Annotated in this window: 34 protein-coding genes; 14 read left to right on the top strand and 20 right to left on the bottom strand. The window is 41.2% G+C overall.

Annotation, left to right across the window (positions count from 1 at the left end):
• Positions 1-149: 149 nt before the first annotated feature.
• On the top strand, positions 150-986 hold the full coding sequence (locus tag W7W_RS22375) for an FKBP-type peptidyl-prolyl cis-trans isomerase (protein WP_010664754.1): 837 nt from the start codon (positions 150-152) through the stop codon (positions 984-986).
• 366 nt (positions 987-1,352) lie between these two features.
• Here the strand turns inward: W7W_RS22375 and W7W_RS23275 are convergent, their stop codons facing one another.
• The 4 genes from W7W_RS23275 to W7W_RS0116275 all read right to left on the bottom strand — a co-directional run bounded on the left by W7W_RS23275 (position 1,353) and on the right by W7W_RS0116275 (position 5,383).
• Complete coding sequence (locus W7W_RS23275) at positions 1,353-2,561, bottom strand: DUF4861 domain-containing protein (RefSeq protein ID WP_081485198.1); 1,209 nt, start codon at positions 2,559-2,561, stop codon at positions 1,353-1,355.
• A 19-nt stretch (positions 2,562-2,580) separates the two neighbouring features.
• Positions 2,581-3,378, bottom strand: a complete 798-nt coding sequence (locus W7W_RS0116285; protein ID WP_025007113.1) for a gluconate 5-dehydrogenase — start codon at positions 3,376-3,378, stop codon at positions 2,581-2,583.
• A gap of 126 nt (positions 3,379-3,504) precedes the next feature.
• On the bottom strand, positions 3,505-4,341 hold the full coding sequence (gene kduI / locus W7W_RS0116280; RefSeq protein WP_010664751.1) for a 5-dehydro-4-deoxy-D-glucuronate isomerase: 837 nt from the start codon (positions 4,339-4,341) through the stop codon (positions 3,505-3,507).
• A 19-nt stretch (positions 4,342-4,360) separates the two neighbouring features.
• Positions 4,361-5,383: a LacI family DNA-binding transcriptional regulator gene (locus W7W_RS0116275; protein ID WP_010664750.1), complete on the bottom strand. Its 1,023-nt coding sequence runs from the start codon at positions 5,381-5,383 to the stop codon at positions 4,361-4,363.
• Positions 5,384-5,729: 346 nt separating this feature from the next.
• Here W7W_RS0116275 and uxaC point away from each other — a divergent pair, with 346 nt between their 5' ends.
• The 13 genes from uxaC to W7W_RS0116200 all read left to right on the top strand — a co-directional run bounded on the left by uxaC (position 5,730) and on the right by W7W_RS0116200 (position 21,168).
• On the top strand, positions 5,730-7,124 hold the full coding sequence (gene uxaC, locus W7W_RS0116265) for a glucuronate isomerase (RefSeq protein WP_010664749.1): 1,395 nt from the start codon (positions 5,730-5,732) through the stop codon (positions 7,122-7,124).
• 33 nt (positions 7,125-7,157) lie between these two features.
• Positions 7,158-8,192: a sugar kinase gene (locus W7W_RS0116260; protein ID WP_010664748.1), complete on the top strand. Its 1,035-nt coding sequence runs from the start codon at positions 7,158-7,160 to the stop codon at positions 8,190-8,192.
• A gap of 193 nt (positions 8,193-8,385) precedes the next feature.
• Positions 8,386-9,060: a bifunctional 4-hydroxy-2-oxoglutarate aldolase/2-dehydro-3-deoxy-phosphogluconate aldolase gene (locus W7W_RS0116255; RefSeq protein ID WP_010664747.1), complete on the top strand. Its 675-nt coding sequence runs from the start codon at positions 8,386-8,388 to the stop codon at positions 9,058-9,060.
• A 2-nt stretch (positions 9,061-9,062) separates the two neighbouring features.
• Complete coding sequence (locus tag W7W_RS0116250; RefSeq protein ID WP_010664746.1) at positions 9,063-9,917, top strand: SDR family oxidoreductase; 855 nt, start codon at positions 9,063-9,065, stop codon at positions 9,915-9,917.
• A 33-nt stretch (positions 9,918-9,950) separates the two neighbouring features.
• Positions 9,951-11,186 (top strand): mannonate dehydratase, encoded by a 1,236-nt coding sequence (gene uxuA, locus W7W_RS0116245; RefSeq protein ID WP_010664745.1) that lies wholly within the window; start codon positions 9,951-9,953, stop codon positions 11,184-11,186.
• A 21-nt stretch (positions 11,187-11,207) separates the two neighbouring features.
• The gene (locus tag W7W_RS0116240) at positions 11,208-12,287 is read left to right on the top strand and encodes a sugar kinase (RefSeq protein WP_025007112.1); all 1,080 of its coding nucleotides are present in this window, start codon (positions 11,208-11,210) and stop codon (positions 12,285-12,287) included.
• A 193-nt stretch (positions 12,288-12,480) separates the two neighbouring features.
• Positions 12,481-13,755, top strand: coding sequence for a lactate racemase domain-containing protein (locus W7W_RS0116235; RefSeq protein ID WP_010664743.1), 1,275 nt, complete (start codon positions 12,481-12,483; stop codon positions 13,753-13,755).
• 93 nt (positions 13,756-13,848) lie between these two features.
• The gene (gene gnd, locus W7W_RS0116230) at positions 13,849-15,303 is read left to right on the top strand and encodes a decarboxylating NADP(+)-dependent phosphogluconate dehydrogenase (RefSeq protein ID WP_010664742.1); all 1,455 of its coding nucleotides are present in this window, start codon (positions 13,849-13,851) and stop codon (positions 15,301-15,303) included.
• Between the two features lie 126 nt (positions 15,304-15,429).
• The gene (locus tag W7W_RS0116225) at positions 15,430-16,473 is read left to right on the top strand and encodes a TRAP transporter substrate-binding protein (RefSeq protein WP_025007111.1); all 1,044 of its coding nucleotides are present in this window, start codon (positions 15,430-15,432) and stop codon (positions 16,471-16,473) included.
• A gap of 14 nt (positions 16,474-16,487) precedes the next feature.
• A complete protein-coding gene (locus W7W_RS0116220; RefSeq protein ID WP_010664740.1) occupies positions 16,488-16,964 on the top strand; it encodes a TRAP transporter small permease in 477 nt (158 codons plus the stop codon).
• A 12-nt stretch (positions 16,965-16,976) separates the two neighbouring features.
• A complete protein-coding gene (locus W7W_RS0116215) occupies positions 16,977-18,281 on the top strand; it encodes a TRAP transporter large permease (protein ID WP_010664739.1) in 1,305 nt (434 codons plus the stop codon).
• Positions 18,282-18,659: 378 nt separating this feature from the next.
• Positions 18,660-19,703 (top strand): LacI family DNA-binding transcriptional regulator, encoded by a 1,044-nt coding sequence (locus W7W_RS0116205; RefSeq protein WP_010664738.1) that lies wholly within the window; start codon positions 18,660-18,662, stop codon positions 19,701-19,703.
• 214 nt (positions 19,704-19,917) lie between these two features.
• Positions 19,918-21,168, top strand: coding sequence for a tagaturonate epimerase family protein (locus W7W_RS0116200; protein ID WP_010664737.1), 1,251 nt, complete (start codon positions 19,918-19,920; stop codon positions 21,166-21,168).
• Positions 21,169-22,025: 857 nt separating this feature from the next.
• Here the strand turns inward: W7W_RS0116200 and W7W_RS0116195 are convergent.
• The 16 genes from W7W_RS0116195 to W7W_RS0116110 all read right to left on the bottom strand — a co-directional run bounded on the left by W7W_RS0116195 (position 22,026) and on the right by W7W_RS0116110 (position 53,618).
• The gene (locus W7W_RS0116195) at positions 22,026-23,192 is read right to left on the bottom strand and encodes a glycoside hydrolase family 5 protein (RefSeq protein ID WP_010664736.1); all 1,167 of its coding nucleotides are present in this window, start codon (positions 23,190-23,192) and stop codon (positions 22,026-22,028) included.
• A 40-nt stretch (positions 23,193-23,232) separates the two neighbouring features.
• Positions 23,233-25,368, bottom strand: coding sequence for a glycoside hydrolase family 2 protein (locus W7W_RS0116190; protein ID WP_010664735.1), 2,136 nt, complete (start codon positions 25,366-25,368; stop codon positions 23,233-23,235).
• Between the two features lie 367 nt (positions 25,369-25,735).
• On the bottom strand, positions 25,736-27,073 hold the full coding sequence (locus W7W_RS0116185; RefSeq protein WP_010664734.1) for a hypothetical protein: 1,338 nt from the start codon (positions 27,071-27,073) through the stop codon (positions 25,736-25,738).
• 59 nt (positions 27,074-27,132) lie between these two features.
• Positions 27,133-28,881: a cellulase family glycosylhydrolase gene (locus W7W_RS0116180; protein WP_010664733.1), complete on the bottom strand. Its 1,749-nt coding sequence runs from the start codon at positions 28,879-28,881 to the stop codon at positions 27,133-27,135.
• 125 nt (positions 28,882-29,006) lie between these two features.
• The gene (locus tag W7W_RS0116175) at positions 29,007-30,431 is read right to left on the bottom strand and encodes a hypothetical protein (RefSeq protein ID WP_029510643.1); all 1,425 of its coding nucleotides are present in this window, start codon (positions 30,429-30,431) and stop codon (positions 29,007-29,009) included.
• A gap of 78 nt (positions 30,432-30,509) precedes the next feature.
• Positions 30,510-30,713 (bottom strand): hypothetical protein, encoded by a 204-nt coding sequence (locus W7W_RS23580; RefSeq protein WP_148660954.1) that lies wholly within the window; start codon positions 30,711-30,713, stop codon positions 30,510-30,512.
• 260 nt (positions 30,714-30,973) lie between these two features.
• Positions 30,974-33,211, bottom strand: coding sequence for a beta-glucosidase BglX (gene bglX / locus W7W_RS0116165; RefSeq protein WP_025007218.1), 2,238 nt, complete (start codon positions 33,209-33,211; stop codon positions 30,974-30,976).
• 79 nt (positions 33,212-33,290) lie between these two features.
• Positions 33,291-35,132 (bottom strand): glycoside hydrolase family 2 protein, encoded by a 1,842-nt coding sequence (locus W7W_RS0116160; protein WP_010664730.1) that lies wholly within the window; start codon positions 35,130-35,132, stop codon positions 33,291-33,293.
• Positions 35,133-35,356: 224 nt separating this feature from the next.
• A complete protein-coding gene (locus W7W_RS22955; RefSeq protein WP_010664729.1) occupies positions 35,357-36,646 on the bottom strand; it encodes a hypothetical protein in 1,290 nt (429 codons plus the stop codon).
• A gap of 111 nt (positions 36,647-36,757) precedes the next feature.
• On the bottom strand, positions 36,758-39,301 hold the full coding sequence (locus W7W_RS0116150) for a glycoside hydrolase family 3 C-terminal domain-containing protein (RefSeq protein WP_010664728.1): 2,544 nt from the start codon (positions 39,299-39,301) through the stop codon (positions 36,758-36,760).
• A 54-nt stretch (positions 39,302-39,355) separates the two neighbouring features.
• Entirely contained in the window at positions 39,356-41,683 is a 2,328-nt protein-coding gene (locus tag W7W_RS0116145) for a carbohydrate-binding protein (RefSeq protein WP_010664727.1), read from the bottom strand.
• Between the two features lie 270 nt (positions 41,684-41,953).
• Positions 41,954-43,087 (bottom strand): glycoside hydrolase family 5 protein, encoded by a 1,134-nt coding sequence (locus W7W_RS0116135; RefSeq protein WP_010664726.1) that lies wholly within the window; start codon positions 43,085-43,087, stop codon positions 41,954-41,956.
• A gap of 99 nt (positions 43,088-43,186) precedes the next feature.
• Entirely contained in the window at positions 43,187-44,587 is a 1,401-nt protein-coding gene (locus W7W_RS0116130; protein ID WP_010664725.1) for a carbohydrate-binding protein, read from the bottom strand.
• Positions 44,588-44,733: 146 nt separating this feature from the next.
• Entirely contained in the window at positions 44,734-46,290 is a 1,557-nt protein-coding gene (locus W7W_RS0116125) for a RagB/SusD family nutrient uptake outer membrane protein (RefSeq protein WP_025007215.1), read from the bottom strand.
• 33 nt (positions 46,291-46,323) lie between these two features.
• Complete coding sequence (locus W7W_RS0116120) at positions 46,324-49,308, bottom strand: SusC/RagA family TonB-linked outer membrane protein (RefSeq protein WP_010664723.1); 2,985 nt, start codon at positions 49,306-49,308, stop codon at positions 46,324-46,326.
• A 728-nt stretch (positions 49,309-50,036) separates the two neighbouring features.
• A complete protein-coding gene (locus tag W7W_RS0116110) occupies positions 50,037-53,618 on the bottom strand; it encodes a hybrid sensor histidine kinase/response regulator transcription factor (protein WP_081485195.1) in 3,582 nt (1,193 codons plus the stop codon).
• Positions 53,619-53,670: the final 52 nt, after the last annotated feature.

Below are 53,670 nucleotides of genomic sequence, written 5' to 3'. Positions count from 1 at the left end.
AAAAAAAAAAATCTGCCCGACCGGATTTGTGGGTGTTTGCTTTTGTTTTTTCTTCCGGAAGCATTTCATGATGCCCCCCCCGGGAAGGAAGATCAATAATGCAGGTAAAGACATTTAAAAATTTAACCATAAAAACAAATTCTTAAGTTATGAAAGGAAACCAACTGATCCCAGGCTTCATTGCCGCAATTCTTCTACTTACCGCCTGCAACAAGGTGCCCAATACCGGAAAAGCAAACATGGAAACACAACTAGACAGCCTCAGCTATGCTTTGGGTTTTTATGAAGCTGCAGAATGGAAAAAAAGATTTGAACAAAGCCCTTTTGACACTATTGATTACAAGAAAGTAGCTCTGGCATTCAAAAACTCCGAGCTCGTGGAAAGCTACCTTAACTTCAGAAAAGGTCAGTTCGACACCATTGATATTGATATGTTCAAAAAAGGTTTTTTCAATGAAATAGCCTACGATAAATCTTACTTTACCGAAATAACAGCCGACATTTATATCCGCAAAATTTTCCAACAGGTTAAAGAGAAAAACGACAGTCTTAAGCAGATTGAAGGACAAAAGAACCTGGAAAAAGGAGAAGCCTTTCTGGAAGAGAATGCAAAAAAGGAGGATGTAATTGTATTGGAAAGCGGACTTCAGTACAAAATCATTAAAGAAGGTGACGGAAAAAGTCCCTCCATCAATGACCGTGTCAGATGTCTTTATCATGGGACCCTGATTGACGGAACTGTGTTTGACAGCACCATTGAAAAAGGAGACACAGCGGCCTTTGGAGTAAATCAGGTAATTAAAGGATGGCAGGAAGCACTTCCCATGATGAAAGAAGGTGGAAAATGGCAGCTGTTTGTCCCGGCAAATCTCGCCTACGGTAACAGTGAAAGAGGGGACATTATCAAAGCCAATGAAGCATTGATTTTTGACATTGAATTGATTGAAGTCATGGAGGGCAAAAATAACACTAATAAAAAACGGTAATCTGAATCCTTAAATCAAAATCCAAAAACAGACATTATCTTTTCGATGATGATCTGATAGACAAAATAAAAAGAAGAGACGTTTTTCATGAAAGCGTCTCTTTTTTTATTTCACTTTTGTCTAAATCATAAACCAACAAGGTAGGGTTTTCCTGAACATACAAAAAAACTGATTACCATTACATAAAAAAAGAGTGAAACCGCCATAAAGACAGCCCCACTCCTTTCACACACAACTAATAAAACCTATATAAAAACAGGTGCAATATAAACAAACTTCTTAATTCTTTGAAAATATAGTATCAATTTTTGTTTCAAAACGATTAAAAAACCTGAATCGCACAGTGGCGCACACTGTCAGGCAGTCTTAACGATTGGCCAGTTTGTTAGCTGCAGCAACAACATGCTGCTGAAAATATTCTTTGGTTTTAAAACCTTCATCCTGATATTCCCAGCCACTAAAGAAATAATATTCCGCGGTGCCGTGGTTATCAAAACGGAGAGACACCATGTGGGTCTCCACAATACCATCCCCCTCCTCAGGTGCTTTCCAGGATTGAATCAATTCATCTTCGGGAACCAAAAGCGCCATCCCCAGATTTTCTCCCAGGTAAGCCTGAGCTCCATGAGATCCAATGATTTGAATTCCACTTTCCTGCAACGTAAAAGACTCTTTCTGATGCATATTCACAATGCCGGTAACCAATTGTTCATCTCCATGAAGGCCATCCACTGTCACCTCACTTCGATAAAAATGATCGTCTGCGTAAATTGAAATCTGATGCTCGATATCATAGGTCCGTCCGGCGACTGGGACACCAAAATAATTCAGCTTCAGCATAGCACGCACAGGACCCTCGGTGATGAACTCATAAGTTCCCCGGTCTGAAGACCCCACACGGTAAACCTCATCATCCACACGAAGGCCTATTGCACCGGCCCCAAGAGAGTTCCCTACCTTGAGTATATCCATACCCCAGTCGTCCAACTCATGATAGTTTTGACCACGAATACCGGCCGAATCAAGGGCCATATCAGTAGTCGCTTTTCCAAAAATATCGATTCCGTTCCGGGCATCATAGTAATTTCTAAAACCCACAAGATCATTTTCCCATGCAGGACCTTCCATCTGGAAGATCGCCGAAATGGAAGGACTATCTGTCGTTTTCAACCGTTCCTCATTTGTTACTTCGGCATAAGGAACCTCTTTGTATCCAAAACGGATATTGGTACGTTTGGGAAAATCCGGGATTTTATCAGCTGAAACTGCATTAAAATAGACAGTTTGCGGGACTCCGGCTTCCAGATCAATCAAAAAAGCCAGTTCGTCCCACTGGCCATCCTTATCCAGGTCATCGCATTGAGAAGGAAGAAAATTACCCCCGGCATCTAAGACCACGATTTTTTTCGAACCAATCTCTTCGGCCAAATATTCATTCACCTCATTGTATGTAAGAACAACCGCCTGGTCACTAATGGTCACATCCGAGTTCACTACATACCCCTTTTGAGGTGACTGGCACCCAAATAGAATGAGAACTGGCAGCACAAGAAGCAATTGTGATTTGGTTTTCATAGCAAAAGATTTTAAAGGGTTAGACATCATTTTCGCCTTTCACATAGCCAAAATTGGCCAGAATTCCGCCATCCACATAAAGTACATGACCATTTACAAAGTCACTCGCTTTACTTGCCAGGAACAAGGCAGCATTCCCTACATCTTCAGGCTCTCCCCATCGTCCGGCAGGCGTACGGGTCATAACCAGATCGTTGAAAGGATGATTTCCTTCACGGATAGGAGCTGTTTGGGCAGTAGCAATATAACCAGGTCCGATTCCGTTTATCTGAATATTATACTTTGCCCACTCACAGGTCATGTTGGCGGTAAGCAACTTAAGCCCCCCTTTTGCCGAAGCATACGCTGAAACAGAATTGCGACCATAAACACTCATCATCGAGCACATATTAATAATTTTTCCGTTCCGTCGTTCAATCATTCCGGGAGCAACCCGCTTAGCAACAATCAAAGGAGCTACCAAATCCACATCAATAACTTGTTTGTAATCTTTGACATCCATCTCCAAAATAGGAATCCGTTTGATAATTCCGGCGTTGTTCACCAGAATATCAATAGGTCCAAGTTCCTGCTCTATTTTAGTGATTCCTTTGTCAACATCCTCTTCGTTGGTTACATCGAAAGTGAGGGTAAATACGTCAATCCCTTCTTTGGCATACTCAGCTATACAGCTCTCGAGTTTATCTCCCGACAAATCATTAACAGCAATTTTTGCCCCGGCTTTCCCAAGCGTTTTACCAATAGCCATCCCAATTCCATGAGTTCCACCGGTTACAAGAGCCACTCTCCCATTCAAATCAAACAATTCATTAATCATATCCATTCGTTTTAAGTTGTCAAAAAATTTAAGTTCGCTGAAAGGTAAAAACTGATGTTGCAAGAAAGGTTAAAACACTTCCTTTACAAGCAACACCAATTCTCCATTGAATTTCTCCAAAGCACCTTATCTCAACTCCTGCTGAGTCAGATGATTCATATCACTATAGTCCTTATTTTCACCGGCCATTCCCCAGATAAAGGAATAATTGGAGGTTCCGGATGCACTGTGAATACTCCACGAAGGAGAAATCGCTACCTGTTCATTTTTCATCCAGATGTGGCGGGTTTCATCAGGTTGTCCCATGAAATGACAAATCGCCTCATTTTCTGGAAGTTCGAAATAGAGATATGCTTCCATCCGCCTGTTGTGCACGTGAGGAGGCATTGTGTTCCAGGTACTTCCTATTTTCAATTCGGTAATTCCCATCTGCACCTGACAGGTGGGAATGACATCACTCACGATCAACTTATTTATCCGGCGCTCATTGGAAGACTCTTTGGAACCCAATTCAGCAACCACTGCCATATCAAGAGTGACCTTATTATTGGGGTGCCTGGTGTGAGCGGTTGCACTGTTGAGGTAAAGATGAGCAGGTTTCTTAGGATCAACAGACTCGAAAGTCACCTCCTTGTTTCCACTTCCCAGATAGAGTCCTTCTTTATAACTCAACTCATAAGTAGTTCCATCAGCAGTTACTTTTGCGTCTCCCCCAATATTGATGATTCCTAATTCTCTACGTTCGAGAAAATAGTCGGCCTTCAATTCTTCAAATGGCTCAAGTTTCAAAGGTTTGTCAGTGGGAACTGCTCCACCAACAATCAAACGATCGTAGAGAGTATAAACCACATTGATTTCTCCTTCGACCATCACATTTTCCATCAGAAAATCTTCACGGATACGCTTTGTGTCATAATTTTTAAAATCAGCAGGATGTGCTGCATACCTAAAATCGTAATTCATAACTTTATCTTTTTAGTTGTTAAATACTATTATTCAAAACAGATGATCTTCGTTGAATCAATCGAACCGGAATATGAATCTCCTCGCTTACCGGATCTTCTTTACCAAGACTCTCAATCATTGACCTGGCTGCCTGATTTCCCATTTCAAAAGCATTCTGTTCAACACTGGTTAGTGTGGGGTCAATCATTTCGGCAAATGGCTCGTTGGCAAAACCTGAAATCTTCACCTTTTCAGGAATGGCAATATTCAACTCTTTAAGTGTGCGGATGGCCCCCAAAGCAGACAAATCACTTGCAGCGAATATTCCATCTACCTGCTGTGGAACAATTACATTTTCCACAGCCTCCATACCGGCTTCCTGTACAATACAATTCTCCACAATAAGCGCTGGATCAACGTCAATCCCGGCCTGCTCCAATGCATAACGATAACCATCCAGCCGTTGCTCGTAAACATTAACATGCAAAGCTCCGGCAAAATGAGCAATTCTGCGGCATCCGTTTTTTATAAGATGCTGCGTACTTCGCAAGGCCCCGAGAAAATTATCATTCACAATCCGTGGTCCCGGAACCTGCTCCGTAACCCGGTCAAATTGCACCAGTGAAATCTCTTCATCAATTATCTGACGAAAGTGCTCGAAAGTTTGCGTCTCCACAGAATGAGAAACAATTATGCCGGCAACCCGGTTGCGCAACAATGTAGAGAAGGCTTTGATTTCATGCTCCTGCCTTTCGTGTGTTTGACTAATAAGCAGATTGTAACCGGCGGGATTAAGAACGGCTTCCACACCACTAATGACATGACTAAAAAAATGACGGTTAATACGAGGTACCACCATCCCTATGGTATCGCTTCGCCCGCTTCTCAGAGAAGACGCCAGCACATTAGGCTGGTATCCCATCTTTGCAGCCACGTTTAATACCCGTTCACGCGTATCAACCCTCACCCGCTGATTTCCAGCTAAAGCACGCGACACAGTGGATGGAGTAATGCCCATTTCAAGGGCGATGTCTGTTATGGTTACTCTCTTTTTGACCATTCATTTCAAGTTTTCACTACAAAAATACAAACGTTTGCACAAAAAACACAAATATTTTGATGGAATTTTATATCCACCCACAAAATAAGGGGAAATGAATTCAAAAATTCTTTTAATCAAAACACACAAAAACATTAAACCAAAACAAACCAATACAACAAATGCCAACAACCTCACTAGCAATCCATTAAATATGTATTGAGATGAAAAACACCCTGTTTATGAATAAACCTTCCCACCAATATAGATGAAAAATTATTAAAAATACTTGACCGTAGGAAAAGAATGTCATATCTTCGTGTTCGTTAACGACAAATAAAATTTCATTCTAAAATATCATACAGACATGAAAAACTTCATTCATCCTGATTTTCTCCTCGAAGGAGAAACAGCGCGTGAAATCTACCATGAGTTTGCGGAGAATCAACCCATCATCGACTTTCACTGTCACCTCTCTCCCCAACTCATTGCCGAGGATCATAATTTCGACAATCTGGGGCAGGTTTGGTTGGAAGGCGACCATTATAAATGGAGGGCCATGCGCACCAATGGTGTTGATGAAGAATTCTGCACCGGGTCTCCCGATTTCTACCAAAAATTCATTAAATGGGCAGAAACAGTTCCCCACACAGTTGGAAACCCCTTATATCATTGGACGCATCTGGAATTGGCACGATACTTCAATATTTTTGATTTATTGAATCCCAAAACTGCAGACACCATTTATCATGATGCTTCAGAGATGCTTCGTCACAAGGATTTCTCCATAAAGAGTATTCTTAATAAAATGAACGTGGAAGTAATAGGGACCACCGATGATCCTGCTGACAGCCTGAAACATCATGCCAGTTTAAAAGACTTTCATGTAAAGGTTCGTCCAACATGGCGCCCTGACAACTTAATCAAGACAGATGACCCGACGGTTTTCAACAGTTACATTCAGAAATTAGAAAAAGCGGCAGGCAAAAGCATCAACAGCTATGCGGATCTTCTCTCAGTGCTGGATGAACGTCATGCTTATTTCGATAAAATGGGATGTCGTGCTTCCGATCACGGACTGGATCGCATGTATTGGACAGATGATGCCGGCATCGATCCGGAGAAAGCATTTAAAAAGCTGAGAGTTGGTAAAAAACTAACAGAAACTGAAACTGAAGGTTACCGATTCGCCCTGATGCAGGAACTCTGTAAACTGAACCATAAGCGTGGATGGGTACAACAATTTCACCTAGGCGCCATGCGAAACAACAACACCCGATTATTCAAAAAATTAGGCCCTGATACCGGATTTGACTCCATTGGACAACCACAGGACAGCTTCAAATTATCAAGATTTCTTGACAGCCTGGACACCAATAATCAACTCACCAAAACCATTCTTTACAACTTAAATCCTGCCGACAACGAAACCTTTGTAACCATGATTGGTAATTTCCAGGACGGATCAGTTCCGGGGAAAATGCAATATGGAGCAGCATGGTGGTTCCTGGATCAAAAGGTAGGCATGGAGAAGCATCTCAATGATTTATCTGTCCTTGGCTTACTGTCCCGATTTGTAGGCATGGTCACTGATTCCAGAAGCTTCCTCTCCTTCCCACGTCATGAGTACTTCAGAAGAATTGCCTGTAACCACATCGGAAAAGAGGTGGACAAAGGAGTAATCCCCAACGACAAGGAAATTCTCAAAAACCTTGTGGAAGGAATCTCTTATAAAAATGCAAAAGAGTACTTCGGGTTTTAATAATCAATCTACTAAACACAAAATACCAGAACAATGAGTAAAAAAGTTGTCACTTTCGGAGAAATAATGCTCAGGCTTTCCACTCCGGGCTACCAAAGATTTACACAAGCCACATCATTCGATGTGAATTATGGAGGAGGAGAAGCCAACGTAGCTGTTTCACTGGCCAACTATGGTCTGGACTCCAGGTTTATCACCCGTCTGCCCAACAATGACATAGGCCGTGCCTGCCGAATGGATCTTGACAAATATGGTGTAGATACCGGTCACATTCAATATGGCGGTGAGCGTCTCGGAATCTACTTCCTGGAAACAGGGGCTGTTGCACGTGCAAGCAAGGTAGTTTATGACAGAGCACATTCCTCCTTTTCGTCAGTTCAACCGGGATCCTTCAACTGGGATGAAATTTTCGACGGAGCTGACTGGTTTCACTGGACAGGAATCACGCCTGCCGTTTCGCAGGAAGCTGCTGACGTATGTCTAGAAGCCATTAAAGCGGCCAACGCAAAAGGCGTCACGGTATCGTGCGATCTGAACTATCGCAAAAACCTGTGGAAATACGGGAAGAAAGCCGGAGATGTGATGCCCGGACTGGTAGCAGGATGTGATGTGGTACTTGGCAATGAAGAAGATGCCGAGATGGTGCTGGGCATCAAGCCTGAAGGAGTAGATGTAACCGGAGGACATGTGGAAGCCGAAGCCTACCGCAGTGTTTCACAGCAAATCATGAAACAATACCCGCGGGTTAAGAAAGTTATTACCACATTGCGAGGATCCATCAGCGCCAATCACAACAGCTGGTCCGGAGTTCTTTACGATGGTAAAAACCTCTACACTGCCCCCACTTACCAAATAACGCACATCGTGGATCGTGTGGGTGGTGGTGACTCTTTCATGGGAGGATTAATATACGGATTACTGACCTACGACAATGATGAAAGGGCTTTGCAATTCGGGACAGCTGCATCCTGCCTGAAACACACCATTCCCGGAGATTTTAATCAGGTAACCGTTGAGGAAGTAGAAAAACTAATGGGCGGAGATGCTTCCGGCCGGGTTTCGAGATAGAGACTGAAAGTTGGAGGTTAGAAGTTAGAAGCTGGAAGGTAGAGGTTAGAAGATAGAAGCTGGAGGATAGATAATTAATATTCTGAAGTTTCTATGCATTTACCACAAATTCACCTCAGGAACGAACAACTGAACAGTATATTTCTGAAAATAAGAACGTAACAATATTTTTCAATAATTACAATCACCGAAAATGGCAAAATATACAAGGATAGAAGTATTCCAGAAGATGCAGGAAACCGGTGTGGTTCCTGTGTTTTATCATGCAGATATTGAAGTTGCAAAAAATGTACTGAAAGCCTGTTACGATGGAGGCATCAGAACATTTGAGTGGGTCAATAGAGGCGATTTCGCCCATGAAATCTTTAGTGAATTGAACAAATATGCACTCAAAGAGCTGCCCGGCATGATTCTGGGTGCCGGCTCAGTCGTGGAAGAAGGCACCGCAGCCATATACATCCAGGCCGGAGCGAACTTCATCGTCTCTCCTCTTTTAAATGAGAACATGGCGCGCGTGTGCAACCGTCGTAAGGTAATGTGGGCACCGGGTTGCGGATCTGTTTCAGAAATCGGTAAAGCAGAAGAGCTGGGGGCAGAACTGGTGAAAATATTCCCTGCCTCAGAAGTTGGCGGCCCTTCCTTCGTAAAAGGCGTAAAAGGCCCCTGTCCCTGGACAAACATTATGCCCACAGGAGGAGTGGATACGTCAAAAGACAATCTTCAGAAATGGTTTGATGCAGGTGTTACCTGTGTTGGAATGGGATCTAAACTATTCCCAAAAGGAACCATTGAAAAAGGAGATTTTACAGCATTGACTGCCAGAGTCACTGAACTAATCAATACCATTAAAGAAATAAAAACTGCTTAATTATGGACGCACCAATCAAAGAACTCAATATTGAAGGAAAAGTAGCTGTTGTCACCGGTGGTGGTGGCGTCATTTGCTCAGTCATGGCCAAAGCTCTGGCCATAAAGGGGGTTAAAACAGCCATTCTGGATCGCGACAAAGAAACAGCTGATAAAGTAGCCGCGGAAATAAGGCAAGCTTACGGCACAGAAAGTATCGGTTTCACTGCCGACGTACTAAATAAAAGTATGCTGGAAGCTGCAAAAAAAGAGATCAATGAAAAACTGGGAGATATAGACTTCCTGATTAATGGTGCCGGAGGAAATGCTGCCACCGCAACCTCCAAGGTGGAAAAAATTGAAGAATCAGACCTCGATAACCTGGAGGACACTTTTTTCGGCCTTAAACAGGAGGGTTTTGATAAAACTTTTGCACTCAATTTCCAGGGAACATTACTCCCCACTATGGTATTTGCCACTGATATGGTAAAAAGCGGGAAAGGCGGAATTGTCAATATTTCCTCCATGAATTCTTATCGTCCACTGACGAGAATTCCGGCTTATTCGGCATCCAAAGCAGCCATTAACAACTTTACTCAATGGTTGGCAGTACATTTTGCAAAAACCGGAGTTCGAGTCAACGCCATTGCACCAGGCTTTTTGCTGACCAATCAGAATCGCTTTCTGCTGGTGGATGAGAAAACAGGAGCATCCACTCCCAGGGGACAAAAGATCATGAACGGAACTCCCATGGAACGTTATGGAAGCCCTGAGGAACTTACAGGAGCACTTACTTTCCTGTTATCCGACTGGTCAGAGTTTATCACCGGAATTGTCATCCCCGTTGATGGAGGGTTCAGTGCTTACAGCGGGGTTTAATCAAGTCAAATAACAACTTAATTACGACAATAAATGGAACAAACATGGAGATGGTATGGACCAAATGATCCGGTATCATTAAAAGACATAAGGCAGGCAGGAGCTACAGGAATTGTAACAGCGTTACACGAAATACCCATAGGGGAAGTATGGACATTGGAAACCATAGAAGAACGAAAAAGAACCATAGAATGGGATGACAGTGTTAGTCCGGCTCAACCAAGAGGGTTGACATGGTCAGTTATTGAAAGCATTCCGGTTCATGAGGACATAAAACAGGGGAAACCCAATCGTGATGAATGGATTAAGAAGTACAAGGAAAGTATCCGTAATGTTGGAAAAGCCGGCATTCCGGTGCTAACTTACAACTGGATGCCCGTGGTAGACTGGACACGCACCAATCTTGAAATGCAATTGGATGATGGTGCCCTGGCTCTGGCTTTTAACTATATTGACTTTGCCGCTTTCGATATGTTCATATTAAAACGCGACCAGGCAGAGAATGACTACTCAGAAGAAATCATAAAAAAAGCTAAAAGCAGTTTTAGCTCAATGAGTGAGGAACAAAAATACATTCTTCAGAAGAACATCATTGCAGGTTTGCCGGGAGGTCAGGAAGGTTATGACATCGAAAGCTTCAGAAATAAATTAAGCGAATACAAAGACATTAATTCCGAAAAATACCGCCAAAATCTAAAATACTTCCTGGAACAAATCATCCCCGTTGCCATGGAGTCCGGCGTCCGCCTGGCGATTCACCCCGATGATCCACCGATTTCACTCTTTGGCCTTCCAAGAGTGGTTAGCACCGAATCTGACCTGCAGTTTATCACAAATATAACAGATTCCATTAACAACGGATTGTGTATTTGTACAGGTTCTCTTGGAGTACGCCCCGACAATGATCTCCCCGGTATTGTGCAAAGACTGGGATCGAGAATCAACTTTCTTCACCTTAGAAGTACTCAACGCGACAGCAACAATAGTTTTCATGAAGCCAGCCATCTGAGAGGAAATGTAGACATGTATAATGTAATGGTCAATGTCATAAAAGAACAGAAAAAAAGACATGCGCAAAACCGTCGTGATGAGATTATTCCGATGCGTGCGGATCATGGTCATACCATCCTTGACGACTTAGGGAAAAAAACCAATCCAGGATATTCAGCCATAGGATTACTCAGAGGGATGGCTGAACTCAGAGGGCTGGAAATGGGCATCCGCAAAAGCGGAGTAATCTATAATGAACACTCAAGTAAAGCATTCTAACGCTGTAAAATCAAGAATAAAATGAATCTACAACTCAAAAAATCCTGTAAATACTCCATGCTGGTCCCCACCAGCATGGGGGTACGCATTACACCCGAAAACGGTCAACCCGTTCACAGCAGCGATACATTCAAAATGCAGGCCACCAGTGCCGAAACGAATGTTGCCAGTATATCATCATACCTGGGCTTACCCGTTAAAGTACTCACAACTTTTGTAAAAGGAAGTCCTGTTGCGAAATTCATCAAAAGTAACCTGCGTAACCGCCACATGGATTATGAAGGTTCCGAAGTTGAGCAGGGAGACCCCTGGGGGTATCGCCATCAGTTTAATATTGCCGACAGCGGTTACGGTGGTCGCGGACCACGGGTTCAAAACGACCGTGCAGGAGAGGTGGGCCGCACCCTGAACGCCAAAGATTTTGATCTGGAAAGAATTTTTGGCGAGGAAGGTGTTCAAATTGTCCATCTTTCAGGATTAATCGCTGCCCTATCTCCCGATACCAGTAACTTTTGCCTTGAAGTAGCACGTTCGGCCAAAAAACATGGCACACTGATTTCTTTCGACCTGAATTATCGTGCCACTTTCTGGGAAGGACGGGAACAAGAGCTTCGGGACATCTTTACTGAAATAGCATCAGTATCCGATGTTTTAATTGGAAACGAAGAGGACTTTCAGCTTTGCCTGGGAATCAAAGGCCCCGAAGCAGGCGGAAAAGCCATTGGTGAAAAAATTGACAGTTTCAAAGAGATGATTATGCGGGTAAAAGAAGCCTTCCCAAATGCATCCGTATTTGCAAACACCCTGCGCGAAGTTGTAAGTGCAAATGAACACTTGTGGGGAGCCATCATGCTTCAAGGCGATAACTGGCAAGTTATTGAGCCTCGTCCCATTCGCGTACTTGATCGCATTGGCGGAGGCGATGGTTTTGTTGGTGGATTACTTTATGGAATTCTGAAGGAGTGGGCTCCTGAAAAATGGATACAATTCGGATGGGCTACGGGAGCTTTGGCCACCACATTTCTGACAGACTATGCTCAACCGGCAGACGAAGAAATGGTATGGAGCCTCTGGAGTGGAAATGCCAGAGTAAAAAGATAATTCATGATTATTTGATGTATGTAAAAAGCCGGAGCAATTTCATTTTTGCTCCGGTTTGAGAAGATTCGCTTAGGAAAAATAATCCATTTGAATGGATTAAATTGGAAATCACCTTATTCAAAACCTGACTAAGGATTCTCCGCTCTGAAAAAATGGATAAACAGAAATTTATCCCCCCTTAAAAAAGAAGATTATGGTATTTTATCAACAAGGATCAGAAACTGAAGCATTGAGTCCAAAAGACCTGGAAAAGGCACTTTTTTCTGCATTGAAAAAACTGGGCTCAAAGAAAAAAGTATTGGTTGTCCCCCCTGACTACACGAGATACCACTCCAAGGCCGGTGAACTTACGACTTATGCGTATGATTTTTATAAAGAAAAGTTGACAGATATTCTGCCTGCCCTAGGGACGCACAGTCCTATGACAGATGAGCAGATCGATCACATGTTTCCGGGGGTTCCCAAAGAACTGTTCAGAATACACGACTGGCGCAATGACATTGTAACTCTGGGCGTAGTTCCCGGAAGTTACATCTCGGAAATCACCGACGGAAGAATTGACTATGACTGGCCGGCTCAGGTAAACAAACTGTTAAACGAAGGCGAACACGACCTCATTCTTTCCATCGGTCAGGTCGTCCCTCATGAAGTTATTGGTATGGCCAATTACAACAAAAATATTTTTGTGGGAACAGGCGGATCCGAAGGCATCAACAAAAGCCATTTTATCGGTGCAGCTTACGGCATGGAAAGAATCATGGGCCGTGCCAACAACCCTGTAAGACGGGTACTGAACTATGCCTCAGAACACTTTGCATCTCATCTGCCTGTCATTTACGTACAAACTGTCATCGGTCGCGACAATGAAGGAAATCTTGTTCCCAAAGGCATTTTTATTGGCGACGATGAGGAAGTATTCGAGTTGGCTGCTGATTTATCCATCAAGGTCAATTTTGAAATAGTAGATGAGCCATTGAAAAAAGTGGTGGTTTATCTTGATCCATCAGAGTTTAAAAGTACCTGGCTGGGCAATAAAAGCATCTACCGCACACGTATGGCACTTGCCGATGGCGGAGAGCTCATTGTACTGGCTCCGGGTCTCAAAGAATTCGGTGAAGACAAAACCATAGATCAACTAATCAGAAAATATGGTTATTTTGGTACCCCTGCCACCCTCAAAGCTACAGAGAAAAATCAGGACCTGAGAGACAATCTTGGTGCTGCAGCACACCTGATCCACGGCAGCTCAGAAGATCGTTTTTCCATCACCTATTGTCCGGGGCATCTGTCCAAAGAAGAAATTGAATCAGTCAATTTCAAATATGCCGATTTGAAAGAAATGACTCAAAAGTATAACCCGGAGAAGCTGAAAGACGGCAGAAACATCATGCCTGACGGGGAGGAAATTTTTTACATATCCAATCCGGCAGTTGGTCTGTGGGCCCATAAAGACAGGTTTACAGATTAAAAGCCCCCTAAATCCCCCCAAGGGGGACTTCCAAGAGCGGTGCATGAAGCAAAAAGCATCCACAAATACAAGAACATTAAAAGACATAATATCATGAAAGAATTATCAGACATAGCATTGATTGGGTTGGCCGTAATGGGCGAAAACCTGGTTCTCAATATGGAAAGTAAAGGTTTTCAGGTGTCGGTATATAACCGGACTACTGAAAAAGTGGACAATTTCGTGGAAGGACGAGCCAAAGGCAAAAACATCAAAGGTACACATACTCTTGAAGAGCTTGTCAAGTCACTGGAACGTCCCCGCAAGGTAATGATGATGGTCAAAGCAGGACCTGCGGTGGACAAACTGATTGACAGCCTCATTCCTCTCCTGGAGCCTGGCGATATTTTGATTGACGGGGGAAACACCCACTTCCCCGACACCACCAGAAGAACAGAATATGTTGAAAGCAAAGGTCTGCTTTATATTGGCACCGGAGTTTCGGGTGGTGAAGAAGGTGCGCTGCTGGGGCCTTCCATCATGCCGGGAGGTTCTCCCAAAGCCTGGGAAGCTGTTAAACCCATTTTTCAGTCTATTGCCGCCAAAGTTGAAGACGGCACGCCATGCTGCGACTGGGTTGGCGAAAAAGGGGCCGGACATTTTGTAAAAATGGTGCACAACGGCATCGAATATGGCGATATGCAAATCATCAACGAGGCCTACCACATCATGAAAGAGCTGCTGGGTATGTCAGCCGACGAGATGCATGAAGTTTTCAGGGAGTGGAACGAAGGTCCACTGGACTCCTACCTTATCGAAATCACCCGTGACATTCTGGCCTACAAAGATGAAGATGGCGAGCCCCTGGTGGAAAAAATCCTTGACACTGCAGGGCAGAAAGGAACCGGGAAATGGACCGGTATTTCGGCGCTGGATCTTGGCATTCCGCTTACACTCATTGGGGAGGCCGTATTTTCCAGATGTCTTTCCGCTATCAAAGAAGAACGTGTACAAGCTTCAAAAATCCTCACTGGACCAAAACCTGAATTTCAGGGAGACAAAAAAGCATTTCTGAAGGATTTGCATGATGCCGTTTATGCTTCGAAAATCATTTCTTACGCTCAGGGCTACGCATTGATGGGTGCTGCAGCAGAAGAACATGGCTGGAACCTCAATTACGGAGGTATTGCTTTAATGTGGCGAGGCGGATGTATTATTCGTTCAGTATTTCTGAACAAAATCAAAGAAGCCTACGATGCTGATTCAAATCTCACAAACCTGTTGCTGGCCCCCTTCTTCAAAGAAGTGGTGGATAAAGCCCAGGCAGGCTGGCGTCGGGTAGTTTCGAAAGCCATAGAAAACGGAATCCCCACTCCTGCTTTTGCCACTGCTCTGAATTACTATGACGGTTATCGCAACGACCGACTTCCGGCCAACCTGCTGCAGGCTCAAAGAGATTATTTTGGGGCACACACCTACGAAAGAATTGACAAGCCAAGAGGTGAATTTTTCCACACCAACTGGACCGGTCGCGGTGGTACCACTGCCTCCTCCACATACAATGTGTAAACACCGGGCCCGTCTGCCTCAACGGAGGCAGATGGGCCTCAACTCCATTAAATTCAACAACCTGTTTCCTTGACATCCTGACAAGCATTGGCTTTTCGTGGATATCAGGACAAAGACATTATTCTGATGATGAACAAACAAATCATTGTTTCTTTACTTATGGTACTGTTTTTTGCCGGTGGATGTGGCTTAAAATCAGATGTAAGAGTACTGAAACTGGGACACTCTCTCGACACCAAACACTCGGTGCACATCGCCATGGAATATATGGCCAAAAGAGTGGAAGAACTGTCAGACGGCAAGCTGAAGATTGACATTTACCCCAGTGGTGTACTGGGCTCAGAACGCGAAAGTCTGGAGTTACTTCAACTGGGAAGCCTGGATCTGACAAAAGTCTCTGCTGCTGCCCTGGAAGGCTTTGTGGAAGAATACAAAGTGTTCGGACTTCCTTACATCTTTGCCGATCAGCAACATGCTTTTTCGGTTATGGATGGACCGCTGGGAAAGGAAATTCTGTCCAAAGGGGAAAAATACTGGCTTCAGGGACTCTGTTTTTACGATGCAGGAGCCCGAAGTTTCTATTCTTCACGTCCCATCCGCAAACCAGAAGATCTTTCAGGACTTAAAATGAGGGTAATGCCCAGTATTACTTCATTTGCCATGATCCGCGCCATGGGAGGATCCCCTACGCCTATTTCGTGGGGTGAATTGTACACTGCCCTGCAGGGAAAAGTGGTTGATGGTGCCGAAAACAATCCCCCCAGCTTTTACCTGTCTCACCATTACGAAGTCTGCAATTACTACACACTTAACGAGCATACACGAATCCCGGATGTCCTTCTTATGAGTACTCATGCACTTAAGAAACTGGATGACCAGGAAAAAGAATGGCTCATGCAGGCTGTCAGAGAGTCGGTAACAGTGCAAAGAAAAGAGTGGATGAAATCGGAAAAAGAAGCACTCGAGTCACTTGAAAAAGAAGGCGTGGAAATCATCATCCCGGATAAACAGCCTTTCAGAGATGCAGTTCAGAGCGTATATGATCTTTACGAAGACAATGAAGAATTAAGTGCGCTCATCGAGCGAATTAAGGCGGCAGAGACCAATACGGAAGCAGCGATGGACAGCAGTTCCGTTGAGCCGGTAAATGAAGAAGAAACTAAAAACTAAAAATCAATATTGACATGCATCTGAGAGCAAAAATTGATAAAATACTGGAGGTCTTTCTTGTCATTTTGACAAGTACATTGGTGCTTGATGTGGTCTGGCAGGTTGCCAGCCGCTATCTTTTGTCCAACCCCAGCTCTTTTACCGACGAACTGGCAGTTTTTCTGCTGATTTGGGTAGGAATGGCCGGCGCAGCTTACGTAAAAGGGAAAAATGAACACCTGGCCATAGATATCCTCCCGGACAAACTACAGCCTCAAAACAAAAACAGATTGTTGGTCTTCATCAACTTTCTGATTATCATATTCAGTCTCACTATTATGGTAGTAGGTGGAGCCTGGCTGGTTTACACCCGTTTCCAGATGGGACAGGTATCCTCAGCACTACAGGTTCCGCTGGGATATGTTTACTCTATTGTCCCAATAAGCGGGCTGTTGATGATCTATTACAGCATCGATGACATCATTAATCTGATTAATGCAAATAAAAAGTAAAACAGAATTATCATGGAACTAGATATGTTGGGCATTATTGTCCTGATCTCCTCATTTGTATTCTTTCTGGTAATAGGTACTCCTATTGCCTATAGCATCGGGCTGTCAGCCATGGCTACCATGCTGGTTAGTTTCGATGTGTTACCCGCTTTTTCCACCATGGCCCAAAGGATGGCAACCGGGCTTGAAAGTTTTTCCCTGTTAGCCATACCGTTCTTCATACTGGCCGGTCAGCTGATGAATTCGGGGGGCATCGCTATGCGACTCATCGAATTTGCCAAAGTGCTTGTCGGGCGCCTTCCGGGTGGTCTTGCACTGGTAAACGTTACTGCCAATATGCTATTTGGTGCCATTTCAGGATCTGCTGCAGCGTCTGCTTCAGCCATTGGAACCATCATGGGACCACGCATGAAAGAAGAAGGGTACGACAAAAGTTTTTCTGCGGCCATCAACGTAACATCAGCCACCACCGGACTGTCCATACCTCCCAGTAATATCCTCATTGTATATGCCCTGGCTAGTGGAGGAACCTCAATTGCCGCCTTATTTCTTGCCGGATATGTACCCGGTATTTTAACAGGTCTGGCCATCATGCTGGTGGGGTCAGTATACGCCTACCGGAAAAAATATCCGGTCGGAGACAAAATCCCATTCACAGAAGGAGTGAAAAAGTTTCTGGACGCAATCCCCAGTCTGATGATGCTCGTAGTTGTTATCGGGGGAATCATTGCCGGTATATTCACGGCCACCGAAGCCGCCGCCATTGCAGTAGTTTACAGTCTAGTGCTCGCACTCATCTATAAAGAAATCACCGTAAAACACCTCCCGGTAATTATTATCAACACAGTAAGGACGGCCGGCATGGTATTGTTGCTGATTGCTGCATCCATAGGTCTTTCATGGGTGATGTCGTTCGAAAACATTCCGGCAACGGTGAGTAATGCTTTGCTCTCCCTTTCATCAGATCCGTTTGTAATTCTTTTGATCATTAATCTGGCGTTGCTGGCTGTGGGAATATTCATGGATATGACACCAGCCGTGCTGATCTTTACGCCCATATTCCTGCCCATTGTGACCACCCAGCTGGGGCTCGATCCAATTCATTTCGGTATCATCATGATCCTGAACCTGAATGTGGGACTCGTTACTCCTCCGGTAGGAGCGGTATTATTTATTGGTTGTAGCGTAGCCAAATTGAAAATACAGGATCTTGTAAAACCCTTGATACCGTTCTACATTGCCATGTTTGTAGTGCTGTTGCTGGTAACATTTATTCCGGAAATTTCCCTTTGGGTACCAGATTTATTCGGATATTAAATTACAATAAATGAGGCTGTCCAAAAAGTTACGATAGTGGTTAAATTCACATTTTGAAATTTTGAAGATTACTGATGAGGTGATTCTTCATTTTGTTCAAGGTGACAAAAGACTCGAAATTTATAACATTCTGGACAGCCTTATCCTTTTCACCCTCTAACCTGAATTATTGACTTTGTCGAACTTCGTTTCATAAGTTATCTATTGCGATGTTCAACTACCGGCTAAATACAGGCGTCTTCAAAAAAATTGACTTAAAAATAGTTGATTATTCCCTTCATCAATTTTCTTTGTGGTTGCCTGCATTTATTGACATTTGAACATCTCATAACGAAAACTGATCAATAAACCAGGCTAAAGAACCTATAAAACAGATTAATGAGACCAGTCAGAATCAAAGATATCGCCGAAAAAGCAAATGTTTCCATAGGTACCGTTGACAGGGTATTGCACAATCGAGGTGAGGTTGCAAAAAAGACAAAGGAAAAGGTTTTGACCATTGCCAAAGAAATGAATTACCAGCCCAACATTGTAGCCCAGGCACTCACGACTAAAAAGACCTATAAATTTTCTGTCCTGATACCCAAAGGTGGCGATGACAATGTTTATTGGCTTGCACATCCCAAGGGCATTGAAAAAGCAGTTCATGATCTTCATCCCTTTTCATTAGAAATTGATTACCGGCTTTTTGAATTGCACAATGAGACTGATTTTATTGAAAAAACCAACGAAATTCTAAGTAATCTCCCTGATGGAGTAATAATGGCTCCAATTCTGAAAAAGGAAGCTATCAGATTTTGCGATGATCTGGATAAAAAGAGTATTCCTTACATTTTTATAGACACCTTCATTGACAATACCAACTGCACTGCTTTTATTGGTGAAGATGCCTTTCAGGGTGGCAGAGTTGCTGCCAGTCTTATCGATTTTGGGTTGGCTCCCGAAAAAGACATCCTAATTGTGAATCTTGCCAAAGATCTGGAAAATACACAGCACCTGAACCGAAGGAATCAGGGATTTTTGAGCTATTTCCTGGATGCCGGGAAGAACAACGGGATGAAAATAACCGTGGAAATCCCTACCACCGACCAGGAAACAGTTGAAGAAAAAATGGACCATATACTTCAAAACAATCCTAATATCGGAGCTTTTCTCGTTTCCAGCGCTAAAACGCATGTTGTTGCCCGATATCTGGAAAAAAAACGGATCAACGCCATATTGGTTGGCTATGAAATGACGCGAAAGAATGCCGATTACTTGAAAAGAGGCATTATTGACTTCCTCATCGGACAAAAACCTATGGAGCAATCGGAAAAAGCAGTGAAACGCCTTTTTGAATATATGACCACGCATACCATCACAATGAAACATGAGTTTCAGCCGGTTGAAATTATCAATACCGAGGTACTTACTATTAGTTAGAAGTTAGAAAAGCAGAAGTTCTTTAAGGTTGAGGAATGAAACGAGCATGGCAACGATTGTCACAAGAAAACATGTATAAATTTTTGCATGGGAGTTCCATCCGACCTTAATAAACAAATTTTATACGGATGAAATAACTCAAAGTCAAAAAGCATTAAAGCACACCCACTTGAGAGGAAAGATAAACCAATAAAATAAACAAAAAATCTAAGTCATGAAGAAACTATCCAGGTATTCATTTGGCATGGGCGATCGTTTTGCCCATCAGGCCGCATGGCAGTTAAAAACCATAATTGAAGCACAGAAAAACGGAGTTGAAATCACCCCGGTATGGAATAAATCAAACCGGGAACATACCACTATTGGCAGTGAGCCGGCAGACACATTAAGGGCTGCCGAAGAAAGCATCAAAGAAGCCGGATACAGCAAACAATGGTTTATAGATGCTGACCATGTAAACCTTGATACAGTGGATCGTTTCCTGAGAACCTCTAACTTTTTTACCATCGATGTGGCTTCCTATATCGGGGAAAAAAGTGAGGCTAAAGAAGAAGAGGATTTCATGGGGGAAATGAGACAATTCATCGGCAACCTTGAAGTCCCCGGATTGAAAACTGCCTTCAATATTACAGAAGAGATGTTACGCGACATCGCTGATCAATATCTGTATGCCACTCAAATGGCAGGAGAAACCTATAAAAGAATTGAAGCAGAAAAAGGCAAAGGCAACTTCATAACGGAAGTCTCTATGGATGAAGTTCCCAATCCACAGACTCCGGTGGAGCTGTTTTTTATTCTGGCGATGCTGGCTCATTACAATGTACCGGCACAAACCATAGCTCCCAAATTTACCGGACGCTTTAATAAAGGAGTAGATTATGTCGGTGACCTCAATGCCTTTAACACCGAGTATGAAGCCAACCTGATGGTCATTGACTTTGCCATTCTGCAGTTCGGCCTTCCGGAAGAGTTAAAACTCAGTATTCATTCGGGTTCCGACAAATTTTCCATCTATCCCATCATCAAAGAATTATCCAAAAAACACAACAAGGGTTTTCACCTGAAAACAGCCGGAACTACCTGGCTGGAAGAAGTCATCGGACTGGCGCTGGCCGGAGGGGAAGCGTTGGTGTTTGTAAAAAACCTGTATTCCAGGGCATTAACCGATGTGAAAAAACTTTGCGCCCCATATGCTGATGTCATCGATATTGACGAAAACAAACTTCCTTCTGCAATGGAAGTGCAAGGCTGGACAGGTGAAGAGTTTGCCAATGCACTGAGACATATCCCTGAACATCTCCAATACAATTCCAATCTTCGTCAGCTGGTGCATGTGGGCTACAAACTGGCCGCAGAGAGAATAGACCAATACAATATGCTGCTAAAGAAACATGCCGATATTGTAGGCCAGTGTGTTTTTGAGAATCTTTATGAGCGACATGCCAAAAGGCTGTTTGTGGATTAATAATAAATGAAATTTTTTAGCAAAAGGCAAGGACTGCTCCAATGCGGGGCAGCCCTTGGTTATTAAAAAATGGAAATCAACACAATGCCAACCTATCTATCAATCACTTAAGATTAAAAGGTCATTTATTCACTATTCTTACACATCTCACAAAATTATACACATATCAAACATCGCCCTGGGGCCCTAAATATTTCGGAAAAGCATTTTTATCTCCGGTTTTTGGATCACTCCGTTGGCAACCCGCCCCATGCACATCCATCAATACACCATTCATTTCCCCAGACCTTCTCCAAACGGCCTCGATTAATCCTGGATAATTAGCATCCTTCCCGTAAAAATCATCTCCTTCGATGGAGCAGAAATAATACCGGTATTACTAAAAAAAACACGGATTGGTTGGTGCCAACGATGGGGTAGCTTATGACTTCCGACAACTGCTTTGTATTAATTTCAACATCCTCTTAATTTGCTGACTTACTAAAACATCCAGAAAAAAAACAAAAAAGTAATAGGTATGACCATCAGGCTTGGGCAATTGAGTCTTAAGCCATTCTTCATTTTTTTTTAGTTCTAGAATGTAATATAAAAAAACCACAGGTTTCAATATACAATCGAAGGACCTGTGGTTGGCATTTAACCTGCATTATTCACAAATTATTTATTCCGATGCTCAACTATCTGCTAAATACAATCGTCCTCAACAAAAAGGATTTGAAAATAATTTATTATTTCCTGCACCCATTTTGTTTGCGGTTGATTGTATTTCTTGATATTTGAACATCTCATTACAACAATTCATGAATAAAGCAGGTTAGGTTTATTATTGACCTTCTTATAGGCCTGTTGTGTGTCGGTTATTCAAGCATGGTAGGCACAATATTGTAAAGGAAAGAATATCCATTAGAACTGCTTCCCGTTACAAGTCCGAACCAGCCTCTGTCGTCCCATACACTGTAGGACATATCTTCACTTAAAGTAGTCTGAGCAAAAGTTGCATAATAGCCTCTGACAATATTTGTATTACGTTCGGATTGATTGGACTCCCTTCCAACGCCAAACTCACCATAATTGACAGGAACATTTAAAGTGGCAGCATGATCGGACACATTAAGAATGGCTGCCCGAACAGATGCATTCCCCGGATATGCTGAATTACTGCCAGTTTGCCCGCAAAAGGACCATGGATCATAACTATGTACCTGAATAGCCAGGTATTTGTCATTTCCGTCTCCGGGTAAATAAGATTTCGAAGGATATACCTCATCTATCATCGATGAATTTCCTTGTGCATTGGTTGAAACCATAATGGTTCTGGTTTCATTATTGCCACCGGCATTTCTGATAGCATTGTAACCTACCTCGTTTACTTTTCGAACATAAGACAAAGCCGTAGAGTTTGTAGGTGCCGGGAAGCCTTCATCGTCACCATTCCATTCGCCTAATTCACCTTCAGGTTCGTTCAGCACCTCAAAGATCAAATGATGATCATAATCTTTAAAGAAATTAGCAATATCAGTCCACAAGTTTGTAAAGATAGCGTCCATAGCATCAGACCCATCATAATTGTCTTTTAACCAATGCTCATGATGAGTATTGATTACTACATACATATTAAGACCAATAGCATAATCCACCAATTCCTTCAATTCCAATAATCGAGAATGGCTGGTATTGACGTTCCCATCCGCATCAGCCAAATTGGAGCTGAAACGTTCCATCCAGGTCACCGGTATGCGCACATGATTCATTCCGGCATCATGGTACAAATCTATTAATGGTTTTAATTCAGCTGGATTTGTTGATTGAATACCATTATCAAAAGTATTACCAATATTAAATCCGGCTCCCATGTTTTTCACTACTTCTTTAGCCGTGAGTACCTCTCCGGTAGTTGGTTCTTCACCATCCGGTACTTTATCTGAATTGTTCTCATCTTTTGAACACCCGATATTTAACATGGAGATAACTCCAAGTAACATCGTTATTTTCAACAAAGCTTTTAATCCTCTGTAATTTTTCATCTCAATTGTTTTTAATCTCTATCATTCAATTATTAAAAATTCACCTTACAAACACCGTATCGCGGGCTACGACCTGGTTGTTCAACCATCCCTCTGCAATTATTTTATCGCCCTTAATCTCAATACCATCCCACTCAAAACGTGTATCGCCACGTGGACCAGCATCTTTCAATTTCACCCCTAACGGCATGGATTTATCACCATTATACAAAGCCACCGAATCACAATTACTATAGGCCCAAATCCGGGCATCTTTAGCATGTTCTTTGTTGGCCGTCCATGTGCTTGGAACAATGTACAACATGGGATAATCATCAGCATCCCGATACATACTCTGATACATGAAATAAACATCCTTTTTGGTCTTATGATCATGTAACAGCAGCCCTTTCTGATTCATAAAAGGAACCGGATTGGAAGCTCTGTCAAGGCGAGGAGAGGCAAAATCAAATCCCACCCACATAAAATGTCCGGGAAAACTATCGCGATATGCTTCTCCAATTGAAACTTTGTATTCATGGAGAAAAGCACCATACTCCTGGGACCAGAAATCCGGCTTACCAGATGCACTGTAATTTTTATCAGCATCAAACACCTCGTTGGTACGAATATTCATATCAATGTCTGAACCATATTCACCAATAATCTCATGAGGCTTATAGCTGGTTGCGGTACGACTGTACCAACCACCCCAATGCTGAGGGGAATAGATATCAACCAGGTTCTGGTTCGACTCATATTTATAGTTACATCCCGTCACGGTGCGGTTAGGATCCAGCTCATGTGCATATTCGACCAACTCACCAAATACATGGTTTGAAACAGCCTCTCCACCACCCGATCGATCAGATTCATTGCCTATACCCCACAGTATAACTGCAGGATTATTGTAATACTGCTCAATCATTTCTTTCAATTGACTTTTGCAATTTTCGAGAAAAGCGGGGTCTTCGGAAGTACTACCGGTCAGAGGTATTTCAAGCCAAAGCATCATGCCTTTTTCCATTGCTGCCTTTGCAAACTCCTGATCAGAGGGATAATGAGCATGACGAATAAAGTTAAAACCGGCATCTTTCAGGATCTGCACATCTTTTACATGCTGTTCATTAGGTAAAGCATAACCAAGCCCTTCCATATCCTGATGACGATTGACCCCACGAATTAATGTTTGTTTATCATTCAGAAGAAAGGGGTGATTATTGGCCAGTGAATAATATCTGAAACCAAAAACACTTTCAAACTGATCGATCTCTTTACCATCCAGACTTAAAGTAGACTTCACCTTATAAATATCGGGTGATTCAGGGCTCCAGAAATACAGGTCTCCCACAGAAGTTTCAGTTTGCCTGATGCTTGCCTGTTCGCCAGCTGTCAGGGTTTTCTTTCGCCTCAAAGTAGTTACCTCTTTGCCTGTGGGGTCAGAAACAACAGAAGTCAGAATCACCGTTTTATCATCCTCTGAGTAATTCCTCAAACGTGTTTCAATATTTAACACTGCAGCAGCCTGACCTCCGCAAAGAGGTGTATTAAACACATTTTCAATCTTCACCTCATCAGTAATGGTTAACCAAACATCCCGGTATATTCCTCCATAAACCGCATAATCAAAACTGAAAGGAAAGGCATTTTTTTCGTTGGCCATCCAGGGAGCAATGGCCGGATTATTGGAATTATCTGCTTTCACAACCAAGCTGTTGCTTTTGCCAAATTTCACATAATCTGTCACATCCAGCGTAAAAGCAGTATATCCGCCTTTATGGTTGCCCACCTCTTTCCCATTAACCCAAACGGTTGCTTCCAGAGAAACGGCTTCAAATTCAACAAATACACGTTTATCTTTAAACTTCTCACCTACCTCAAATTGAGTCCTGTAAAAAGCCGGCCCTTTATACATATTCCGGTGATCCGGGTCAAGTTCAAAATCAAAACGGCCTTTAAAAACATCGTTATGAACACCATCGCTCCCACCGTTAAAATCATGAGGAATTGATACATCCAACCAATCATCATCCTTGAAATTCGGTTTATATGCATTCTTTACATCTGCTTTTTTAAACTTCCATCCATTGTTGTTTAATGAAACTCTTATGCGCTCAAATTTCTCTCCTGGATCATTAAAGCTCCAAAATATCAGCGTAATAAATATTACCACTATCGAATAAAATAATTTTCTCATTACGTTTTCCCTTTGTGTTTAACTATGCTATTTTTAATATTGATTCTATTTCTATTTAGTGTTTGTCTATAAAGTCCAACTTCTGCGTTGTTGCTCAAAATCTAAATCCTCAAATACATTAGTATTCTGCGGTTTAGATTTTTCACACGCCTTGAATTTGAACTTTCTAGCTCAAACACGTAAAAAACGCTTAGTTTATGGACAGGCACTATTTAGTGCCAGCAAGAAAACTAAAGTTTTTTCAGTCTTTAGTAAGAAAGTGCCAAATACGAGGCTTTCGAAGTTTTTGAATCCAAGGAGTTTACTTTTCGTAAATAACTGATTCAAAAACAAGAATAACGAAGTAGTTGGGGTTTTCTTGCAAAGACTATTTAATTATTTGAGGCGGCTCATTTTGGATGGCCATCTTCTGCGTGTAAAGCAATTCCTTTATCTTCCGCCCTTGTGCATCAAACTGTAATAAAGTCGTTGAATTTGGAGCAATCCTTACTTTGAAATTGGCCTGTATATCGCGTGACGATGAAATGGCAATGGTACTATTTTCTGCCTTAGTATTAATTTTATTCAAATCTGTCTCTACAAACTGTTCTTCATGTTGATTCATAAGCACAATAGTAGTTACTCCTTTATCCACACTGCCAAAAGCCTTAAAAAACGGACTGGAAGTTTTCATTTTAATATACTCCCCATTCATATTCTCTGCCAGCATTTGCATGTGGTAATAGGTGGAATGAGGAATAAATTCCGGCGGCCCTCCCACATATCCGAAATAAGTCCGGGGTCTGTCACTTTCCTGAATACACCATGGTGTAACTGTAAAAGCTTCATACTCCATAGCCATGCAAAAAATATCTACCCAAAATTGTCCGTTAATAAATGATGGAACCGCAATTCCACCGGGACTTAAATCATCCGGGTTGTCGTAAGTAATATTAAACTCTGTAATAGACCATGACAAAGCATCTTCACCATTACGGGCATATTTTTCATTAGCATAGGCAATGTCCTTCTTGAGATCCATCACCATGCCACGCATTTTTGAAACAGAGAAAAAGATGACATCGGAGCGGTTGTAGTCTTTGGCATTGGGATAATTATGAAAGTTGATCCCATCAATGTACCAGTTCCCGTTTTCATCACGCCCGGCAACGCTAAGTTCATCATCTTTAAGCAGAGCCTCATAAACATTGTTGTAATATGCTGCCAGATCCGGAACAAAAATCTTGATCTTGTCGTCAACAGCTTTCATGGCTGTTGCATGCGTTTTGATGTAATCAGAGATAGAGTCAACGGAGAATTTGTCCATATGATATGGCTCATTTCCGATAGACCAAAACTTAATATACAGATCCTTTGATTGGTTAAAATACTTCACCAAATCGGCAGCCTGTTGTGCGGACTGAAATTTAGATACCTGCAATAAAGGTTCAGCACCAATGGCTTTTATCGATTTCACCCAGTGAATGAGTGTATCAAGAGGTGGCATATTACGATCGTAACCCGCACCTCCAATACGAATAATCTCCACTCCACTTTGCTCCACCGTTGGCCATATCTGATCAATATACCCGGGCCTGCCTTCCGATCCTTCGGTCAACCATAAGTTCTGACCAAACAGATATGGACTGATTTGCTGAGCGGTAAGTCCCGTGTTTAAACAACCTAAAACAAACAGGGAAACTATAATTCTTTTACTAATTTTCATTTTTTCCGGTTTTATGATTTCACGTCGGTTAATCCACCAAATCAAAATTTAACTTCTGTTTACTCCACAACAAAGCGAATACTGCTTAAGTCAAACCCTCCATCCGGAAAGCCAACACGCAGGGTTTGCCCATTGGCAATATTTATATTTTCAACTTTCAAATCCTGCCAGTCATTAGATTTTGGAATACTCACCGCCTCAATAAAAAGAGGTTGTCCATCAATGGATAGCATTATGGTGCCATTGTCACTGTTTGGCGATTTTGCCCTTATGATAACCGAGTAAGTTCCGCTCCTGACTTCCTCCATGGAAAATTGCAACCATTCATCTTTTTCAATCTTACCAACATAATAACCATTGCTTTGTGCATCAGATGTGGACCATATATCAACTCCGTCATTTCTGTAATGCATCCCTTTGTTCCAGGCAGTATTGGACGATTTGCCTGATGTATTTTGATAATCGGTATCATACCAGGCTTCACTAATTTTTCCAAGATCATAATCGGTCATAAAGATGGTTCCGGGAATTTTATGACTTGAGTAAGCTCTGGTTCCTTCACCATCAGCTGCATTCAGATATGCATAAGCTACATCGTGCATCAGACGGCAATTTTCGAGTTTAATATTTTCAATTAATTGGCTGAGCGTTTCCTGAGCTTCAGTCTGAGAAGGTTTAGGGTTTGATGAGTCAGATTTATACGCCATTAGCTTGTCCCATCCGGGTATTGGATCAATAATTACCGGTCCGTCAAGATTATTGATTTTTTTCCAGGGCCAGTTGGCCCACCCTATCTGAAATTGATTCATGAGTTCAGCCATATTGGTAAACCAGGAATTAGAATTTTCTCCAATTTCTCCACGCCAAAGGGGCACATTGTATCTATCACGAATATCTAACATACTCTGAATAGAGGCCGGTGTATTTGAACCCCAATAAAAGTGAAAACTAAAAGCCAGGTTGTTTTGAGGATCATAATTAGCCAGAGTTTCCAGTCCTTTATAGTTGCCACCATAGCAATTGCCTTCTACCACCAGTAAGTGGTTTTTGTCCACAGCCCTTACGGTATCTATAAGTGTTTCAAACAGATCCAGCAGAGGTTTATTTTCAGTACAACTACATCCTTTGGGATCTCCGGTATTATCAAAATCATAATTGGGTTCATTCAACAGATCGTAGCCACCTATCCATTTTTCATCTTTGTACTTTTTAGCAAGTTCGTACCACATTTTTATCGTCATATCCCATGCCTTATCGCTCGTCCATAAAGACTCTCCCTCTCTGCGGTCACTGATATCACGGTTATTACCCTGACCTCCAGGCGCTGCATGTAAATCAAGGATCAAATAAAGCTCTTCTTTTTCGCACCATTCCAACAACTTATCCGTCAGTTCCAGTCCTTTACTATCGGGAAGCCACTGTCCGCCTTCATCAAAATAGAGATTGTAATGCATGGGCAAACGAATGGAGTTATACCCCCAGTCGGCAATCTGTTTTATATCGGCCTCATTAACAAAATAAGTCAACCAGTCTTCATAAAAATCTTCGGTTGCCTGTTCTCCGGCCAAAGAAGTTAAAAATTCGCGAATTTCATGCTGAGGACCGTGAGTTCCCAACATATAACCTTCCTGTATCATCCATCCCCCAAGGCCAACTCCCTTTAACAGAATTTCAGAACCTGAACCATCGGCAATCCGATTGCCTTTCGCATGGATAAATCCTTCGGTCTCTCCAATATTTTCGTTCTTTTGGCAAGATAAACTAATGGTGAAAACCAGAATCAGTACACTAATATTAAAAAATTTCATGTTTTCTATTTTTTATATAACAACAAAACAACCACCTACTAAATCAATTATTTTTAAAGCCACTAAAAGTCTGAATTAACTAACATAATCACTGCATCAAAAAGCTAACAATTCCTACAAAACGCTTATTTATCCAGATATTGAATTAGTTCATAAACATGATCATTCAACAGCTTCATGTTTTTTACCAAAGGCTCATAAGGTTCGAAAGCACTGTTTACAATCCCTTTGTTAGAATCACGGTTTGAAGGATCTGTAGTTAAATCTTCCGGATCATTATCCTGATAGGTAAACCAATGCCATCCTACGCAAGCTTTGCTTTTGAGTAATTCAATGATAAAATTCTGATAGAAAAGTCCCCGGTCATTCTGTGTACGAACATTCCACCCTGCTCCTGTATTATTCGGCAGTCCTGAATCCTCACCTTTGGTGTACCACTCTGTTATGATGAAAGATTTGCCAGACCAATTTGTCCAATTTTGCATAATCTCCTGAACAGGCTCCCATTTTCTGTAATGATTAATGGATATAATATCCATATACTGACCGGCAATTTTAAATATTTCAGGATTACTTAATTCCTCTGATTCCTGGTTAAACCGACATCCCAGATAAAGATGATTTGGGTCGTATTTTCGAATAGCAGCAGCTACCTTTTTCATATAAGTTTCAAAATAGAAACCGGTAAATGCCAACCTGTCTTGCTCTGTAATATCATTCAGTGAAGCATTTTTCCCTTTTCGCTCATCCAGCCATTTCTTTGCAGCAATATATCCAGCCTCATCCTTTCCCAGGTATTTAAGGTGGCGATCAAGTGCATCATTTTTCCATGGTAGTTCATTATCGGTATAATAACCTAATAGATTCTTGTCATTGGCGTACCTGGCAATTTTAGAAATTTCTTCCTCCACATGGACATCAAACTCTGGGTCAAAAACCATTGCCAGATCATACCGGTATCCCTGCCATCCGGCCATTTCGTATTCTCCTCCAAATTTCTTGATGTGTTCTCTCTTATAGCTGCCCATTGGGTTAACAATAACGGTGTAAGCAAGATCCACATCATTTTGGCGTAAAAGATCCACCGCCGACCAGGCTCCGGCACCATTGAATCCGTATTCTTTAAGCATCTGACTCTCCTGAACAGCCCAATTATCATTGGATCCATATTTTTGTTTCAAAGCCGACTTTTGGTTATCAGATCTTCCCGGTCTGAAAACAGCCACCCCTTTATGAATAAACGGATAACCTTCGGGATCGATAATCCACCAGCGGTTATTTCTTTTTTCAACCCTGTAAAAACCGGTTCCGGCCAATTGAAAAGTCTTCCACCCCCCATATACACTTGTTTCCGGATCTTTAGAATAATCAAATGCCGGCAAGCCGTCAATAGTTCTGGCAGTATAAGTTTTCCAGTTTGGATCTGTTGCGTTCTGCCGGGCCTCTACCTTTTGAAAGGAAACCTTTTCTTTTTTTGAGGAATTATCGCATGAAATCATACTCAGGATGATAACAGTCATTAGTAGTAGGGAACTTGCTGTTTTTTTCATTAATTAAATTTTTAGGTTTTCACATCAGGATTAAGTCTGGCCAAAAGCACCGGGTTCCCAGACACCCTTTTTTATTATCTACTGAACAATCAGTTTTAAAAACCTGACTTCTGAATTTCCCAAAGTCAATTTCATAATAAAGAAACCAGATGAATTAACGTTAAAAGAAATCCTATGGCGGCCTGCACTCATATACTCATCTTTAATCGTATCAATCAACTGGCCTGATGCAGTAAAAATCCGGACCAGAACCATCGAAAGAATTGTAAATCTGTTTTTCATCAGTATAAAATTTATCTAAGTTATTGGTCTGATGGAACTCGCATGTAAGAGATTTATACATTGTCTTTTGTGGCATCTTTTGCCATGCTCGTTTCATACGTTTAAAATTCATAATCAGGCCCATCGTTTAATTCTAAATTTGAGAACGTATGGAACCGCTCCGCTCTTACATACCCCGATGGCTATCAGGATTAATCATTGCCTGTGGCGAACTTTTGATTAAAAAAGTTCATGTTCGTTTCATTGCAAGGAAATTTAAGTTAATTTATAATTGAAAAATCACTGAAAAGTCCTTCCTGACTATTTCCTCCTACCATTATGGAAAATTCCCCCGCTTCAACCACATCTCCATCATTCCAAAAGGACAACTCCGACATGGGCAGATGAAAAACAACATCTTTAGTCTCTCCGGGCTGAACCAATACTCTTTGAAAGCCCTTTAGCTCCTTAACAGGCCTGACTACAGAAGCTGACTTATCAGCAGTGTATAACTGAACAATTTCAGTTCCCTGGAAATCTCCTGTATTGGACAACTGAACTGAAACCCTCAGTGTATCGGAAGGATGAAAGCTGGAATTCGAAAGGTTCAAATCGCTATACTCAAAACTGGTATAGGACAAACCGTAACCGAAGTGAAATAACGGATCAAAACCGGCATCCAGATAATAAGAAGTATTACCTAAAGAAGACTGACGGGCTTCCAGCGGAATGTCATCAATCAAAACTTCGGTACCTCGTGCAGGTCGCCCGGTCGAGTTGTGATTGTAAAAAACAGGAATCTGCCCTACCATCTTTGGAAATGTTACCGGTAATTTACCAGAGGGAACTGTTTTTCCAAATAAAATATCCGCAATAGCAGGGCCTCCCATAGTACCAGGGTGCCAGGCATAGATTACTGATTTGGACAACTCCACTTCAGTACCAATGGTTAACGGCCGTCCTGCCATCACCACAGTCACCAGCGGAGTGCCTGCCTCACTTAACGCAGAAATTAACTCCAATTGAGCACCTCTCAAATTTAAATCAGCTAAAGAATGGGCCTCTCCCGAAAGGATGGATTCCTCACCCACAAAAGCAATAACAACATCGGATTTGCGTGCAGCGGCTAATGTTTTAGAAAATTTTGACCGATCCTTGTCACGACTGTATTTTAGTGTGGGCTCATAAATGATATTCACTTTGTCGCCATATAACTGGCGAAGAGCTTTTAGCGGAGTGATGGTTTTTTCCTTTTCTCCGTCAAACACCCAGGTCCCCATTTGGTCGTGCGGAGCATCAGCAAGCGGTCCCACCACACATATAGTTTTAACAACAGACGAAATCGGCAGGGTCTGATCCTCATTCTTCAATAAAACCATTGATTCTTCGGCAGCCATTTTGGCCGCATCAAGGTGTTCCTTAGAGTAAGCAACTCTTGGGTCTTCCTCAGATATATATGGATTATCAAAAAGTCCCAGCCTTAGCTTTAGACGCAAAATATTGCGAACAGCATCATCAATGGTTTTTTCACTGACTTTCCCCTCATTAATAAGGTCCTTAATGTTTGTAAAATAGCACTCGGAAACCATTTCCATATCAAGACCTGCATTTACAGCTTTTAAAGCGGCCTCTTTTCCATTTTCAGCAAAACCATGGGCAATCATTTCTTTAACAGATGCCCAATCAGAGACCACGACACCATCAAACTTCCATTCATCGCGAAGTATACCGGTCAACAACCAGGGATCTCCTGAAGGCGGAATTCCATCATTGGAGTTAAAAGAAGTCATAATGGTTGCTACTCCCTCCTCAACCGCAGCTTTAAAGGGTGGGAGATAAACATTCCTAAGTTGCCGGGGAGGAATATACGTCGAGTTATAATCTTTGCCTCCTTCTACTGCCCCATACCCGATAAAGTGTTTTGCACAGGCAGCCATTGATGAAGGATTCTTCAGATCATTTCCCTGAAAGCCACGAATCATGGCAGAAGAGAGCTTTGTGGTAAGATAAGTATCTTCGCCGAAACTTTCAGCAATTCGCCCCCATCTTGGATCGCGCGAAATATCCATCATTGGCGCAAATGTCCATCGAATTCCATCCTGAGTGGCTTCCCTTGCAGCCACTCGTGCTCCCGTCCCCACAATTGAAGGATTAAAAGATGCAGCCTGGCCCAGGGGAATCGGAAAAATGGTCTTGTACCCATGAATTACGTCTCTGGCTATCAGCAAAGGAATACCCAAACGACTCTCCTCCAGGGCAATTCTTTGAATTTCGTTGATCAACTCCGGTTGCTCAATATTCAGGAGGGACCCTACTTCACCATTCCTAATCCGGCTCATTAATTTCTCATCCGGATTTCGACCGTTGAGCTGGTTCATTTGCCCGATCTTTTCTTCCAATGTCATTCGGGACAATAAACTTTCTACTCTATCCTCTATTTGATTGGTTTCCTTTGACTCACTGCATGCAGCCGTTCCTAAAAGCACAATCCCAATCAAAAAAAACAATAACTTTCTCATATTCATTATTTTTCCGGAGCTGCCATCACAATAACAATTATTCTGAGAGCAGCTCCAGTTAATATTTAGGCAGACTTTTTCAGAACTGCTCTTTTTTCATTCGGTAATACTCCTGAAGGATATAGAAAGCTTTCTTTTTGTTCCCGGTTTCAGAAATCAATCCTTTACGGTTCCATCCATCCTGAATATCAGGCAAAACACGGCGGGGTGACCGGAAATCAGCCAAAATCCAGGGAGTCATACCCCTGAGTTGAGGAATTTTTTCAAGCATTTTTACAGTTTCTCTATAGAGCTCTTCCTGATACTCCTCAGTCCAAAGAGCTTCTTTTTCTCCATGCAGGCCTTGAAGTGCACCGGCACCGAATTCAGAAATAATTACGGGTTTATTGAACTGGATATCAAACTCCGCAGTTTTAAGCTTGTCATTTCTACCATCATACCATCCTATGTATTCATTGAAGGCAATAATATCCACATATTTCTGTAGCGGATCTTCCACAACCTGAGTATTTTCAGTTCCTTCTTTGGTATGGCGCTCCAGAGCCGCACTCACAAGACGAACGGGATCCATCTGATTGGCTTTTTCTATCAGGCTTTTCAAAAACTCTGTCCGCGGAGCAGAAACAGGTGTTTCGTTGGCGACAGACCAAACAACCACGGAAGCACGGTTTTTATCGCGGGTAATCATAGAAGTCAGCTGGTTTTCAGCATTTTCATAAGTTGCTTCATTTTGCCATTGAATGGTCCAGTAAACAGGTACTTCAGACCAAACCATAATACCCATTTCATCGGCTACCCGGGTCATATTTTCATTATGAGGATAATGCGCCAGACGCACAAAATTGCATCCCAGCTCCTTGGCCCAGCCAAGCAGCATCCGTGCATCCTCCTCGGAGTAGGCACGACCACCGCGCATACCATTTTCTTCATGAATACTAATACCCCGGAGAAATACAGACTCATCGTTTAATAATATATCGGAACCCTGCACCAAAAGCGTACGGAAACCTATTCTTTCAGAAACCAAGTTGTCGTCAAACATCAGATTTACATCATACAAATGTGGATTTTGAGGCGACCAAAGAGTCAATTTCTTAGCTTTTACGGTACCTGTAGCCACTCCTCCTTCATTGGTTGTAAGTGTACTTTTTATTCCGGCTTCCGGAATATCCAGAATTACCTCCCGACCGGCTTTATCAGATCCGTTTAATGTGACAGAAACTTCGATTACATCATCATCTCCCTCTGCAAGCTGAATGTAATAATCCTGTATAAAGGTCTCTGGCACCTCAACTATTTTAACGTCACGTGTTATTCCACCATAATTCCACCAATCGGTATTTACAGTTGGGACCTTTTCCAGTCCGCGACTATTATCAGCTTTAACAATCAGAAAATTCTCACCTTCTTTAAGCTTATCAGTAATTTCATAATTAAAAGGTGTAAAACCGCCGATATGCTTGCCAAGCTTTTGTCCGTTCAGGTAAACATCCGCTTCGTAATTAACAGCTCCAAAGTGTACAAACTGACGGCTGGCCTCATCCTTTGGCTGGTATTTAAAAGCTTTGTAATACCAGACGGTCCCCTCATAATAGAAGAGCTTTTCTTTTTGAGAATTCCAGTCACCGGGAACAAGAATATTATCGGCTTTGGTAAAATCATATTCCACTCTTTCCGAAGGATCCTGCTGCTGATAACCAAGGAAAAATGATTCCGATTTACTGGGATTTTCCTGCAAATCACGCACCGTTCTGCGGTAGTCATAATATCCAAGTTCGTAAGGATCTACCAGGTATTTCCAAACACCATTAAGCGTCATTGTCTGTCTGTTTTCCACATTGGTTATCTGGGGTGTTTGTGCCACCATATTGGAAACCATAAAAAACAGCATTAATTGAATAAGTAATTTTGATTTCTTCATGTTCTTCTATTTTTCAAAAACGGTTTTACAATCTTTTTTTAAAATCTACCTTCTCATTATTAATCAGCACATTTCTATATTATTACATTTCTTTTTTTATCTAACCTGGATTATTCATAAATTATCTATTACAATGTTCAACGACCTTATAAATAAACCAGGCTAAAGAAATTCCGATTAATCCATTCTTCCTGCCGGAAAAACTATTATCCAAAACCTGATCGTTAAAATCTTGGATTAACAATATTATTAAACATAGACCCAAAGGTGTAGCTGATGCCAATATTTGAATAATACTCAAAATTTGTCGCCAATTCCTTTTGTTGTGTCAGCACCTCTTCCGTTGTTGCATCTCCTTTTCGCAGAGCTAACTGGTCATGAATAAAGGAAGCCCCGGCATTGAAATAGACACTCAACCCTTTGATAATATTTACATTTATTGAAGACCTGAAACTCATACGGTTTTTCGAAAAATCATGGAAATAATGGAGCAAATCCATACTTAAATCCACAGTGCCCCATTTTCTTCTTACTTCATAATCCAACGCCAGGCTTTGACGAGCAAGGTTTTCTTCCGTTTTTCCAAAAATTGTTGAATCCTGATATTCATTATACACATATTCGGGCTTGTATAAAACTGTCAGCTGACTTGTTGAAGCCTCCTTGTAAGGAAAAACGCTAAATTCAATAGCAGGTGACAAACGGTAAGACTGATCCAGATTATCATATTTCGATGACCGAAAACCGGCAAAACCTCCAACAGACCAGTGTTGCGAAAGACTGCTCACCCATAAACCATCAAAATCATAGGTCTTATGAATACTGACAACAGTCTCGGAGTTAATATCGAAAACTTCCCTTTCATAATCAGCCTCAAGATCCAGTTCAAGTTTTATCTTTTCCGTAACTTTATTCGCCTCAATCTCGCCTCCAAATTCATATTTCTCTTTTGATTCCTCGAGGTCAAAATCTCCATCTGCGGAAATTTTAAAAATCCAGTTATTCCAGTTATCTTTTTCAGGCAGTGTTGGAGTTGCAGGACTTACGAATTTGATGGTTTGACTTTCCCAAAGAGAGGTTTTATTTAGATATGGAGTTAAACCACTCCTCAATGCATGAAGGATTTTTTCACGCTTCATATCTTCACTCGCATCCGCGCTAACATTAAATCTCAAAGTATCCTGCAAAATTTGGTACCTCTTTTGGCCAAACAAAAAAACGGAATACCGGTCACCACGGTTAGCTGCACCCTCAAGGGTTACCATCACATGCACATCGGCATCTTTTCGATCGCGAACATAATTGACATAATTTATTTCCCTTTTTATATAATCAATGTCACAAAAAGAACAATCCCAGTACACATTCAGCCCCCGGTCATTTTGAAGAGCCTGCGCAATGGAGCCATCCAAATTCCTTGCCTGAACAAAATCCAGGTTAACAAATAATAAAATAAAAACCCCCAATCCGGAAGTTAAAAACTTATATATCTCTGTAAACCTAAAATATTTCATCAGTATAAAATTAATCTAAGTCATTGGTCTGATGGAACTCGCGATTCTTTTATACATGCCCTTTTGTGGCTGATTTGAAAAATCAAAGCTCCATGCTCGTTTCATTGGTAATTATTTTATTAATTCAGCGATTTCAGAAGGAATAACCCTTCCATCCGGGACCTTTAATAATCCCTGACAAGAATTATTACTAATATTTAACTCATCGACATTAACCAGCTCAACACGTGCTGTTATGTTAGAATCTCCATTAACTGCCTTCCAGTTTATTCCTTGCACTCCCTGGGCACAAGCCTGTTTCATCCCTCCCACAGGAATTGAAATGGATTTTGAATAATAACGAGCCACTTCTTTGTCATCTACATAAAACCGGATAAGATGTCCCTCGCCATTTTTAGTAGCACCGGTGCCATTATTGATCAGAGATGCCATAAATACCACTTCATCCCCTTCTTTGGGGTAAGCTGGCATGGTACGAATGTTACTCACGGTAAGATCAGGCTGATCATTAGCTGCCTTTAAAAAGAACTCACTTTTTAAAGGCAAGTAATCCGAAGCGCCACCAACCTCGACAAAAAACACCCCTGAAGGCACCTGGTAAGCACCTGATTCCTGATTGTAAACATAAAAATCTTCCGGAGTAAGCGTAAAAGTTACAGATTTGGTTTCACCAGGGCTCAATTGTATCTTTTTAAAATTCCGCAATTGTTTTTCAGGCATTGGGATATTTGGCGATATTTCACCAGTTGAAAGATAAAGTTGAGCAACTTCCTCGCCGGGAATTTCCCCGGTATTTTTCAAATCAAATGTTACTTCTACTAAATCTCCAACATTGGCATCTGCATTATTAAGACTGATATTGCTGTACTCAAAAGAGGTATAACTCAAGCCGGCACCAAATGCGAATTCTGGCTCAATATTTTGGGAATCGAACCATCGATAGCCTACTCCTTTGTAAACCATATTGCGGAAATCCGTACTTATTGGAATTATCTGACTATCGTCTTTAGGAATGGAGGCAGGTAATTTTCCGGATGGATTATAGTTCCCCATCAATACATCGACGATGGCTCTTCCAGCCTCCTGACCAGGATAAAATGCATAAACCAATCCTTTAATATCATTAATGACAGGGGTAACACTACAAGGGCCTCCTGAAATCACCACCAAAATGATATTAGGGTTAACCTTTGCGAGTTCTTTAATCAAGTCAATTTGAGCATCGGGTAATACTACAGTCCCATTGGCCCTGTCGGGGCGTGTAATGGCTCCTCCCCCTTTTTCGTCGGCCTCCTTATTCAGAAAATAACCTTCGCCCTCGAGAGTACTATCAAGTCCGGCAACAAACACCACATATTCAGAGATTTTTGCTGCTTCAATGGCTTCATCAAATTTATTTTCATCCCGACTATTGATATTACATCCTTTACTGTAGTTGATGCGCTCATCACCAAGCATATCTTTCAATGCCTTTTCCACAGGAATACGGTAGGAAGGTAAAACATTGGAACTACTATGTCCGTCAAGGGGTAGTACTCCTGCATTGGGTCCGATCACGGCTACTGATTTAAGCTCATTTTTGTTGAATGGTAAAATGTTCTCTTCATTTTTAAGAAGAACCAGACTTTTTAACCCACTCTCATAAACCAACTCACGATGTTCCTCGCTATCAATAACACGCTTAGGCGTGATCGGCTTTCCATCAATCATGCCCGAGACAACTTTAGTTCGCAAGACATTTCGGCTAGCACGATTAACCAAGCTGCTGTCAAACCGGCCGCTCTCAACCCCTTCTGGAAGCTCTTTAATATACAGATCGTTGCCTTCACAAAAATCAAGTTCAGCATTCAGTGCTTTCTGAGTATCACTAAATCCACCCCAGTCGCACATAGTATAATAATCAAAGCCCCAGTGATCACGGAGCACGTCCTTAATCAAAAATTTATTTTCGGCGCATTTATCACCATTCACCCAGTTGTAGGCACACATCACAGATAATGCACCTCCGGCTTGAATGGTTCTTTTCCAATGATACCCCCAAAATTCCACCAGGCTTCGTTGATCACTAAGGTAATTATTGGTTCTGCGATTGGTTTCGTAAGTATTTAGGTTGTAGTGTTTGATGGTTCCAAAAACAGAAGTCGTGTTTTGTCCCTTCACAAAGGCCTCTGAGATCCTGCCTCCTAAAAAAGGATCTTCCCCAATGGTTTCAGGCGCACGACCTATACGTGGATCTATCAGTAAATCAAGAGTAGGACCGGCAATGCGATCACGACCACGGGCAGCCTGCTCCAGGGCAATAGCCCGCCCTACTCGTGTAATTAATGCCGGATCCCAGGTGGCTGCCATACCTATAGTGACCGGGAAAGAAGAAAATCCTTTGGCCCCGTTTCCAATTCCATGTGGACCATCGCTACCAGTAAACTGGGGGATTCCGAGACGCTCATTGCCATCAGTTTTGTAATATAGCTGTTCAATTTTTTCCTGCATACTCATAGATCCCAGAATAGTATCCAATCTTTGCTCAAGAGCATCTTCGGTTTCAACCATTTCGGGAGTGCATCCCCAGGAGCACACAGAAAGAAGCACCATTATAGAAGGCAATAAAAATGATTCAAATTTAAACTTGACGCTGACAATATCTGATTTCTTCATCTTCATTGTGTATTTCTTAAATTTTTCTTTCCTTTCCCGGTTTCTCACTAATCCTTAATGAGTGATTTGGAATTTCCGGGTCAACTGCCCGGTTTGACTGGCAACAGAGACAAGATAAATACCACACGCCCAATCGGAGGTGCTTATTTCCTTTTGTTCCCTTCCTGAATATTTTGATTTATAAATAGGCTGCCCGTTCATGTTTATTACACTAATCACAGATTTACCCAAATCCTGATTGGCCTCTATTAGAATAGACCGGGTACGACGATTGTAAACAGCATTAACCATACGATCAAAAAGCATATCATGGCTTGAAGTATCCCCGGTCTTGACAAATGAAATCCAGTCAAGATTAAAACTTCCCCCATAAAAGTCCAGACGCATTTCTATGGGTTCCGCACTTGCAATTTCAACATTTTCAAGCGTAATGGTTTCCCATTCCTGCCAGTCCCCCGTAGAGTAAGGTTCTACACTGCCCACAATATTGCCTCCCAATGACAAATCAATTCGTTTTTCAGCAGTAGTGTTGTCACTGGCTATACTAAATGAGACATCATAAGTATCAGGTGTAACATCCGCAATCAAATATTTCAACCATTCACCTTCATTTATATACCCAACATTAAAACCACCCTGAGAACGGGATTGAACATCAACACCTGTTTCACGGTATTCTTCTCCTTTATTTAACTCATTATCTTCGTCCTGATATCCGACACCTGCTTCATTATCATTAAAATCTTCAGCCTGAATGGTTCCGGGAATAGCATGAGGGCCATTGTATGCCACAGAAGCCGGCGGTTCAGGAGTCATCGAAGACGTAACCGCGGTGTATTCAGATTTCCCCAATGAATTATATGCTCTGATCCTATAGCTATAAGAAGTTTCAGATTCCAGCTCTATATCAGAATAGGAGGTAGAATTAGGGGGCAACACAGTTAGCAGTTCAAATCCATTGATCCCTTCTCTTTCAAGCAAAAAACCCTGTTCATATTCCGATTGGTCGATCCAGTTTAATTCAATTGAATTAAAAGAGACAGGATTGGATTCTAAGTTAGCAGGGCTCGCAGGCACTTCTGAAGCTACTTTAAATGAAGAATAAACAGGAGCCAATTCCCTATCAAAATCATCACTTGTATAATTTATTTTGATAATTGAATCGCCTCTGAAAATCATTACCTGGGTAGCCCGGGGAGCAATGATATCTGAATAGCTGTCAGTTAGTCCTGCATCCACATTTAATTCATAAGCTCCACCAGTCGAGGTGGTATTATTCAAATGAAGAGAATACTCTTTTGCTTCACCCTCTGCCCGATGCATGACCATTACGGCAGTTTGCTCTTCGTTTTGAGCACCATACACCACAAAATCATTACTGGATGACAGACCATCAACATATTGTCCTTTAAAATATTTAGCAACAAACTCCATGTGTCTGTAGGATGCTCTCGGAGTCATATTCTCTCCATCAATAAAGCTAAAATCTGTCCCCTGCCAATTTCCGCCATTCTCAAACATACTCCAACTGGTAGCATAATTAGCTTCATACTTCATGCACAGGCCAAGAACTCCGCCAAACATCTGGCCGTTTTCCCAGGAATGAACGACCGAACCGCCTTTGGCATTATATTCTCCAATTCCCCATTGCAAGGCATCATCACCGGTACGATTGTAGTCGGCATTTATTTGATCAACTTTTTGTTTAGTCTTTATGATAGCATCCTTGAAGTCTTCAATTCCTTCATAAGCCAGGTTGATATTATCATCCTGCGGATAACGATGCCATGATATCCCATCGCAGTAATAATAATCTTTACCGGGAATTTTCCCTGCTATATCGTTATCTCCGCCAAAAAGGTCATTGACAGCTTCCTCTATATAATAGCACAAATCGGGTCCATATATTTTAATGGAAGGATCCACCTCTTTCATGGCTTCTGCCCGGGGCTTAAAATAGGTTTCAACCATACCGCCAACAGTTGACAGTTCTGGTTTGCCATTTTGCAACCAGGGCTCATTTCCTATGTTCCAATATTTTATCGGGGCAATTTCGTCACTGCTTTCAATATTAAAAAACCGTACCAGCTCTGCAGCTTGTTCAGGAGATTCATACTGCGAAACCTGTAGAATAGGTTCAGCCCCCATAGCCTGAATCTTTTTCACCCAACTTAAAAGGTCAGCCTTGGAAGGTACATTATCATCGAAAGAATGGCCTCCTATCCGGATCGATTGTACACCGGACTCCGCAGTAAGATTCCATACCTCCTCACTCGGGTCGGTATACCAGGCATTGGTTCCTACCAGATTGGGACTTATTTGCTGCGCATTCGCGCTAAAAGCACACAGACCAAAAATCCAAAAAAAATGGATAAATTTCATACGTTTAAAATTTATAATTATTTCCATAGCTTAATTCTAAATTTGAGAACGTATGGAACCGCTCCGCTCTCACATGAACTTCTTTTAATCATTGCCTTTGGCGAACTTTTGATTAAAAAAGTTCATGTTCGTTTCATAATATTATAATTTCGATTGAGTTAGACTAAAAAAACCATTCCCCACTCAGCATTCCTGTTTATGATAGATTTTGAAGCAGGAATATCCTGCCTCAAAATCATCAAATCATGTTAAAATCTGCGGTACATGAACCTAATTATCTTTCTCTTTATACCCTGTTAAGGCATTTAGTATTTTTATGCGGGGTTCACCCGTCTCTCCATCAACAACACCAAATCCTCCTTTGTAATCCCAATTGGCCCAGGCTATGTCATTTTTTTCAAAAACGGCAGTCACATCTGAATACCACTGAACCCTGTCTTCCAGAGGAGTTGTGGGATAGCATCCAAATTCACCGCAATAAAGTTGAAGTCCTCGTTTCTTTGCAAATTCGATGGGCTCCTGAATACGCTCTTCTAAATATTCCCGGTTGTAAAAGGCATCATCGGCAGTAAGACTCTTAATCTGTGAAGAGTCATAACCGGCAAGATCCTCTTCATGAATCGGATGCCCGGGATAGTGAACCGGTCCGTCATAAAATCCTACCTTTGAACTCCAGGGAGCCTGGTAGTGCGTGAAAACATGAGGGCTGTAAAAATGAAAGCTCAAAATAATACACGAATCATTCTCCGGAATTTTGAGTTCATCGAAGGTATTCACAGATTGCCAGCGGTTAGAACCAATAACGACCATTCTGTTGGGCTCTTTTTTCCTCAGAGCTGTCATTGTTTTTGCTACAAGATTGTTCCAGTCTTCCGAATCATCAGCCACAGCCTCATTCAGCAATTCGTAAGCAAGTAAATCATTGGGGTAATCACTTAACTCGTTGGATATTTGCATCCACATATCAACAAAATCATCCTGAGCTTCAGGATCATTCCACAAGGGTCTTACATCAGCATTGAAGTAATGGGAACGTACCACATGAAGATCTGCAATAATTCTCAATCCGTTTTCTTTACTCCATTTAATGGCATTATGCACTAATTCAAAGGCAGCGGTATCTTTAACACCCTCTTCATCCCACAAATGCACTTCATCCATAGGTAAGCGGACATGATCATAACCAAAGCCGGCTATTTTCTTAAAATCTTCCTCATTCATAAAAGAGGCCCTCTCATCGCCTTTCCGGTCTGTTTGAGAAAGCCAGTGACTCAGATTAACTCCTCGTTGAATCGTAAACTCTGAACAGGTTTTTTGCGTAGTTTTGCTTTCAGATGAAACACCACACCCACTGGTCTGAAAAAGGACAAAGAGTAAAACAACAAGATTTACAATATACTTCATAACTAATTTTTTAAGAAAAGAAGTAATAACCTGATTATTAAACCAGGTTATTACTCATTCCTGATTCCACGATCTGCCATTCAGCAAACCGCCATCTTGTTATTCCATGGTCAGATAAATGTCATCTACATACCAATCCCAGTCATCACCAGCTAAAACATCTCCGGCATTACTTCTCAAAACAAGTAAATGTGAGATATCTGCTAAGTCAGGAGTTTCTCCCCCGTCAGCAAAATCGGAAACAGGTATTTTTAGAGAGTGCCAATTACCATCTCTTTCAAATCCATATTTTTTTACGGCATCGTCCAAAGTCACATAACCATTGACACCTCCACCCTGAAGACGTAAATTCATCGCCTTGGTGCAAGTGGTTTTCAAACTAATGTTATAGAATCCATCAGCATATGCAGAAATATCCACATTGTTGAAAGTTGCACCGTCATCGTCTGACTGACGCATTGCTGCCATTACACCCCAGGTATCAACACCATCGAAGATAAATGCAACGGCTTCAGATCCTTCAGCTGCATCATCAGTAAACTCATATGTAAAGCCATTATTTAATTCAGGAACTACAGGCCCTACAGACCCAATGGTTGACCCTTCGGTATAAATTCCGTACTTCTCAATAATTGACTGTGCTGTCACTTCTACTTTGTCCAGGTTGACTCCACCACCGGTGTAGTACAAACGAAGGACTTGTTCGCCAGACTCAAGTTCTATACCTTCAACAACCAAACTGGTATATTCACCCCAGCCACCTGTGTTTTCAAAATCACCAGTCTCACCAAGATCTGTGATTGTATCATCTTCACCTACCAGCTGAATTTTCAGCGAACTTCCGCCATCACTACTTCCTGAAGCCACTGTAAAGTCGAAATCATAAACTCCTGCATTCGCAACATTCACAGTGTACTCTATCCACTCGCCTTCGTTGGAGTAACCAATGTTTGTTCTGGTATCACCCACTTCAATGTCGATGCCGTCATCCGGACGATAGTCTCCGCCTGCCTGGTTTTCAGCTTCTGTATCATGATAGGCAAATCCTTCTCCTCCATTATCATAATCTTCAGCCTCAATAACTCCGGGAATTGCAATGGGCTCATCCCCAAAAGGCCACTGAGAAATTGCAGGTCCTTCTACTTCGATAGTAAATTCCTTTGTTTGGATGGTATTATCAATATGAGTAACACTTAAGATGGCTTTATGACTTCCTCCTATAGGGAAGGTAACCGACACCACTGAATCGGTAGATGTTGCCGGATCTCCGGTCTCAAATGTCCATGAACGATCGTAAACTTTAGTTGACATGTCAGTAAAAGTGATCGATTCACCATAAGATATAGAGGTGGAAGATGCAGTTGCATCAATTGTCCCCGGCTCAAAAAGTTTAACGTCCCAGTCTTTATCAAGTTCAGACTCAGAGCAACCTGACAAGAAAATCATTGCCCCAAAAACAAAGGCAGTGATTTTTTTTGTATGATTAATTATATGCTTCATTTTATTTTTTGTTTTTAGACTTTAATTTAATGACCTGTATTTTAACCTGATTAATTCGGTTTTAAAAAATACAAATCCTGAAATGGCCCGTTCAAGTGCCGGTGTTCTTCGCAAATGAAAAGAACACCAGCATGAACAGTTTAAAATTAATATCCGTCAGCCTGCATATCAGGATTCCCCATCAAATCGATCTGACTTTGAGGCACCGGTAAATTCACCATGTATGGCTGCATAGGTTCATTTACAACGTTTGTAGAAGTTGAACCATACTGATAATACATACTTTGTCTTTCAACCAACAGTCCCATGCGCTTTAACAAAAACCAGCGATTTTTCTCGAAAGCCAGTTCCCTGGCTGATTCTTCAAGATAAGTATCCACATCGAAGGAAGTAAATTCATCCAATCCCGCTCTCGTTCGAATCATATTGATGTACTCCAATGCTTTTGCATTTGCAGGATTCTCATTATCTGCTCTCCAATGTGCTTCAGCACCTAACAAAAGAGTTTCAGCAAAACGGTAGTACAAAACATTCACCCAGCTACTGTTGGTATAGGGATCTTTATCCGCATCGAAAAACTTTTTCAAACTAAAATGATAACGTCTGAAATTGTCATCGTAGGAAGACTCCGGAAGGGGCTCACCGTAATTTTCGTTATCAGGATTGTTCACATACAGTACTTCAGGCATATAATAACTGGTATATCTTTTGTCACTCTCTCTATCATACAGAGACTGAAGATAACTGTTAGGGAAAGCCCACCCGAGAGATTGTCCACCATATTCAGGATCATTAATAATTTCACCTGAACTCAGCTCATAATAACGACTGGTAAAGAAACTTGGCAAAAGATGATAATCTCCACCTGCCAAATTACTACTACCCCCAAGTGTTTCATCAAACTGATAAGTAAATAAAGACTCAGCATGATTACGTTCACCAACAAAAACCTCAGAAGGAGAACCCAGCAAGTGATAAGTTCCATCCTCGACAATTGCGTCAAATTGCGCAGCTGCTTCAGTCCAGTCTTCTTGCCACATTGCTGCCTTACCACGTATGTGCCGGGCCACTCCCTGTCCATATCTTCCATCCTCAACGGCCCAGTCAAGGTGGTCAACAGCAAAATCCAGATCGGAATTAATTAATTTCCATACATCAGCCGTATTAGCAGGTTCGTAAGTCACGGAATCCGTATAGTTCTCCGGAGTAGTCGCGGTAGTATCCAACAAGATGTGCTGATACATACGAATCAAGTCAAGGTATAACTCGCCACGAATTACTTTGGCCTCTGCAAGGATCTGATTCCGTTTCTCTGCATCCATTTCCACCTTTTGAGCATTTATAATGATGGCATTGCAACGATCAATTATTTGATACGAATTTGTCCATTTTTGACCATTAAAAGAAGATGGAGTCATTGTTGAAATCTGGTATGGTCTGAACCAGGTACGTACCAACCCCAAATCAGTACCTGCCATAAAAAAAGCATTGGCCTGGAGGTCGTTGGAATATTGAGGCGGAACATTATGTGTGCGCATCAGATTATACAGAGCATTCACCCCTACCTCTAAACCTTCAGGAGTTGAATAGATATAATCAACCGAGATCGAATCAATTGGCTCTTCCTCAAGAAAATCTTCACAGGAAGTATTAATTAGTAATAGCGAAACAACTATTACCATGAGATATTTTAATTTATTCATTTTAAACATATCAAAATTGTTTGATGGTTATTATTAGAAGGTTATCTGTACACCGCCAACAACGGAAACTGCTTCGGGATAGTCAGCAGGGTTTTTCTCAGGACTATATGATTTATAGTCGGTAAAAGTTAACAGATTGTGGCCGGTACAATAAAAGCGAACATTGCTGAGTCTAATACTTTCCAAAACTGTTTTTGGAAGCGTGTAACCAATTGTCACATTCTGCAATCTCACATACGAAGCATCTTCTAAAGCCAAAGTCCAAATATTTGATCTGTCATTAGATTCCTGAGGACGTGGCCAGTTTCCGGTTGGATTTTCGGGTAACCAGTAATCTTGTTTAATGCCATTGTAAATTCCTCTCAGAGAACCACCTTGATTGTAGTCATAATTGTAATTATTCCAACGTACACGTCCCTGAACCGTCATTACATCTGCTGAAAAATCTAAATTTTTAAATTTAACATCAAAGTTAAACGAGCCATACCATTCTGGATCGGAATGTGTAAGAACCCGATCATCAGCATTAAGAACACCATCTTCGTTTTTGTCTAAAAGCTTAATGTCTCCTGGCTCCATATCGGGCTGGTGTGAATTAACAATATCTTCACCCTCCTGCCAGATACCAATTGGCTTCCATTGGTAATACACATCAATCGGCTCACCAATAAACCAATTATTACCGACATCATCGTCTTCCACTCCATCACCATCCTCATCAGTTCCGTATAGGTGAATAATTTTATTCTTGTTGGCGGAGAACGAAAATCCTGCATTAATAGAGAGATCTCTTTTATCAACAATCACACCATTCATTGAAAGTTCAATCCCCTGGTTTTCTATCTCACCCAAATTGGTCAGCATACTAGTGTAGCCAAGTCCGGCATTCAAGGATTGAGTAACCAAAAGATCTTTGGTTCTTGTATTATAGAATTCAAGGGTACCTGATAAACGATTTCTCCACAATCCGAAATCAACAGCAAGGTTCAAAGTTGTAGAGGTTTCCCATCTTAAATCCGGGTTTGGCAAATTGCTTCCAGGAACATACCCGGATCTCTTTACACCACCAAACATATAGTCGTTTTGATTGGCCGTACTTTGACTTCGATACGGATCGATTGCTTCGTTACCCACACTACCATAACTTGCACGAAGTTTTAAGTTGCTGATAGCGTCAATGTTCTCTATAAATTCTTCCCGATAAACATTCCAGCCTATTGCGGCAGCAGGAAAGTAGCCCCATTTATTGTTTTCACCAAAAACGGTTGATGCATCAGCGCGAGCCGATAGATTCAGATAATATTTATCGTTGAAAGTGTACTGAGCCCTTGCTACAAAAGAAACCAAACCTCGTTCGTTTGCACCGATATTAGGTGTATTAATCTCAGCCGACTCCAGACCATAGATTCCCAACAAATCATTTGGCAACTTATCTGCATCGTTTCGAAAATCAGTGTATTTCGATTGTGTTATACTTTGAACACCTGTTAAACCAAGCTTATGTAGCCCACTCTCGAGGTCGTATGTGACAATATTTTCAAACTGCCACTCTACATTATCCTGATAATATATACTTCCCAGTCCCATTTCACCTCCACGGACACCACTTAGTGACTCCGCAGTAGAATAACTTTCAGTTTTGCGATTCCACGATCTGCGACTGGCATTTAAACGATAATTAAAATTATCAAATGGCTTAACATCAATAAAGATGTTCATAATGTCATTTCTGTCCTGCTTTAGATTAGAAGTTGTTTCAATATCCAAAAGAGGATTGAAACTTTCCTGAACATCAGTAGGATTCAACTTATAGCTTCCATCTTCATTGTAAATCTTTCCCAGTGGAGAGGTTGTGATAGTACGTTCAAGCGTACCACCTGTACCGGGATCATTATTTTCAGAAATTTGCCAGGAAGTGTTGGCTCCAAAACTTAACCAGTCAGTAACCTTCTGGTCGAAGTTAAATCGGATAGTAGCCTTTTGGTAATCAGTACCAGGAACCACTCCTTCCTGATTCATGTAGTTAATACTACTATATACTTTTGTTTCTTCTGTACCAGTTGCTACGCTAAAATTGTGATTTTGAATCGGGGCCACCCGCAGTACTTCCTCTTCCCAATCGACAAATTCACCACTTTCCAACACCTCTAACTCAGTTGCAGTAAAAATATCTTCATCAGGCAGATAATACCCATTATCAGCGCGAAAAGCTTCTCTTCTTAACTGGGCAAATTCCTCACCGGAATACACATCAAAATTTCTTTCTACCGTTTGCATTCCGTAATAGCCGGAATAATTTACAGAAGCCTGACCGGCTTTTGCTCTTTTCGTAGTTAGCAGGATAACACCATTAGACGCCCTTGCACCATAAATAGCCTGTGCTGCAGCATCTTTCAAAATTTCGATGGATGCTATATCATTTGGATTAACATCATTAATCCCACCAATTGGCACTCCGTCAGCTATCACAATCGGGTCGTTACCCCCGTTGATAGAATTCTTTCCCCGGATTAGGATATTCGAAGAACTTCCGGGCCCGGCATCTCCAAGAGTTACAAAAACACCAGCAGCTTTTCCTTTTAACATTTCACCAATGTCAGTTGAAGGTACTTTAGTAACTGATTCAGGTTTTACAGAAACTACAGAACTAATAACGTCACTTTTCTTTTGAACTCCGTAGCCAACCACGATCACTTCATCCATATCAATGGTAGAAGATTTCATGGTAACATCCACAATGCGTTCCCCGGCAACATTCACTTCCTCGGTCTCCATTCCAATAAATGAAAACACAAGAACTTCCTCATTTTCTGGCAAATTAATTGAATAATTACCATCAACATCTGTCACGGTACCGTTGGTGGTACCTTCTACCACAATAGTAACACCAGGTAACGGCATTCCACTGTCATCTGTCACTTTTCCTTGAATGGCTCTTTCCTGAGCCATCAATGTTATTCCCCATACAGATAGGAACAACATCAAGATTGTTTTTTTCAAAAAACGTTTGATCTTCATAAGAATTCTGTTTTTTATTTTGGTTAACAATAAATAGATGCCATTTTAATTTCTTGAAATTTTCAGTGAATTGGGATTTCACTTTTGCTTTTCAAAAGATTTTTTTAACATCTGGAAACAAACTTATTCAGAAACCAGATGGGTGGCATCAGTTTTTTGTAACAAGAAACCAACACTCATGTCACATGATTCAGAAACCATGTAACAAATGTCCATTTCATTTGTAACACACGACAACCAACAAGTTAACTGACTGGGATTTACACACAAAAAACAGAAGACTTTGAAAACAGTGAAATGGTTAGAAATATTGCCACTAAAGAACACAATTATCAAAATATTTTAACCATCCCAAACAAAAAGGACAACAGAAATAAAAACAAAGACATTAAAAGAGATACTTCTCAACGAATTAAAAACAGGATCAAATCAATGGAAAAACTATGACATCAACTTAAAGGAGAGATGGAAAAAAACGTGTATGATTGGATATTCAAAACTACACACTGGCAATACACATAAAATTCTTAAATCCAGGCAGTAAAAAAAACAGGCTTAGTTATTTCATTTGGTATCGAAACAGGCTTATTCGCAACAAACGAATTCTCCCTTCAGGATAAAAAACAACATAAAATTTCAGTCACCATTTCTTAGACAAGCCGAAAAGGGACAAATAGAAACTATAACAAAATACCTGATAAAAAGAAAAATAACGCAGTGTTACCTATTTATGATTCAGAACTTCTTTTATCCTTTTGATAATCAGAAGGAGTATATTCAAATTGTTGTTTGAAACATTTACGAAAATAATCCGCGCTTTCAAATCCAACCATATTTTGCACTTCCTTAACACTTAAATCATTATTTTCCAGCAAGGATGCTGCGCGTTTCAACCGGATATTCCGTATAAATTCCGCTCCTGACAGACTGGTAAGTGCTTTAATTTTCCGATAAAAATGCATCCGGCTCAGACCCAGTTCAGCACTCAGACGCTCAACACTTAGTTTTGGATCTTGAATATTCTCAACGACGTAATCAACTGCTTTTTTTAATAATTTTTCATCTACAGAAGTCACTTTGACATTTTCAGGTTCCAAAAGTGATTTAAGCTGAAAATGAGAGCGAATCAGTTCTCTTTGTTTCAAAAGATTCTTTACTTTCAAAATCAGATATTGCGCACTAAAGGGCTTGGTGACATAATCATCAGCCCCGGTTTCCAGACCTTCCAGTTTAAAATTCAGCGTGCTCCGGGCAGTAAGTAAAATTACCGGGATGTGGCTGATACGGACATCAGTTTTTAATCTTTTGCAAAACTCGATTCCATTCATTTCCGGCATCATAATGTCACTAATAATAATATCCGGCACAACTTCAATGGACTTTTTGAGTCCTTCAACGCCATTTTCTGCTTCTTCTACATAGTATTTTTCTGCAAACAATTCTTTCACAAACCTGCGCACCTCCCCATTATCTTCAACAACCAGCATCGTTGGAACCTCTTTAGAATATTCGCCGGATGAGTCATTATCGATTTGTTCTGAATCTTCCAGTGAAGATATCTCACTTATTTGCAATCTATTCGGATAAAGACTTATATCATCAGAGTCTATATGACGATCAATTTTCTCATCATCAGTCAGTAACGAATCATCGGTACTCAAAAGAACTGAAAATTTGGTAAACCCCTCGCTTTGGGAAGATTTACATCTACTCTCTACCCATATTTTACCTTTATGAAGATCTACCATTCTTTTGGACAATTCCAGTCCAATTCCGATTCCATTAATGTTACCCGTTTCAATATTCTTTTCGCTGTAAAAACGTTCAAAAATAGTTTTAAGCTTCTCCTGAGGAATACCTCTTCCTGTATCTACAATACCAATATCTATGCATTCATTGGTTTTACAAGAGAGTTTAATGCTCTCCGGAAGATCGTTAGTCTTTTTTATATTCAGCGTTAACCGGATAGTTCCTCCTTCCGGAGTATTCTTAAAAGCATTAGAAAGCAGATTATATATAATAATTTCAAGCTTTTCACGGTCATACCAGATAAATTTTTCTTCTATATCGGTTTGAAATTCAAAATTAACACCCCGCGCTAAAGCCATTTCAGAGAAAGCAAAACTAATTTCATTTAGGAAAATAACAATATTACCTTTGGCAGCTTTCAGTTTTTCATTACCCGTTTCAAGCTTTCTAAGGTTAAGCACCTGATCAATTAAGTGCATCATTCGAATCCCGCTTCGCTTAATGTAAAGAAGTTGGCGCTTTAACTGCTCATTGAGTGAACCATGGTCCATTATCTGCTCCAGAGGGGCAAGAATTAATGTTAACGGGGTGCGTAACTCATGAGAAACATCCGTAAAAAACTTCAGTTTAGATTCATGCAATTCCACTTCTTTTTCACGCTTAAACTGCTCGAGACGGAGTTTGTTTTTTAAAAGAGTCCATCTTTGAAAGAAATACAGCAAAACCAGAAAAACAGCCATGTACAATAAATAGGACCACCAGGTTTGCCACCAGGGGGGAAGAACTTTAATATTAATAGATCTAAATGCATGGCCCCATTCAAGTTTATTGGTAGTTGCCTGTATTCTTAATTCGTGCTCACCTGCCGGCAGATAAGTAAAGTTAATCGTTCGCTGTGTTCCAATATTAATCCAATCATTATCAAGGTCTGTCAACAAATAACGGTAATGTATAGCCTTTGGATTCACATAATCAACCCCGGAAAAACTTAATTGAAGGTTTCGCTCATTGTACTTAAGAACCAATTCTTCAAGATTGTTTAGTGGTGAACTTATCTTTGAGCCCGGTGACTCCATAGTTATTTTTTGAAAATTAATCTGAAGTTCAGATAATACCACTGGCGGAAAAGCTAAATAGCCGGAGACTTGATCGGGATAAAAAGTATTATATCCATTAACACCTCCAAAATAAATCATCCCGTCCTTGCCCTTATACACACTTCCCGGCTCAAATTGTAGTCCTTGCAACCCATTTACAACAGAAAAATCAACCGAGTAAATATCGGGTTTCCCATCAGATAAACCTGAAACAATCAATTTTGAAATTCCTTTATTGGTAGATATCCAGTAATTTCCTGAATCATCCTCCACCAATGCATTTACCGTATTATCATTTAAGCCATTAAACTTATTAAAGTTATATCTTTCCCCGTTCTTATAAACAAAGATGCCGGAACTACTCGTACAGAACCACATGTATCCTTCAGAATCTTCAAAGATACAGGTTACATAGTTGAGATCTTCCTCGATTCCTTCAGTCAATTGCGAAAGATCCTGTAAAAATCTGGTATTTTTATCAATACAATTTAATCCAAAATTTCCTGCAGTCCATATATGATGATGACTGTCCTCGAACACAACGTTTACAATATTTCCAACTTCGGGAAAATCATGAAATTCATCCTCAACGGGGTCATAAACCTGAAAAATACCACCATTTAATCCCAGCCAGACCAATCCATCAGAATCCACATAAACATCGTGAATCTGATTGTGATTCAGGGAGTTTTCATCCAACGGATCATGATAATACTTTACAAATTCTTCCTTCTCAACATCAAAGAAGTTAAGGCCATTATAAGTCCCTATCCATAGATTTCCATTCCCATCCGGCGTCATGCACTTAATGTTATTATTGGAAATCCCACCAGACAAATTGGACGTATAATGCTTTATCTGTCCTGTATTTCTGTTTAATTTATTCAGTCCGCCTTCACCAGTGATAATAAATAATTCGCCTTTGTTATTCTCCCAAAAACCATGAACCACATTGCTATTAATTGTATTTTCACTCCCCAGGACTTTCTTATAATGATTGAATAAATTTATCTGTGGATGGTAGTAATTGATCCCTCCGGTATAAGTTGCCAGCCAAACCCCGCCCGATTGATCTTTTATTACATCATGAATAGAGGTATATGAAATGCCTTCTTCAAAATCGGGTGAATAGGTGACATTGTTCACTTTCCACGTATTTTTTTCTAAAATGGATACTCCATCCAAAGTAGCTAACCATAAGCTTTGGTTGTCAATCCAAATTTTCCTGACATAATCGGAAACCAAATTAGCTGACTTTTTATCAAACCATTTTATTTCTTCTGGTTTAGAATTTCTGAAATAAAAAGATCCCAAACCATGCCCCTCTGTAGCAATCCAAAACAAATCATCATTGTCTTTTTTTATATCTCTGATTTCAAATTCATCAATTTCATCCAGGATTTCAGGAGCAATTTTGACTTCATCAAATTCCTTATTTTTTATATCCATTAGATCTAAGTACATGACAAAATATTTATACAATCATTAAACTCCTTGATATTTAAGGCATTCATCA

The organism is Marinilabilia salmonicolor JCM 21150 (genome assembly GCF_000259075.1).
GTDB lineage: Bacteria > Bacteroidota > Bacteroidia > Bacteroidales > Marinilabiliaceae > Marinilabilia > Marinilabilia salmonicolor.
The sequence above is the reverse complement of the archived record's forward strand: the minus strand, read 5'-3'. Positions and strand labels throughout refer to the sequence as shown.

Excerpts from the sequence above, each read along its gene's own strand:
- W7W_RS22375 (WP_010664754.1), top strand. The coding sequence starts at position 150 with ATGAAAGGAAACCAACTGATCCCAGGCTTCATTGCCGCAATTCTTCTA.
- W7W_RS23275 (WP_081485198.1), bottom strand. The coding sequence starts at position 2,561 with ATGAAAACCAAATCACAATTGCTTCTTGTGCTGCCAGTTCTCATTCTA.
- W7W_RS0116285 (WP_025007113.1), bottom strand. The coding sequence starts at position 3,378 with ATGATTAATGAATTGTTTGATTTGAATGGGAGAGTGGCTCTTGTAACC.
- kduI (WP_010664751.1), bottom strand. The coding sequence starts at position 4,341 with ATGAATTACGATTTTAGGTATGCAGCACATCCTGCTGATTTTAAAAAT.
- W7W_RS0116275 (WP_010664750.1), bottom strand. The coding sequence starts at position 5,383 with ATGGTCAAAAAGAGAGTAACCATAACAGACATCGCCCTTGAAATGGGC.
- uxaC (WP_010664749.1), top strand. The coding sequence starts at position 5,730 with ATGAAAAACTTCATTCATCCTGATTTTCTCCTCGAAGGAGAAACAGCG.
- W7W_RS0116260 (WP_010664748.1), top strand. The coding sequence starts at position 7,158 with ATGAGTAAAAAAGTTGTCACTTTCGGAGAAATAATGCTCAGGCTTTCC.
- W7W_RS0116255 (WP_010664747.1), top strand. The coding sequence starts at position 8,386 with ATGGCAAAATATACAAGGATAGAAGTATTCCAGAAGATGCAGGAAACC.
- W7W_RS0116250 (WP_010664746.1), top strand. The coding sequence starts at position 9,063 with ATGGACGCACCAATCAAAGAACTCAATATTGAAGGAAAAGTAGCTGTT.
- uxuA (WP_010664745.1), top strand. The coding sequence starts at position 9,951 with ATGGAACAAACATGGAGATGGTATGGACCAAATGATCCGGTATCATTA.
- W7W_RS0116240 (WP_025007112.1), top strand. The coding sequence starts at position 11,208 with ATGAATCTACAACTCAAAAAATCCTGTAAATACTCCATGCTGGTCCCC.
- W7W_RS0116235 (WP_010664743.1), top strand. The coding sequence starts at position 12,481 with ATGGTATTTTATCAACAAGGATCAGAAACTGAAGCATTGAGTCCAAAA.
- gnd (WP_010664742.1), top strand. The coding sequence starts at position 13,849 with ATGAAAGAATTATCAGACATAGCATTGATTGGGTTGGCCGTAATGGGC.
- W7W_RS0116225 (WP_025007111.1), top strand. The coding sequence starts at position 15,430 with ATGATGAACAAACAAATCATTGTTTCTTTACTTATGGTACTGTTTTTT.
- W7W_RS0116220 (WP_010664740.1), top strand. The coding sequence starts at position 16,488 with ATGCATCTGAGAGCAAAAATTGATAAAATACTGGAGGTCTTTCTTGTC.
- W7W_RS0116215 (WP_010664739.1), top strand. The coding sequence starts at position 16,977 with ATGGAACTAGATATGTTGGGCATTATTGTCCTGATCTCCTCATTTGTA.
- W7W_RS0116205 (WP_010664738.1), top strand. The coding sequence starts at position 18,660 with ATGAGACCAGTCAGAATCAAAGATATCGCCGAAAAAGCAAATGTTTCC.
- W7W_RS0116200 (WP_010664737.1), top strand. The coding sequence starts at position 19,918 with ATGAAGAAACTATCCAGGTATTCATTTGGCATGGGCGATCGTTTTGCC.
- W7W_RS0116195 (WP_010664736.1), bottom strand. The coding sequence starts at position 23,192 with ATGAAAAATTACAGAGGATTAAAAGCTTTGTTGAAAATAACGATGTTA.
- W7W_RS0116190 (WP_010664735.1), bottom strand. The coding sequence starts at position 25,368 with ATGAGAAAATTATTTTATTCGATAGTGGTAATATTTATTACGCTGATA.
- W7W_RS0116185 (WP_010664734.1), bottom strand. The coding sequence starts at position 27,073 with ATGAAAATTAGTAAAAGAATTATAGTTTCCCTGTTTGTTTTAGGTTGT.
- W7W_RS0116180 (WP_010664733.1), bottom strand. The coding sequence starts at position 28,881 with ATGAAATTTTTTAATATTAGTGTACTGATTCTGGTTTTCACCATTAGT.
- W7W_RS0116175 (WP_029510643.1), bottom strand. The coding sequence starts at position 30,431 with ATGAAAAAAACAGCAAGTTCCCTACTACTAATGACTGTTATCATCCTG.
- W7W_RS23580 (WP_148660954.1), bottom strand. The coding sequence starts at position 30,713 with ATGAAAAACAGATTTACAATTCTTTCGATGGTTCTGGTCCGGATTTTT.
- bglX (WP_025007218.1), bottom strand. The coding sequence starts at position 33,211 with ATGAGAAAGTTATTGTTTTTTTTGATTGGGATTGTGCTTTTAGGAACG.
- W7W_RS0116160 (WP_010664730.1), bottom strand. The coding sequence starts at position 35,132 with ATGAAGAAATCAAAATTACTTATTCAATTAATGCTGTTTTTTATGGTT.
- W7W_RS22955 (WP_010664729.1), bottom strand. The coding sequence starts at position 36,646 with ATGAAATATTTTAGGTTTACAGAGATATATAAGTTTTTAACTTCCGGA.
- W7W_RS0116150 (WP_010664728.1), bottom strand. The coding sequence starts at position 39,301 with ATGAAGAAATCAGATATTGTCAGCGTCAAGTTTAAATTTGAATCATTT.
- W7W_RS0116145 (WP_010664727.1), bottom strand. The coding sequence starts at position 41,683 with ATGAAATTTATCCATTTTTTTTGGATTTTTGGTCTGTGTGCTTTTAGC.
- W7W_RS0116135 (WP_010664726.1), bottom strand. The coding sequence starts at position 43,087 with ATGAAGTATATTGTAAATCTTGTTGTTTTACTCTTTGTCCTTTTTCAG.
- W7W_RS0116130 (WP_010664725.1), bottom strand. The coding sequence starts at position 44,587 with ATGAAGCATATAATTAATCATACAAAAAAAATCACTGCCTTTGTTTTT.
- W7W_RS0116125 (WP_025007215.1), bottom strand. The coding sequence starts at position 46,290 with ATGAATAAATTAAAATATCTCATGGTAATAGTTGTTTCGCTATTACTA.
- W7W_RS0116120 (WP_010664723.1), bottom strand. The coding sequence starts at position 49,308 with ATGAAGATCAAACGTTTTTTGAAAAAAACAATCTTGATGTTGTTCCTA.
- W7W_RS0116110 (WP_081485195.1), bottom strand. The coding sequence starts at position 53,618 with ATGTACTTAGATCTAATGGATATAAAAAATAAGGAATTTGATGAAGTC.